Origin of the sequence: Intestinimonas sp. MSJ-38, from assembly GCF_018917925.1 — a bacterium.
Taxonomy (GTDB): domain Bacteria; phylum Bacillota; class Clostridia; order Oscillospirales; family Butyricicoccaceae; genus Pseudobutyricicoccus.
Genome location: NZ_JAHLPO010000005.1, coordinates 115,344 through 170,650, shown reverse-complemented (window position 1 = coordinate 170,650; position 55,307 = coordinate 115,344). Strand labels below are relative to the sequence as shown.

Genomic DNA, 55,307 nt, shown 5'->3' with positions numbered 1-55,307 from the left:
ATAGACTGCATGGGGGAGGTCGGCCGGCATGACGATGGACTGGCCTTCCTTTAAGATATATTCTTTCCCGTCAATGGTGATTTTACCCACTCCTTCCAGACAGGTGACAAAGGCGTCTCCCTGGGAACGGTGGGTGCTGATCTCCTCACCTTTGGCAAAAGAGAACAGGGTGACGCTGACGGCGTCGTTCTGGGCCAGGGTACGGCTGACCACCTGGCCCTCCTGACAGGGAACCAGCTCCCGCAGGGTCACGATTTCCTCATGGGGAATGTTTTTGATTTTTTTATCCATAAAAATACCTCTTTCTTTTTCAGTTAGTCTTGTCCAGGATTTTTCCATCCACCGACAAAGTGACTACCTGCCAGGGGATGAACTTGCCGCTTTGCTGAAGGGCTTTTTTCGCCGCCATTTCCAGACCGCCGCAGCAGGGCACCTCCATACGCAGGATGGTGACGCTCTGGATGTCATTCTGGGCGATGATCTGGGTGAGTTTTTCACTGTAATCCACACTGTCCAGTTTGGGACAGCCGATAAGGGTCACTTTGCCAGCCATGAAATCCTCATGGATGCCCGCATAGGCATAAGCGGTGCAATCGGCGGCGATGAGCAGCTTGGCTCCGTCAAAATAGGGGGCGTTCACCGGGGCCAGCTTGATTTGGCAGGGCCATTGGGCCAGCTGGGAAACCCTTTCTCCGGGCGAGGAAGGGGAGTGGGCCGCCGGAGCCGGGCGGGAAAACTGGCGCATTCTTTGTCCGGGGCAGCCGCCCTGGGCCTGCTGCTTTTTTCGCTGGTTTTCCTTCACCGCCTGCTCGTCATAGGCGGCGGCTTCCCGCTCCACAAAGGTGATGGCGCCGGTGGGGCAGGCGGGCAGACAGTCACCCAGGCCGTCGCAGTAATCGTCCCGGAGAAGCTGGGCTTTGCCATTCACCATGCCGATGGCTCCTTCGTGGCAGGCCTGGGCGCAGGCACCGCAGCCATTGCATTTTTCCTGGTCTATTTCAATGATCCGTCTTTTCATTTTTCCATCGCTCCTTCTTGATTGGATGAACTCAGTATAGTACAATTCAGAAAAAAGTATGTGGTTAAAACAACGAAATGGGGGATTTTTATGAAAATGCCCGACCATCCGATTTTTGCAGGCATTGCCCAGGAGGAATATGAGGAGATGGCCCGGCGGGGGTGCATCCGTCTGGCGGACTATTCCAAGGAGGAGGTTTTGCTGCGCACCGGGGATAAAACAGAGGAATTCGGTATTTTGCTTTCCGGGAAAATACACATTGAAAACATCGATCTGTGGGGCAGCCGGATGATCCTTCACAGCATTCTGCCCGGCGGGGCCTTTGGTGAGACCTACGCCTTTTGCCAGGCGCCTATGATGGTGGATGTGCTGGCCGTGGAGCAAAGCCAAGTGCTTTGGGTGCGTCTGACGGCGCTGCTTTCTCCCCAGAACGAAAGGGAAGGCTGGTATCATAAATTGCTGCGCAATGTGCTGATTTTGTCCACCCAGAAGAATCTGGCCTGGTCCAGCCGGGTGTTCTGCATTTCGGCCAAAACCATCCGGGGCCGGGTGATGACTTATCTATCCTCCGAAGCTCTGCGGACGGGAAAGCGGCAATTCACCATTCCCTTTGACCGGCAGCAAATGGCCGACTATCTCAATGTGGAGCGCAGCGCCCTTTCCAAGGAGCTGGGGAAGATGCAGCGGGAGGGGATCCTGACCTTCCGGAAAAACACCTTTTGTTTGCTGAAAACGGCAGGGGAATGTTAAAAAAACCTTGCAAGACCAAACAGCCTTGCAAGGGGCGTCTTGCTATTGCGATTCAATATCTGACAAGTTTATTGACTTTACAGAATATTTGTGCTTTTTGCCGAAAAAACGCAAAGAAACAGATGAAAAGCTGAAAAGCATTACACCGGTTGATTTTCCTGGGTTTTCTCCTGATGATCTTCTGGATTTCCCTCGCCATCCTCTTCTTTTTTAGACGGCGGAGAAAAATGGGCCAGAGGACTGTGAAGGGCGGCCTGCTTCATGTTTTCATCGGTGACATGGGTGTAGATCATGGTGGTGTTCAGGTTTTCATGGCCCAGCACTTCTTTCAATGTGCGCACATCCACGCCATTCTGATACATCAATGTGGCCGCGGTGTGGCGCAGCTTGTGGGCGGAATATTTTTTGTCCCCCAGGCCGGCCATCTCCAGCTGACGGCCCACCATCCATTTCACCGTTTGCTGGTTGATGCGCCGCCCTACCCGGCTGATGAAAAGTGCCTGGGCATCTTCGGGATGGGGCTTGAGGCGTTTGGGCAGATAGGCTTTGATGGCCTGCTGGCAGGCGTCGTTGAGATAGACCATTCGCTCTTTGTTGCCCTTGCCCAGCACCTGAAGGGTGTCTCCCCGCACATCGGAAAGGTTGATGCCCACCAGCTCGGAGACCCGCAGGCCGCAGTTGAGAAACAAGGTAATGATGCAATAATCCCGCTCGGGATAGGCGCTTTCCACATGGCTCAGCAGCTCCACGCTTTCTTCCATAGAAAGATGACGGGGCAGGGATTTTTTGTTTTTGGGGGATTCCAGATTCTGCACCGGGTTGTGATCCAGCTTATGGACCTTTTCGGTGAGATACCGATAAAAGGAACGGAGCGCCGCAACCTTCCGGGCCCGGGCGCTGGAACCGTTGCCATAGGTGGTGGATGGGCTTTTGTGATAAGTGGGCAGCTCTTTTTGAGCGTAGGCCAGGAAATCATAGAGATCGGTCAGGGTGACGCTGGCGATCAGCGGCAGATCCACCTGCTGGATGGAAATTTCTTCCCATGGAGTTTCCTCCGGGACCAGTTTTCGCTTTTTCAGTAAAAAGCGAAAAAATGTACGCAGATCCAGGTAATATTCTTTGCAGGTCCGTTCTGAACGGCCCCGGATCGTGCTCATATAATTGAGGTAATTGCGGATTTCTTCCGGCGCTTCATAACGATAGTCCATAGTTTGCTTCCTTTGCCAAAGGGATTGGATGTTTGATACATTATAATAATATAGCACAAAACCATAAAATCCACCAGTTTTTCATGGCGGAAGGCGCACAGTCCGGAAAACAGCTGGAAAGGCTATCAACGAAAGAAAATCAAATGCAGCCGTAAGATTTAAGACGCCAGAATCAAATGAGCTGCATGTGGAGAGTTGTTTTACAGCAAGAGAAAAAAGATCCCAGGCCAGGTCTAAGCGAAAGCCGCCAAAAATCTCAGCCCGGCCTGGAACGGAGACTTTGAGCCGGCCAGAAAAACGAAATGAAAACAAAATAAAAGATAATAAAAATACTGTGAAAAACAACAGTGATTGTATTGCAGCGAAAAAACAACACAATTTGCAGCCAAACAGGCCCAGCGGTCAGAAAAGCCGTCCAAGGGCCAAAAACGACTGTTTTCCCGGAAGAGGCCTTTTTTGCCTCCACTCAATTATACAAAACAATGATTTGGTATAATTGATAATTAAAATTTCCGGCCCCTTCTTCCCGGCTTTGCAGCCTGGATTCCAGGGCCTTTTGAAAACTTTTGATTGTGAGTTTTGATTGTGAGATGGTTTTGTTTTTCCGTCTCCGGTGGTCATTCCCGGCGGATGGCGTCAATGGGATGCATGGCAGCGGCTTTGCGGGCAGGCAAAATCCCAAACAGAATCCCGCAGGATCCGGCGGCGCCTTCGGCCAGCAATAAATACCCCCAGTGAAATTGCACCGGGATTCCCAAGAGTTTCTCACCGGCAAACAACAAGCCCCAGCCCAGCAGCCCTCCGGCCAGACCGCCCAGCAAGCAAACGATCACCGCCTCCATGAGATAACTTCCGATGATGTCCTTCTTTTGGGCGCCGATGGCCAGATAAATGCCGATTTCCTTTCTTCGGCTTTCCACCGCCGCCGTCATGGAGTTCATCACGCCAATGCCTCCCACCAGCAGCCCAATGCCGCCGATGGCCGTGATGAGCAAAGATACCGTTTGCAAAATAGATGAAAAAGTATCAATGTATCCGCTTACATTTTCCGCTTTGAAGGAAGCGCCATTGGTCTGGCGGCTGAGTTGATTCAGAGCAAAGGCGGTGACGGCCTCGGCGTCGGCTTCATCCTGGGCCGCCAGGGCCAGCTGATTGGTGGAGGAAACGCCAGAGAAAAGATTGGCTGTGGTATAGGGCACATAAACAAAGGCCGGCAGGGTGTTTTCGCCGATGAGTGCGCTGACACCGCTTTTTTGGGAAGCGATCACGCCGATGATCTGATAACTTTCGGTCAGCTGGTCAGTAGAGATCCAGATCTCTTTCCCCGCCACATTCTCCCGGCCGTAGGCCGCCAGGGCCATGGTGTCTTCGATCACCGCCACCTTCTGGCAAAGACGCACATCTTCCTGGGATGGCAAGCGGCCGTATTTTACCTGGACATGAAAAATAGAAGAAAACTGCTCATCCACGCCCCACAGCAGCATATTGCGCTTTTCCTCCCGCAGTTTGCAGGAGCCATACTGGGAAAAAAGAGGCATGGCTGCCTTGAGGCCCGGCACGCTTTGGGGCAAAGCCCGGATCTCTTCTGCCGCCATCATCCCCTGCTCCTCCTTGCCGAATACCATGATCCCGGAAAGGCCGCTTTGCTCCACCTGCTGAGTGATCTGATCCCGGGCGTTGCGGGAGATCTCGCAGATCATATACACCGATGCGATGCCCACGCACACGGCCAGAGCGCAAAAAAAAGTTTTCTGCCGGGACCGCAGAGCGTTTTTCAGCGCCAGAAGCCCCATATCACCCCAATTCATAGGCTTCTTCCTCTTCTGCCACGGCCTGGCCGCCTTTCAGAGACCCAGGAGCACGGATCACTCGTTCTTCCCCTGTGAGCCCGGCGGTGATCTCCACCTGCTCCCCCACTTCCAAACCGGTTTCCACCAGCATTTTTTTAGCTCTTCCCTCCTGCACCACCATCACATATTCCCTATTTTGTTCGTCCTGGGCCACGCAGGTATAGGGCAAAAGCAGGGTGTCCTCCCGGCTTTCGGTCCGCACTTTTACCGAAACGGTGTAGCCCGGCTTCACATCTGCCACATCGTTGGAGATGGAAAAGATCACATCGGTGCTCACGCCGCCGCTCTGATCCAGCAAAGAGGCCGCTTTGGCATAGGGGGCCACCGATTGGACTTTGCCGGTGAGGCGGGTGTCCGGAAAGGCGGTGAGGGTCATTTCTGCAAACATGCCAGGCTGTATCTGGGGCAGGTTTTCCTCCCCTACCTGGGCCTTCACCACCATCTGGCTTAAATCGGCCAGGGTGAAACAAGGAAGCAGCGGGGAAACCGTTTCCCCTTCTGAAAAAAATACATCCATCACCGTGCCGCCACAGGGGGCATACAGGATGTATTCCTCCTGCGCAGGCTCTGGGGACTCTTCCATCCCGGCCCCGGCGGCCCGGGACAAAAGGGCCTGACTGTCCTCTTCCAGACTGCCGTCCTGGGCATCCTGAAGGAGGGATTCCAGCATCTTTTCCCCGGCTTCTCTCGTGGCCTGGCGCAGCTTTTCCGGGTCCTCTGTCACTTGCAAAAGAGCCAGGGCCTCCCCTTTTTTGACTTCCGTCCCCTGGGAGACATAGAGCTTTTCCACCCAGGCGGCCGAGGGAGCATACACCTTGGTTTCCGATGCGCTTTCGGTCTTTCCCGACATGGTCACCGCATTGAAAATATCCGCCCGTTCACATCCCACCGTCTCCACTGCTTCTGCCTGGTTCATGGCCCGGTAAGGGCTGGCCCAGAACATTCCCAACACCAGCAATATGGTAAACGCCAGGCACAAAAATCCTCGCATGGCAGCACCGCCTTTCGTTTTCTCCCTTATATTCTGCAAAAAATCGGTGAGAATATTACCGGCAATTTGCAAAGAGGGAGGGGAATATTTTGAGCATTTGCTGCAATGAGGTATCCTGCATCTATCACAAAATGGGAGAGTGTGTCCTGGACCGGGCCTTGTCCGCCGGAACCTGTGAGGAAGGCGGCTGCGTCTATTTTGTGAAAAAGCAAGAAAATAAGTGAGCGATAAGACGCTCACTTATTTTCTTATTCATGGTTCTCTGTATTCGGTTTGCTTTGCCGGAAGGCCCCACGGATGGCCTCCCGGATGTCCCGCACCGGCAGGATTTCCAGTCCTTCCGGCACCTCGATGTCCTCACACCCGGCGGCGGGGAGAATACACCGGGAAAATCCCAACCGGCTGATTTCCCGCAGACGCTGGCTGGGGCCGGACACCGCCCGGATCTCCCCGGAAAGGCCCATTTCTCCGAATACCGCCGTGTGGGGGTCCACTGTCTGTTCCAGATAGCTGGAAGCCACTGCGATGGCCGCGGCCAGATCCACCGCAGGCTCTGATGCCCGCAGGCCGCCCACTACATTGATATAGGAGTCGTAATTGCTCAGAAGCAGCCCGGCCCGTTTTTCCAGAATGGCCAGAAGCAGCACAGCCCGGTTATAGTCGATACCGGCGGCCATGCGCCGGGCGGCGCCATAGGCTGTTTTGGCAACCAATGCCTGGACTTCGGCCAGAAGAGGCCGGGTGCCCTCCAGGGTGCACACGATGCAGCTGCCGGAGGCTCCCTCCGGCCTTCCTGCGATGAGGGCCGCCGAGGGATTGGTCACTTCCTGCAGGCCGGATTGCACCATTTCAAACATACCGATCTCATTGGTGGAGCCGAACCGGTTTTTGGCGGCCCGCAGCATCCGGTGGGCGGCATACCGCTCTCCTTCAAAATAAAGGACGGTGTCCACCATATGCTCCAGCACCTTGGGCCCGGCGATGCCGCCGTCTTTGTTCACATGGCCCACCAGAAAGGTGGATACCCCCCGCTGCTTGGCATACTGCATCAGCCGCAGGGTGCTTTCCCGCACTTGGGATACGCTGCCGGGCATGGATTGGCTGGTGTCGCTCTGGATGGTCTGGATGGAGTCCACAATGAGGGTCTGGGGGGACAAGCGGTCGGCGGCCTGGAAAATGGCCTCCAGATCGGTTTCCGGCAAAATGAGAAGCCCGGGGCACATGGCCCCGATGCGGGAAGCCCGCATACGGATCTGGGCCAGGGACTCCTCCCCTGTTACATAAAGCACAGTTTGCTTTTCGGCCAGGTTCCGGCACACCTGCAATAGCAGGGTGCTTTTGCCGATGCCTGGCTCACCGGCCACCAGCACCAGCGAGCCCACCACCAGCCCGCCGCCCAGCACCCGATCCAGTTCGCTGATGCCGGTAAGCACCCTTTTATCAGAGTGCAGATCGATGTCGCACACCGGGATGGGCTGGGCCGCCAGCTTGTTTTTGGTCGCAAGGCTTCCCGGCTTTTCCTCCCGGATGGTCATTTCTTCCAAGGTGTTCCACTGGCCGCACTGGGGGCACTTCCCCATCCATTTGGCGGCTTCATAGCCGCAGTCGGAACAGACATAAACGGTCTTTTTTTTCACTTTGTTTCCTCTTTCTCCCCGGCAAAGCGCAGATAGGAGCTGACGATGGCCAGGGATGCTTTGGTCTGATAGGGGTCCTGCCCCAGTTTTTCCGCCTCTTCTGGGTTTGACAGAAAGCCACATTCGGCGATGACCGCCGGAGCGGTGACCTTCTTCATCAGATAAACCCCATCGGGGGAAGGCTTGATCTTCCGGTCGTTTTCCGGGTCCAGGGCCTGGCGGAAGGCATCCTGCATATACTGGGCCAGCGTTTGCCCCTCCGGGGCTTTGCCGTAAAAAACCTGGGCTCCATGGTACTTTGTCTGGCTGAACTGGTTCATATGAATGCTGATGAGACAGCTTTCGGGAAACCGCTCCGCCACTTTCACCCGGGCCCGCAGGTCATTCTGCTTGTTCTGCCGCACCGAGGCCCCTTCTTCATAATCCAGGGAGATGTCGCTGTCCCGGGTCATGACGCAGTCCACGCCCATGAGTTTCAGCAGCATCCGGCTTTTCTGGGCGATGAGCAGATTCAGTTCTTTTTCGGTCTGGCCGCTTTGGGCCACCGCTCCCCCGTCCATGCCGCCGTGTCCAGCATCCAGGATCACATCCGGCTCATAGCCGATGGAGCCGGAGACCTGCTGGTGCTGATTTTTTTGCCCTATCCTGATTCGTATAAAGGCACTGGCAGCAAAAGTCAAAAGGGCCAGAAGAACAAAAAGGGCTTTGGGATCGAGTTTTAAGTGGTGTTTCATAGCGCCACCCCTTTCCACTCATCTTTACGCCCTATTTGCCTGTCCTATGCAGAAAAAGGCTTACAGCACCATGGCCTTTTCGATGTATTTGCGTCCATCCGGGGTGTAGCGCACCGGCAGAGCAAAGGGGAAACGGTCAAACTGGGTGCACAGATCGAAATCCTCCCGAGGGGCAAAGGACTGATCCTCCGGGATGAAGAACCGCTGGCCGTCGCCCTTCCGCATGATCTCCACCGCCTTTTCCTTGTCAAATTCCTCACCCAGCAGCAGAGCGCGGAGATACTGGGCGCACAGAGTGTCCTCATCGGTGGGACGGCGGCAGGCCAGGCCCATGCACACCAGGCTCACATGCTGGGGATTCAGCCGGCGGATGTATTCCGCCGTGGCTTTGGCATTGACCAGCGCCCCGGCCAGCAGCACATCGGCCCCGGTGGCGTTTTCCAGCCCCTGGGTTCCGGCGCTGGTGGTGTGGATCATGGTGCGGCCCTGAATATCGCTTTTCATGATCTCCAGAGGGGAATTGCCAAAATCACATCCCTCCTGCTTCCGGCCTTCCCGCTCGCCGCAGAGCAGAAAATCCGGATGCTCCCGTTTCAGTTCATAGGCCTCTTCCAGATTGCCCACGGGATAGATCCGCTCCATCCCTCCGGCAAAGGCGTAGCTTTCCACGCTGTAGGCCCGAAACACATCGATGACCACGGTGACGCCCCGGGCCTCCCGGGCGCCTTCCAGCAGCTGATGAATGGTAACTTCCATAACGATCCCTCCATGCCGTTTTATTTTTACTCCTATACTTTAGTCCATTCTTCTCCAATGTCAAGACAAAATTTTTGAATTGTCGGGAAAAAATCACCGCAGGGTGCAAGCTCCATTGCAGGGAATGGAGTTTTGTGATATAGTTTTCTTGGAATAAGCTTGGGAAAATGAAAAGAGGATTCAGAAAGGAGATTTATTATGAAACGATTTACCGCATTGCTTCTGGCTTGCTGCATGATGTTCGGCCTGTATGTCCCGGCTCAGGCGGCCGGAAGCGGCATGGACAACTTCCAGAAGGCCGAAACCTATAACGGCCAGTTTGCCGACATTGATGCCGGTTACTGGGCAGCCTCTTCGGTGAAGCTGTGCTATGAATACGGCCTGATGAAGGGCGCTTCGGCCACAGCCTTCAATCCCAAGGGAGACCTGACGGTGGCCGAGGCCATTGTCATGGCCGACCGCATCCACGAGATCTACCACACCGGCAAAAGCACTCTGAACAATGGTGATCCCTGGTATCAGCCCTATGTGGACTATGCCATGAAGAACGGTCTGATCGCCCAGGGCGATTTTTCCAGCTACACCGCCAAAGCCACCCGTGCCCAGATGGCCTATCTGTTCTGCCATGCTCTGCCCCAGGGCACACTGGTTGAGATCAACAGCATCTCTTCCATCCCCGATGTGAGCGCCAGCCATCCCTATGCCAAAGAGATCCAGACCCTTTATAAGGCAGGCGTTCTCACCGGCAGCGACATGTACGGCACATTCAACCCGGACAGCAACATCATCCGGGCCGAAGCCGCCGCCATCCTTTCCCGGGTGGCTCTGCCCGATCAGCGGAAAGATGTGGTGCTGATGAAGACATTCACCCAGGGCAATGTGACCCTGGCCATGCCCCAGAGCGCCGAGGTCAATGCCGCTGGCGATATGTATGATGTGTATTCCGTGGTCTCCGCTGAGGAAAAGGTCATAGGGATGATCAGCGGTTACAGCGATCCTTCTTTCCAGGGAGTTGACATTTCCGCCCTGTCCCAGAGCACAATCAGCTCCCTGATCGTAAACGCCTTTGCCAACACCCAGACGCCGGTGTCCGGCATTCAATCGTCTGCGGTGAAATTCGGCGCCCTCAATGCCTACCGCAGCACCGGCACCATGACGGTGAGCGGCGTGGGTATGGACTGCATCATCTATACCTATATTTCCGGGAATACTTTGAACATGATCTGCCTGCTGGCCAATAATAACGACGCCGTTCTGACCAATATGGCAAACGGCATCCGTATTGGCGGCAGTGCTCCTTCTCCCCTGTTGTAACAAAATTTCATGAATTTCCCCAAGCTTTGCTAGACAGGCCGGCAGAACCTTATGTTCTGCCGGCCTGTTTCCTTTTTCGGTGGGCCACTCAGAAGCATCTGGATGAATTTCCCATTCACCCGACGCCGCCGGGGGAATATGATGGAATGAAGGAAACTTCAAATCTGCCTGAGGAGGTAATTCATTTGATGCCTGATAGAGTTTCTCCGGGCCCGCTCTGCGGGAACCATCCGCCCAAAGAGGCCGTCTGCATCCATACCAGAAAGGTTTATGATTCCTGCCGTGAAGAGCAAGAACCGTTTTATAGGAAGAAAACAAGAAACAGCCCTCCGGCAGAAATGCCGGAGGGCTGTTTCCTATTTTGAGCCTGTGTGGATCACCTTTTGCCCCAGAAGCCCTTCCAGGCGGCGAATCACATCGGGCCGTTCTGCCGGGTCTCCATGGAGCACCGTCATGCGGCAGAGCCAACCGTCAGGCAGGGGGATGTCCTGGGTGAGGGGCATTTCCTCTTTTTCATGGACAGATGAATCCATACGATCACCTCTCCTTATGGGTATGCGCCCTGGCCTTCTCAAAGTCCTGCATGTCTCTTTTGCCCTTTTGGTTCATATAGGTGCAGTAAAAACAGCACACAAAGGAGAATGGATATGACAGCTGCCGTTTATCTGCGCAAATCCCGGGCAGATGAAGGAGCCCCGGACGCACTGCACCGGCACCGGGAAACATTGCTGGCCTTTGCCCAGGAACATCAGATGGCTGTGGCAGAGATCTTTGAGGAGATCGTCTCCGGCGAATCCCTTTATCTCCGGCCCCAGATGCTGCGGCTGCTGGAAGGAGTGCAGGAAGGCCGGTTCGAGGCGGTGCTCTGCATGGATATCGACCGCCTGGGCCGTGGTGACATGGCCTCCCAGGGCATCATTCTGGACAGTTTCCGCAGTGCGGCCTGCAAAATCGTCACCCCTCGCCGCGTCTATGATCTGAGCAATGAGATGGACGAGACCTATTCGGAGTTCGAGGCTTTCATGGCCCGGCAGGAATACAAAATGATCGTACGGCGGATGCGCCGGGGAGTGATGGCGGCGGCCCGGGAAGGAGCCCATGTGACCGAGGTTCCCTTCGGCTATGTGAGAGCCTGGGAGGGAAAACGGCCCACCCTGGCCCTGCACCCGGAGGAAGCCTCCTGGGTGCAGACCGCCTTTTCCCTTTATACCGGCCAGGGGCAAGGATGCCAGAAGATCGCCGATCTGTTCAATGCCGCCCAGGTTCCGGCCAAGAAATCCGCCCAATGGAGCCGCACTTCCATCCGGAAGATGCTTCATAACCCGGTGTACACCGGCACCTGGCTGTATAACCGCAGCAAATGGCAGAAGCGGAAAAAACCGGAGGACAAAAACAAAAGCATCCCCCGTCCGCCGGAGGAATGGATCTGCATGGAAAACGCCTTTCCCGCCATCGTGTCCAAAGAGCAATTTCGGCTGACCCAGGAGCTTTTCCAAAGCCGGAGCCACAGCCCTTCCCACGCAGGCCGGCGGAAAAACCCCTTGGCCGGGCTGGTCTATTGCGGACTTTGCGGCGCAAAAATGCAGCGCCAGCACCAGGAGAGCAAAGGCATCGCCCCATGTCTCCGATGCCCCACCCGGGGCTGCTCCCCTTCGGTGCCTCTGGAGCAGGTGGAGCAGGCCGTCCTCCTGGCCCTCACCCACCACCTGGCCGGGCTGCAAACCGCCGGGGCCCTTGCTGAGCCAAAGGAGGGCGTTCTCATTGGCGCCGCAGAGAGCCTGGAAAAGGAGCTGGTGCGTCTGGAAAGCCAGAAAGCGCGGCTCCATGATTTTCTGGAGCGTGAGATCTACACCCCGGAGGTATTCGACCAGCGCCGCAGCATATTGGAGGCACGGGAGAAAGAGATCAAAGAGCAGCTGGGGCAGCTTTGTCAGCGGGAGGAAAAAAAGGAGGCCCCGTCTGGGGCCTCCGTGCTGGAGGGATATGCTGCTTTGGATGCAGAGCAAAAAAACCAGCTGCTGAAAACCCTGATCCGGCGCATCGACCTGATCCGTCCTTCCCCGGTATCCAGCCGCAGCTTTTCCATTTCCATCACCCTTCGGGGCTTTTAGGGCCAGAGGCTGGCTTCCGCCAACTGACGGGTGTAGGGGGATGCAGGGGCGTGTATCACCTGATCCGGTGTCCCCTCCTCCACCACCCGGCCCTCGTGCATCACCAGCACCCGGTGACAGAAGGACTGCACCAAGGCCAGGTCGTGGCAGATGAACAGCAGGGAAAGCCCTTTTTCCTCCCGCAGCCTAGATAGAAGCTCCAGAAGGCGCTTTTGCACCGTCATATCCAAAGCGCTGGCGGCTTCATCGCAGATCAGCACCTGGGGTTCCACTATCAGGGACCGGGCGATGGCGGCCCGCTGGCACTGTCCCCCACTGAGCTCGTGGGGATAGCGGTTTTCCCACGCCGGAGGCAGGCCGCATTGCTCCAGCAGGGAGCGCACCTGCTCCTGCCGCCTGTCCGGGGCGATCTTTTGGTTCCACAGGCTTTCGCCGATGCTGTAACCGATGGTTTTCCGCGGGTCAAAGGAATCCCGGGGGACTGAAAGACCATCTGCATCTGCTGGTAGGGGCAAAGGACAAAAAGGTGATGGCCAGCAAAATGGGGATCCGCTGCAAGATTCGCTTGAGGGCGTAAGTTCCCATGATTCCCTCTCAGGCCCTGGCCGTGATGGCGAAAATGGGGGTGGGATTGTAGAAGGCGTCCTCTTTGGGATAGAGGCGCTGCCAGACCCCTTGATCCACGGCGATCTGGTGGAATCCGGCCCGCTGCAAAAGCTCCACATCCCACTGGGGCCGGGGGCGCTGTTGGGGACGCAGTTTGCGTTTCATTTCTTCATACTGCCCCCAGAGCTGGGAACTGATGTTTTCGTGGGCATGGTGGGACGGCAGCTCTTTCTGCTCTTCCCGGCAGTAATCGGCGTCAAAATTGATGAGCACCCCTTGGGGCTTGAGCAGGCTGTACCACTGGGCGTAGGCCTGCTCCAGATGGGGCAGCGTCCAGGTCAGGTTCCGGCTGACGATGGCATCAAAGGAGCCGGGAGCAAAAGCGGGTTTTTCCCCGTCCATCACCTGAAAATCTGCGGCCAGGCCCAGACTGCTTGCCGTTTGCCGGGCCTCGTCGATCATCTCTGGGGTCAGATCGATGCCGGTGACCTGGTGGCCGCGGGCGGCCAGCAGAATGGCAAAAAAGCCGGTTCCTGTGCCGATGTCCAGAATGCGCAGCTTTTCCTTCTTTGGCAAGTATCGCTCCAATTCCGCAAGCCAAAGATGGCTTTTTTCGCCGGATAGCTCCTTTTGCCGCAGAGCAGAAAAGTCCGGGGCCCGCTGGGTCCAATAGTCAATCATCATCTCTTTGATCTGTTCCATCTTATGTTCCTTCCTTTTTTGCGTTTGTACATAAAAAACGCCGTGTGTGCCAGAAAACCGGCGCACACAGCGGACTTCGGTCCGTATTTTGAGGGCCTGGGGAGTGTTTTCAAAAACGGGAGATTTTCTCCCAGCGGAAGATGCTTCTGCATCTCTGTTTCCGTCCTAGTATACCAGAGAAAAGCCGGTTTCGGAAGCCCCCGGGGGATGCCTTGACAAATTTTCTCGGTTTTCATACAATGGTTTTAACAGCTTCGCGGAGGAACGACCATGTGCAAAGAAACCCAGACCCACGATTCACAAGAGGCCCTGGAAGAGGGACAGCAGCCCCCCTTTTCACCGGCATGAACACACCCACACCAAAGAGGTGCTCAATCGCTTGACCAAGGCCATCGGACATTTGCAGGCGGTGAAAAACATGGTGGAGCGGGGTGAGGACTGTTCCCAGGTGCCCATCCAGCTGGCCGCCGTCCGTTCGGCCCTGGGCAGCACCGGCAAGATCATTCTGAAAGACCATATTGAACACTGCCTGGTGGATGCCATCGAGACCGGTGACAAGGAAACGGTGCAGCAACTGAACCGGGCCATCGACCAATTCATAAAATAAGCAAAACCGCTGATTTTCAGTTGGTATATAGTTGATTGCATTGCCATGTAAAATACATGGTTATAGCGAACTGGAAGGAGGGTATCGCCTATGTTATCTGTCCCATGTCCCCATTGCGGCAGCCCGGTGAGGGTGCGGGGAAAGCGTTGGGAGTGTCCCTGGTGCGGTGATTTCGGGGATGTGTCTTCCCTCTCCCCGGCTGGTAAAGCGGCGTTACAGAACGCGCTGCACATCTCCCTGAAGCTGACGGTGCAGCCCCCGGAGGAGCCCCGCTCCTTTTCCCGGCGGGAGCTTGTGCAGATGGTGGCCCGGTGGGATTTTTCCGAAAACCCCCTGGCCTGCCGAGATCTGCTCCTGTTGGATTTCCCAGAGGTTTGCGATCACTGGAGCCCGGAAGAGCTGGAAGAGATGGACACCATGGATCTGCTGGTGGAGACCGGCGAATTTGCTCCCGAGACCGCCCTGAAGATGGTCAAGCTGCTGCTAGACATAGCGGAAGATCACTTGCAGGAAGAAGAAGCCGCCCGGCAGTTTTTGGGCTGGGATATGGAGGATGTGCTGCAAAATGACCGGGTGCTTCCTCTGGTGGTAGAGCAGCTGGAATGGGACGACCGGTTTGGCCGGCAGCTGTTTCAAAGCGCCTATGTGGGCCGGGTGCAGGAAGTCATCCTCCAGACCTGCGGAGAAATGGGCAAAGGAGAACTGCAGCAAAAGCTGTTGGATCTGTTGGAACAAAACCCCTTCCCCCATGATCCCATTTCCTTGGAGTAACTGGATTTGATAGTGAATTCGAAAAACAAGCAGGAGGTCATTGATTATGCGCAAGAATTTTGAAGCCAAGCCCTGGACCTATCCCCAGCCGGTATTCATCCTGGCCAGCTACGATGAAAACGGCGCCCCCGATGCCATGAATGCAGCCTGGGGCGGCATCAGCGGCGGCACAGAGCTGACCATGTGCATCGGCGCACGACACAAGACCACCGCCAACATTCTGGCCCGGAAGGCCTTCACCGTCAGCATGGCCACGGCAGAGCAGATGGTGGCCTGCGACTATGTGGGCATCGTCTCCGGCAACGACACGGCGGACAAGATGGAAAAGGCCGGTTGGCACACCACCAAGGCAGAGCATGTGGACGCCCCTCTCATCGATGAGCTGCCCATGGCTTTGGAGTGCCGTTTGGTGAGCTATGACCCGGAAAACGGCCATATGGTGGGCCAGATCGTCAACATCAGCGTGGATGAGGATGTGCTGGACGGCGAAGGGAAAATCGACCCGGAGAAGCTCCAGCCCATCACCTTTGATCCGGTGCACAACACCTATCGCAAGCTGGGCGAAGTGGTAGGCCAGGCCTTCCAGGATGGGGCCAAGCTGAAATAACCCTTTTGAAAAGACAGAAACCGGGCCGGAGAGCTGCTGAAAAAGCAAAGCTCTCCGGCCCTTTTGGTTTGATCTCTGAAATTCCAGACTGTCGAAAAACCTATATAACGAAGAGAAATTGTTTGTCCTACACTGAATCAATTTGCAAAAAACGGCGACCTGTGCATCGGTTTTTGCACCTCTCAAGGGCGGGGCGCCCCCGCAGGCAAACATTCTTTGCCCGGGCGTATACAACCTACCGGAGCAAAGAAAAATGAGAGAGGCGGCTCGCCGCCAGACCCTTTGTTCCCCGCAGTCAAAAGGCCGCTCATTCATCCTGCCATCTTCCTTCCCGGCGGAGAAGCTGCCGGTCTTTCTTTCGCTGATAGGTCTTTTTGCCGGGCACGATGCGGGTCACCGGGCACAGGCCCTGCCAGTCTCCCCGCTGTCTTTCCCAGAATTCCCGCTGCTTTTTCTTGCTTTGCTTTTTCAGTGGAACCATTCCCTGCATGGCGGCCTCTCTCCTTTCTTGTGACAGTTTCGTGACATTTTCCCCCGATGGGTTGCATGAGGGCAAAAAATGAATTATAGTAGATACCTTCCCATGGACAAGAGCTATTTTGCAGAACGGAGGGGATACCTTATGGCTCAGATCCGGTTTCCGGTGATCGATCCGGTGGCCACCGGCGCAAACATCACCCGGCTGCGGCAGGAGCGGGGATTGACCGTCCACGATCTTCAGCGGTTTTTCGGCTTTGATGCGCCCCAGGCCATTTACAAATGGCAAAAGGGACAAAGCCTGCCCAGCATCGACAACCTCTATGCCCTCAGCGCATTGTTTCAAGTCTCCATGAATGAGATTCTGGTCTCTTCTTCTCATATGATTTCCTTTGAGCAGCAGGATTTCCCCTGCTGCTCAAATCATTTTCCGGCTGTTTGGAGGGCGCAGGAGATATGGCAAAGCTTCCCGGCCGCGTAGGCCCTTATCCGCCCTGGGGACTTTGTTTTCCTGGCCAAAGGGCCGCGGGAAACCAAGCCGCTGGGCGACTTTCTCTTGAAAATAACATTCGAGGAAGCGTAGAAGCAAAAATGGGATAAGCGGAATAGGGAAAAGCGTATTTGCAGCCATGGAATGGACGGAGAACAAAGGGAAGAACGATCCTAGATTCCTCTTTGTTTGCTTTATGATCTATTGATCAAAACAGCTGCTTTTTGCATGATGCGCAGCGTTATAGTTCATCTGCGCCTGAACCGGCCTTCCCGGTCGTGTTGGTTTTGCCATACCTCCTGTGCCCTCCATCCGGGCACAGGTTTTTATTATCAATCGGCGTTTTTTTCCATGTAGTCGGTGAAAATGGTGTCAAAGCTGTCATTGAGATCAAAGGGCGGCGCATAGTCCACCTCTGTGTTCACCAGGCATTTGTCCATTTCCATGGAAAGGGCGTCGGCCTGCTTGCCGAACCGGGCTCCCAGAGCACGGATCTTGTTCCGGTCGAAATCAATGGTGGTGACCTGTCTGGCATCGCAGAGATACATCACCTGATTGCCTTCGCCGTTGAACCGATAGCCGCACCCGCCGTCGGGGATGATCTTTTCGCTGCTGCGGAGGGAAGCCATATTCCGAAAAACACGGCTCAGGGTCTGCCGCTGCCGGTTCAGCCCCACTTCGCTGTCCAGATCCAAAGGCAGCTTGCCCTTAGCTTCACGGATGGCCTGGCTGAGTGTTTCCCGCTCTTTCATCAGAAACAGGAGGAACTGGGCCAGTTGGTTTGCGCATCCGGCGTATTCGCTGGGGGCCTCTTCTTCCACTACCCCATCCTGGGCTTCTTTCATCACCCGGCTGCGCAGATGGGTGGTTTTGATCTTGAGAATGTTCCGGGGCTCTTCCAGGATGTCGATGGCCTCGTTCATCACCAGCTGGAGTTTGTTTTGGGTGCGGAATGCATCTTTGAGATTCATATGTTCGCCATCCTTTCTCGTTCTTTTGTGATCCTGGCTTTATCATACCGCCCCGGGCCTTGTTTGTCATTGAACTGCTGGTTGATATGTACAATGGGGAACCCGGCCTTTTCAAATTCTTTGACCATCGTTGCACCGCAACGAGTACAGGTTCCTCACATGAAGCCCATAATGATGGCGTCCACTCCGGCTTCCTTCAGATAGGGGATCATCTCCTGGGCCATGCGCTGGGCTTCGGCTTCGGTGGTGCCGGTGCCGGCGGTGCTGTAAAAATAGGGATGCAGTTTGCCGATGACGCCCTGCTTTTCATATTCCCGCATGGCATCGATGGGCATGATCACATTGGGATCGGCATTGGCCGCCGCCGGGTCGAAACCTGCGTGGATGGTTTTGAACTGGCCGCTTTCCAGCCGCTCCATGCCGGAGATATCGTACCGGCCCCATGTGATGCTGAAAAAGGTGTGTTCCGACCGGAAAGAAGCAGAGCTGTATCTTTGATTCCTTTTCCCCCTCCCCTTTTCTATAAAACGGGTCTTGCCATGATAAGGAATGTCTGCAGGATCTGCGGGTTTATCCTACCCGTTGTTCCCAGGCCATTCTGGATCAGGCCACCAGCGTCAAGGTGAAGGGCGCCGAGCTGCTTTGGTCCTATGTGGATGTGGAGCCCATCGCCTTCAACAAGGGCTTCTACACCGTGGATGTGAAGTATTTTTACAAGATCACCGCCGAGGCCTACTGCGGACTCAGCCGTCCCAAGGAGATCTGCGGCCTGGCCACCTACGACAAGCGCACCGTGCTCTTTGGCAGCGAGGGCAGCGTACGTATTTTCAGCTCCCAGTATATGCCCAAGGAGAGCGATCTGCAGAACTTCGAAAAGACCAATCTGCCCACCGGCGTGGTGGAAGTGGTGGACCCTGTGGCTCTGGGGATCAAGGTCACCGAAAGCTGCGGCTGCGGCGACTGCGGTCTGAATGACATCCCCGATTGCATCTGCCGGTGCTTCGAGGACGACATCGTCATCTGCGACGAGGGCAAAAAGCTCTTTGTCACCCTGGGCCAGTTCAGCATCATCAAGCTGGAGCGGGATATCCAGCTGCTCATGCCCGCCTATGACATCTGTATGCCGGAAAAGGATTGCTCCGGCAGCGGCGGCAGCGACGATCCCTGCGATCTGTTCCAGAAATTCAAATTCCCCGTGGATGAGTTCTTCCCCCCGAAATATTCCGATTATATCAAGGAAAACGGCGGCAACTGCCAGAATGGCAGCTGTAAGACCGGCAAACGCTGCTAAGGCTTCCCGTTTGGGACGCAAAGGCCCCCGGCCATACGGCCGGGGGCCTTTTCTTTATCAATAGCCGATCTTCCGGTCGATCACATGATGCATGGGCTGGCCCACAGCAAAGAGGGGCAGATTCTCGAGGAATTGAGACAGAATGGTGTCGGTGGTGTAGTCCAAAGAGTCGTTGCCCGACACATGAGGCGTCAGGATCACATTGCCCATGTCCCACAGGGGATTTTCCGGGGGCAGAGGTTCGGGAGAGGCCACATCCAAAGCGGCGCCGCCCAGCAGGCCCTTTTGCAGCATCTGGATCAGAGCATCCTGATCCAGGGCGGTGCCCCGGCCAATGTTGAGAAGCAGGGCATCCTTTTTCATTTGGCCCAGGCGCTGAGCTGTCATGATCTGCTGGGTCTCATGGGTGCCGGGCAGGCACAGAGCCACCACATCGGCCCCCTGGATGGCCTGATCCAGATCCTTTGTCAGGTAAAGCTCGTCCACATAATCCGGCTTCTCGCTGGGGGTGCGCTTGACGCCCCGCACAGTGGCTCCCATGGCCTTGCAGCGCTTGGCAAAGCTGCCGCCGATGTTGCCGATGCCCACCACGGTGACGGTGCTGCCATAGAGCGAGCGGATCTTGCCCAGGTACTTCCACCGGTGCTGCCGCTGGCCCTCTTCGTATTCCCGCATCCGGCGCATGAGCATCAGGGTGCAGGTGATCAGGTGTTCGGCGATGGCCACGCCATAGGCCCCGCTGGAGTTGGTGAGGATCACATCGGGATCGGGATAGAGCTCATCGGCCACATAGTTATCCACCCCGGCGGAGGCGGTGGCCAGCCAGCGGAGCTTGGAGGCGCTTTTCAAAAGCTGGGGCGGGATGCTGCCGAAAAGGATCTGGCAATCGGCCACATCTTCCGGGCCGAACTTCCCTTTTTCAAAGATTTTCAGAGTATAGTCCTGCTTTTCCACGCCCTGGCGCAGCCGTTCTTCCCGCTGAGCGGTCAGATCGGCCACACAGGCCCCCACAATGATTTTTTCCATGTTATTCACCGTTCCTTTTTCGAATTTTCTTTTCCTGGCGAAGCACCAGCACGATATGATTCAAATGTCCCCCCAGGATCAGAATGATCCCGGTCATATAGAACCAAAGCATCAGGATCATCACGGCGCCCAACGAACCATAGAGCACCGAGTAATTGGCCAGATTGGATACATAGTACGAGAAGAAATAGGAGATGGCCGACCAGACGGCCACAAAGAACAGTCCGCCGGGGGCGGCCTGGAAAAACCGCAGCCATTTGGCCGGGGCGATTTTATAAAACAGGGTGATGATACAGAACAGATACGCCGGCATGGCGGTAAAACGCAGCCAGTTCCAGATGCGCACCAGGAAAAACGGGATGGGCAGCACCCGGGCCGCCAGGGCCAGCAGATTTTCGCTGATGAGCACCAGGCCCAGCAGCAGATACATGGACAGCAGCACCACCACGGTGACGATCACCGAAAAGAAAAAGTTCAGCTTCCCTTTCCGCGGCTGGCGATAGGCCACGCCGATGGACAGCATCAGGGAATTGACCGCCCGGGAAGTGAAATAAACGGTGAGCACCGAGCCGGCATACATCAGTGTGCCCGGCTGGAGATTGGTGATATAGCCGATGTATTCGGTGATGAGGGAAACGATCTGTTCCGGCAGCAGAAGGGACAGGTTCTCCATGATCTCCTCCACCGACAGGTGAAAGGAGCTGACCAGCACATTGCTGAAAATCACCAGGGGGAACAGTGTGAAGAGCATATAATAGGCCAGCTCCGCCGAAGAGCGGGCCACATGATCTTTGAAGTACCGTTCCACCAGCTGGCTGGCCACATACCGGAGATCCCGGGCCACCTCCAGCAGCTTACCACCGATTTTCGTGAACAAGGCCATGCAGGCTCCTCTCCGGCTGCGGGGGCTGCACCGAAGGCACGCCCAGGGCGATGCCGCAGAAGGGCTTGATGTGCTCCGGCAGACCAAACAAAGCGGCGATCTGTTCTTCCCGCTCCGACTGGGGCGGAATGCCCAGCCAGCAGCCGCCAAGCCCCATGGCCTGGGCGGCCAGCAGGATATTTTCGGTGCAGGCGGCGCAGTCCTGCTGGTAGAAATGAGGTCCGGGCTGTTTCTGGGTATCGCCGCAGACCAAAATCATCACAGGCGCCTGGAAAAGCATTTTGGAGTAAGGATGCACCGTTTGAAAGCGCTCCATCATTTCTCTGTCCCGGCAGACGATAAAGTGCCAGGGCTGTTTGTTCATGGCCGAAGGGGCCATGATGCCGGCTTCCAATAGTTTTTCCACCTGCTCCTGGGTCACAGGGTCCGAGGTGAACTGCCTCACGCTTCTTCGATTCCGAATGGTTTCCAACATGATAAAACCTCCCACAGGCCCATGGGCCTGGATTATTGCGAAAAGATCCCGGGGCTTCTCCCCTTTTGCAGCATCGTTTTGATGATGCACTTCAGGAACTGAATGTTATTATACCATAGCGGCAAGTCCATGCAGACTTGCACGCCGCCAATGCGGTGTAAAATCGGCTTTGCCGATTTTGGCTATGGTGTAACATCAACAGCAGTCGTTTTGTGAGCAAAACGACTGAATACACAGTATCCTGCCGCACATGTGCGGCAACTGTTGATATTATACCACAAGGAGAGCTTTCTGGCAAAGGCGGGACAAGTTTCCATAGATCCTATTATATCTCTTTCCCCGCAGCAAAAAAAGGCGAAAAAACACCCACAAAAAGTGGCTTTCGTCACTTTTTGTGGGTGTATGTGTTATCCGATTTGCGGATGTTCCTCAGGGGCAGCTGGTGCCTCTTTCACAGGCGGCTGAATTTTTTCCAGACTAACGGTGGCCTTGAACAGGTCGCCGTCCACTGTGATGGTAAAGACTCCACCCTGGAGTTCCACCAGGTTTTTGGCGATGGCCAGCCCCAAACCATTGCCTTCGCTGTGGCGGGAAGCATCTCCCCGCTTGAACCGCTCCATCAGCTCGGAGGGGTCCACATTCAGCTCATAGGCGGAAATGTTCTTGACGGTAAAGGCGGCCTTGCCCTCCTGCTCACCCACATCCAGATAGACGCGGGAGGAAGGCATGGCGTATTTGAACACATTGGACAACAGGTTTTCCACCACACGCCATAGCAGTTTGCCGTCGGCCTTGACCCATACGCCCTGGGCCGGAAGATGAATGCGGAAATCCAGCCCCGACTGCTCCATCTTGTCACTCAGCTCGCCCATGCCCTGACGGATCAGGCTGCACAGTTCCACCGGCGCCAGATCCACCTGGATGTTGCCGCTGGCCGCTTTGGATACCTCGAAGAGATCATCGGTGAGCATTTTCAGCCGCTGGGCTTTCTGGCCGATGACCTGGCAATAGCGGGAGGCGTTGGGGCTCTCCAGCCCTTCCTTCTGCAAAAGATCGGCGTAGGTGATAATGCTGGTGAGAGGGGTGCGGATGTCATGGGACACATTGGTGATCAGTTCCGATTTCATCCGCTCGCTTTTCAGCTCGCTTTCCACGGCGTTGTGCAGGCCGTCGGCGATGGAGTTCACATCGTCGGCCAGACCGGCGAAGAATTGCTCATCCCCCAGGTCGATCTGATGGGTCAGGTCTCCCTGGCGCACCAGGCTCACCCCTTCCCGCACCTTCTGGAAGGCCGAGGCCATTTTGCCCACGAACAGCACGGCGGCGATGATCAAAGCGATGCTCAGCGGAAAGACGATGGCCAGAAGCAGGCAGAAAGAACCATACAGGCCGGTGAACAGCATCGCCTGCTTGACGGTGAGTTCCTGCCGGGACAGCTCACGGAAGGCCCGGGCCGCCTTGCGAAAAGGGGCCGCCAGCAGCTGGAAGAAGTGGCACAAAAGGCAGCTTTTCCAGAAAGTGCGGGCTTTGAAGCGGCGGCCAAAGGAGAGCAGAATGGCGGTAATCACCAAAAATACGGCCCAGGAACAAAGGGCCAGAAGGTCCGGCTCCTGATACTGCCAGGAAAGCAGGATGGAAAAAACATACCCTGTCACCGCCAGGCCCCCCAGGGCCAGCAGGACTTCGGTAAAGACACGATCGATAAAATACAGCCGGATCTCATCTCCTTTTCGTTTTCGTCCGCAGGTACGCAGCAGGTATCCCAGCAAAAACAGCGTGATGAGGAAGGCTCCGCCGATCTGGGAGAGATACTGGATGGTCATCTCCCGATTGGCCGTCACCTGCTCCTGCATCTGCAAGGGGTAATCATCGGTAAACCAGATGTAAGCGGTATCTTCTTCGTCATAGGACAGCAGGGACTCCCGAAGCTGAGTCGACAGCCAGCCATAGCTGTTCTGGGTGTTGAAAGCGCCGCCCGATTGATAGGAGAAATATTCATCATAAATATCTCCCTCCACGCGGCTTTCCCCCATCTGGATCTGCACTTCGCCCTTTTTCATCACCAGGAAGATCTCCGCCTGCTGAGCCTGCACGGCCTCTTCTTCCGATGCATTGGCGAAAGTCTTTTCCCCATGGCGGATATAATAGCGCAAAGCGGGCTGGGTTTGCAGGCTGCGCATCTGCCAGCGGTAATCGGACAGCTGAATGCGGATGAGCTCCTGAGGAATCTGCTGGATCTGCTGCTGGTTTTCCGATTCGAACCGGGCCAGAGGCTCCGGGGCCTCAGGGCCTTCCCGGCGCATGATGAACTTCCCGTCCTCGCTGCGGGAAAGGGCAAAAGTACTCTGGTCGATCAGTTCGTTCAGGGCATCCTGCCAATAGGTTCCGTCCGGCGTGGTCAGTTCATAGGCCGTTTCCGCGCCTTCCGTATCGTAATTGTAGGAATAGTTGTAAAATGCCTCGGACACCAGCTGATAATAGGCAATGCGCAGATCGGACTGGGTGAGGAATTTGCCCGCTTGGATGGACTCCTCCCCTTCATACTTGGTGGCCACATGCAAAGCGGCGTCCTCCAGCAAAAGGGTGTCCCGGAACACAGCAGAATCGTTTTCATAGCTTTCGGCCAGCGTGGGCATAAAGCTGCCTGCGCTGGCTTTCCCCGCCAGGTCGAAGATCTGACAGGCTCCCCTGGAAAAGCACGCCGCCGCCAACACAAGGGCCACGGCCTTCAGATACCAGGGATGACTAAATTCTCTCGATTTTGTATCCAATTCCCCATACCACCTTCAGATATTTCGGCTCTTTGGGATTGATCTCGATCTTTTCCCGAATGCGCCGTACATGTACCGCAATGGTGTTTTCCGGGCTGTAAGCCGGCTCGTTCCACACCTGCTCATAAATCTGCTCGATGGAAAAGACCCGGCCGGCGTTTTTGGTGAGGAGCAAAAGAATTTTGTACTCCACTGGCGTCATGCGCACCGGCTCGCCGTCCACCGTCACCTCCTTGCGCTCGTCGTCCACCACCAGCTCTCCGGTTTGAAACACATGCTCGCTGCTTTGGGCGCTGCCCAGTTTGGTATAGCGCCGCAGCTGGGATTTCACCCGGGCGATCAGCTCCAAAGGATTGAAGGGCTTTGTCACATAATCGTCGGCGCCGATGTTGAGACCCATGATCTTGTCGGTGTCCTCGCTTTTGGCCGACAGCATGATCACTGGAATGTTCCGGCTTTCCCGGATCTTCAAGGTGGCCCGGATACCGTCCATCTTGGGCATCATCACATCCATAATGATCAGATGGATGGTCTCCCTGTCCAGCACCTCCAGGGCCTCCTGGCCGTCATAGGCTTTGAAGATCTCATAACCTTCGTTTTTCAGATAGATCTCAATGGCTTCCACAATTTCCTGCTGATCGTCGCAGACTAAGATGTTCATCCCCACTTCCCTTTTCCTCCTTTGCGGTACACCTGTATGGTATCAGATGGTTCTTTCTATGGGTTTTATAAAACTCTTTCAAAATTCTTAATTCTTCCAAATGGCAAAACAAGCGGCCGTCGGGCCGCTTGAGAGTGTCAAAAAAGTGGCTTTTGCGCCATCACATATGTTTTTTTGCAGCTTATAAGAGCTGGTTGTTCCGGTTTAAAGCACCTTTATCTGAAGGCTCTTCATCACCAGGAAAGCTGCCTGCTGGGCTTCTTCCGTGATGGCCGCCACACAGGTGGAATCCACCGTAACCTGGGTTTCGGGCAGGGCCGCTTTGCACAAAACGGCGTTGGAGATGACACAGATATCGGTGACAACGCCGCACAGCTCGATCTCCTCATATTCCTTGCCTTCCAGCCACTTTGCCAGGGCCATGCTGCCGAAAGCAGGCTTTTCAAACCGGGGGCAGGAGGCGAGCAAACCGGCGGCTTTGCCGTAAAGCTGATGCCCTTCACTTCCTTTGATGCAGTGTGGAATGGGCAGGTTCTTCCCTTCCTGGGTCCCAAGGTAATCTTCCCCGTGGGTGTCCAGAGTGCAGATGATGTCCTGGCCCTCTGCCTGATAGGAGCTTATCTTCTCACACAGGGCTTCTTCGATCTCTTTGGCCGCGGGAAAGCCCAGGGCCCCGTCCACAAAATCCTTCTGATAGTCCACCACGATCAAGAGCTTTTTCATGCTGCCACCTCAGTCCAGTTTCTGAAATTCCAGAGTGTATCCATTGGGATCGGAAAGGAAAAAGGAATACACCGGGAAGCGGGCATGGTGCTGGGGAGCGCCCTTCACCTGGCAGGCCGGGTTGTCCTTGATGCGCTGGTACACTTCATCCACCTGCTCCCGGCTCTCACAGTTGAAGGAGATGCACACGCCGGTGGCCATGGGCCGACCGTCCCCATATTCCACAAAGCCCAGATAGCCATAGCCGGTGTCCAGGATCAGGTTTCCCTCTTTTTCCTGATGAATGGTCAGTCCCGGCACATTGGTATAATAGTCCCGGGTTTCCTGCTGATCGTGACAGGGGAAAAAGACAACGCTGGATTCCATCCACTTTTTCATGCTTTCACATCCTCCTTTTTTCTGGATCGACACCCCCATTATAGCAAGATTCCCCCGGCTCCACAAGGAGAGCCGGGGGAATTTACAGGCTTTAGATGGACTTTTCCACAAAGCGGGTGAGCATGGCGGCCACCTGGGCCGCGGCGCTCTCTCCGTTGGGATTGAGTTTTCCCTGCTTCATCTCCACGGTGCGGCTCCTATGCCAACAATGGGGGCACCGTGACCACCAACGATGGCTCGGAGGAAAATCCCGGGGCTATGGGCGGCGGCCAGGGTGGTATGGGCGGCAAAATGGGCGGCGGCTGTCAAAACAGCACCACGCCCCCCTCTTCCACCGCACCTTGACAAGAAAAGAAAAATTTGGCACACTAATGGAAACTCGGTCAAAGGGAGCGATGCTTTGTGGGAAAGATTTATGTGACAAGCGATATTCACGGCCATTATCAAAAATACAAGAAAATTTTTGATGCTCTGCCTCTCCGGGAGGAAGACACCCTGTTTGTACTGGGAGATGTGGTGGACCGGGGGCCTGAGCCTATGCATATCCTGCTGGATATGATGGAGCGGCCCAATGTGTTCTCCTTGCTGGGCAATCACGAGATGATGGCCCTGACCTGTCTGAAATTGCTGTGCCGGGAGATCACCGAAGATGCTTTGGAGCATCTGGCGCCGGAGGAGCTGCAAGGGCTGCTGGATTGGCTGGCCGACGGTGGCCGGGCCACTTTGGATGACTTCACCGCCCTCTCTCCAGAGCAGCGTCAGGCGGTGATGGAGTATTTCGAAGAATTCTCTCTGTATGAAGAACTTACCGTGGAGGGAAAGGAATATCTGCTGGTCCATGCGGGGCTGGGGAATTTTTCCCCGGAGAAAGAGCTGACGGAATACGCTCTGGAAGATCTGCTTCTGGACCGGCCGGACTATGACAAGGTCTATTTTCCCGGAAAATACCTGGTCACCGGCCACACCCCCACCCGGCTCATCCCCCAGAACCAGGGGAAAGACCGGATCTATCAAGGAAACCACCACATTGCCATAGACTGCGGCTGTGCCTATGATGGCCCGCTGGGGGTCTTTTGCCTCAATGACGGCCGGGAATGGTATTTATAACAAACAAAAAGCAGGGCGACTGCCCTGCTTTTTGAGGGAATGAGCAGATAGGCATAGGGCATGGCGTCCACCCGGCCCAGAACAACTTCCTGGGGAATGGAGGCAAAGGATTCATAAGTGGTCTTGTTCACCTTGTCGTCCGGGTCCAGGGCGGCCACATATAGGTTCTGAGCCATCTATCGGGCCGTTCGACATGGAAAAAATGTCTTGTGGCAGGTAACAAAAGAGCGGCCCGAAGGCCGCTCTCATTGGGTTTACTAAAACTTTTGCTCCATTTTCCAGAAGGCCGGGTGGTGCTGCTGCATCCACTCTTCCCCGTTTTGCTTGAGTATGCTTTCGTAATAGGCCTTCCAGGCATCAAAATAGTCCTGTCCGGTTTCGGCCGCCGTTTTGATGGCGCTTTCCGGGGCCAGCTCATCCAGAAGCTGACGCAGCAGCTGACCGCGCAGCCCGGTCTGGCCCCCTTTCAGAAAGGCGTCAAACACATAGTCCAGAGTGGAATCGCCCAGATAGAGCAGCTGATTCCATTCATCGGGATGGGCCGCGATATGATCCCCCGGTGCGGAAGATGCCGCCGGTGAGGACTCCACCTTTTCCAGCAATGCCGGGATCAGTCGGGCGGGGTTGACTCCGCCCCGGCTGATTGCCTGGGCATAGCAGTCCTGCATCTGCATGAGCACATAGTCCTGGGTATTCAGGGCGCTCTGTGCCAGATTTTCCGGAAAGTGCTCCTGGATGTCGGACAGATAAAAACTGCCGTCCCGGGGTGTCCAGTAATCGGTGAGCACATAGCCCTCCTCTCCCTCCTTAAAAGTGAGGATGGCCGGGATATGGCTTCCTTCCTGGGATTCCAGACTCTGTCCGCTGCGGGCGAAGGCCTGGTACATGGCAATGCCATAGAGAACCAGACCGCCATCCTGGGGTGGGTCGCTGTCCACAAGGAATGTATCCCGGCCCAGCTCCACAAAGCTGCCGCAGCGGACCAGGCTGTCCCCTTTTTCTCCCGGGCTGTTTTGCTCCACAATGGCCTGGGAAACGGCATCGGCCAAGGGTTCCCCTTCCTCCATCTCCTGACGGGTGAAGCGGGCCAGCTCCTGTTCCGGCGATTTGCTCCAAAAGGCGATGACCCCCAGATCGCCGATGCGGTCAAAGGCCTGCATAGCGCAGCTTCGGAATGCTTCCCGGCTCCCCTGGCCCTGTCCTTTGAGATAGACCGTCAGGCCGTAGGGCTTCTTTGTGGTTTGCAGCTGAACGGAAGCGTAGGAAATCCCTTCCGGATAGGACAGGCTCTGGGCCACGGCCACGGTTTTGGGGGCGTCGCCGATGTAAACGGTGGAGATCTCCCCTGCTTCCGTGGGTGTTTTCGGCTCCGGCCGGTCGGTGAGCAGGCACACCCCGGTGATCAGGCCTGCGGCCAAAGCCAGCAGAATCAGCCAGAACTGGGGCTTTTTGTAGTTCATCACCCGGCGCACCCGTTCTTTGACCCCCACTTCCCCGAAAGCCAACGGCCCGGTGAAGGAGTGCCGCCCCAGGCTGCACTGGAGCAAGGCCCAGGAATAAGCCTGCCGCTCTTCTTTTTCCATGTCCTTCACCGCTTTTTCGTCACAGGCGGTCTCCATATCCCGGCAGAACAGGATGTAGGCCAGCCACAAAAGAGGCTGGAACCAATAGACCGAAAGCAGCAGAAAAGCCTTGGGCTTGAGCCAGTGATCCCTCCGGCGGATATGGGCATTTTCATGGGCCAGCACATATTTCTGGCAGTCTTCGTCCAGATGATAGGGCAGATAAATGGTGGGACGGAACAGCCCCATTACAAAGGGAGACGACACCCACTGACTGCCTTTGATCCCCTTCCCCAGTAAGGTGGCGTCGGCCAGCCTTTGCCGCAGGGCCAGGAGCGAACCCAGCGCATACAGCAGCATGAGCCCAAAGCCCAGCACCCACACCCGGGAAAATACCATGCCCCAGTCCAGGCCTTGGGATGCCTGGATCCCAGGTGCTGCGGAATCGGGATCCGCGCCCTCTGTCAAAAGGGTGCCCGGCAGAGTCTCTTCCCCGGCGCTTGGGGAAAATGTTTCTTCCAAAGATGGCGTCTCCGGCGCAAGGCTCAGCGGGCTTTGGATGGAAACCGGGCACAAAAGACGCAGGGCTACCAGGCCCCACAACAGGCAAAAGACCCAACGCGGTCCTTTGCGGAACAGCAGGCGGAGAAATACCACGGCCAGCACCATAAAGCTGGCGGCGATGCTTCGGTTCAGCAAGGCGAAAAACAGTTTTTCCATAACGCCCTCCTTTATTTTTCGATGATCCGGCGGATCTCTTCCTCTTCTTCCTGGGAAAGGGCCTGCCGCCGGGCAAAGGCGGCCAGGAAGGCGGGCAGCGATCCCTCAAAGGTTTTTTCCATCATCTCTTCCATCTGACTGAGCTGCACCTCTTCTTTGCTCACCAGAGCGGTGACGGTGGCGTTTTCGTTCTTCACCACACCCCGATCGCTCAGCCGTTTGATGACGGTATAGGTGGTAGTGCGGCTCCAGCCCAGCTCCTCCTTGCAGAGTTTGGCCAGTTTGGTGCTGTTGATGGGCTCATTCCGCCACAGGATCAGGCAGAACCGGTATTCGCTTTCAAATACCTTGGGAGCGGACATAAAGGCTCCTCCTTTTTTGCATGGATTTGTCTAATGCATTAGACTTTAGAGAAAGTCTAACCCATTAGACGCATTTTGTCAAGAGATATAAAGAAAAAATGACGGGGCCCGGTGAGAGCCCCGTCATTTTTTCCGCTGAACACTATGCAGCCGGCATATTTTATATTTTAATGCTGTTTTGCACGGTTTCAGTCCCGAAAGTCGAATAACTGTTTTGGTTCGATAAGCAGAAGCGGCAATACTCTCTGTATCCCTCCTTTCTGAGAAGATAAATTCGTTTGTCAGCCCTTATCGGCAGCAAGAGCCTGGTCGACGAGCTTTTGCAGCGTCTCCGCCTGCTTCTTTTCCGTGATGGCGCCTACGATGGGGTCACCCACGATATTGCCGTTGCGGTCGACCACATAGGTGGTGGGGTAGGCAAAAATGTTTGTAGTAAACTTTCCCGCCTCGCCGTCGGAATCAAAATACACATTCTGGTAGGTGGCGCCCTTCTTGGCCAGTACATCTTTTGCTTCGGAAATTGCCGCTTTATCGCCATCCAATGTGAAGGTGTTGACACCGATGAGTGCGCCGCCCTTTTTCGCAAGCTCCTTGTTCAGTGCGTCCAGCTCGGAAAGCTCGCCCACGCAGGGCTTGCAGGTGGTGAACCAGAAATTCATCACGGTGACAGCGTTGGCGGAGAACAGCTCGTCGCTCTTCACCGTGTTGCCATCCAGGTCCTTGCCCTCAAAGGCGGGGAATTTCTGCATGCTGCCGTCGTCAGGCGGCGTGCTCGTGTCGCTGCCCGCGGGCATGTTCATATCGCCGTCCATGGATTTCTGCATGATCTCGGGGTACTTGTTTTCCAGCTCGGTCAGCTTGTTCTCGATATTGCTGATCTCCGTGGCCGACTCCTTCAGCCACTCATATTCCTTGTCGGTGAACTGGTCTTTGGCACCCTCGATGGTATTCAGCAGGAAGTCGCCGTAGTTTTTGCCGTCCTCCTGCATGGTCATGCCCTTATCGGCCGCCATGAACACCTTCTCCCAGAGTTCGGAATTTTCCGACAGGAGCGCATTTTCCCGCTCCAGCAGCTTTTTGTGCAAGGCAAGCGCCTCCTCGGCATTTTTCGCTTCGCCGGTCATGGCAGAGTCATTGCTGCTCATATCCGCTTTTTTTCCGTTGTCCTTTGTGCCGCACGCCGCCAAAGACAGCATCAGCAGGGCCGCCAGCAGCAGCGCAGTAAACTTTTGAAACTTCATTTTGATTCCTCCGTATTTATTTTTGTTGTAGTTTCTTTCCCATCGCCAAAGCCGCAGCGGAAGCGCACGGCGTTTGTGGGACAGGCGCGTATGCACATCCCGCAGCGGATGCATTCGGGGTGGTTTGGAGTCTTCGTCACATCCACATCCATCTTGCAGGCTTTGGCGCACTTCCCGCAGGAGACGCACTTGTTTTTATCCACCTTCATCTGAAACAGGGATACCCGGTTGAATAGCGCATAGAATGCGCCCAACGGGCACAGCCACTTGCAGAAGGGACGGTAGAACAGCACGCTCAGTACGATCACCGCCAGCAGAATGCCGAATTTCCATGTAAACAGGCTGCCCAACGCCGCCCGGATGCCGGAATTGGCAAGGGAGAGCGGGATAGCCCCCTCCAGCACGCCCTGGGGGCAGAGGTACTTGCAGAAGAAGGGATCTCCCATGCCCACATCGTTCACAAGGAACGCCGGCAGCAGGAATACCATCCCCAGCAAAACGGCATATTTCAGATACCGCAGGGGCTTGAGCTTCTTTGTGGAGAATTTCTTTGTCGGGATCTTATGCAGCAGCTCCTGAAACCAGCCGAAGGGACAGAGAAAGCCGCAGATAAAGCGGCCCAGCATCACGCCCAGCAGAATGAGAAAGCCTGTGATATAATAGGAAAAGCTGAACTTCGATGACCCCACCACTGCCTGAAACGCCCCGATGGGGCAGGCTCCGGAGGCCGCCGGGCAGGAGTAGCAGTTCAGCCCCGGCACGCAGACGGTCTTTCCCGCGCCCTGATACAGTCCGCCCTTGAGAAAATTCGGCAGATGCAGGTTGGTCAGCAGCGTCGCTCCCGCCTGGATGCAGCCCCGGAAGCGGGACATGGTCTGTGAAACACCTGAAAACTTTTTACCCAATGCCTACACACTCCAGACATAATTTGATTGCTTTGCTCAGCACCATCTCTGCCTCGCCCCGCCAGATGCCAAAGCACAGCATGGCGGCTCCGGCGAGCAGAAGCGCGATCTGCGCCGATGCCTTCTTTCCGTGACTCAAATTTCATCACCCCTTCTGTTTTGTGCTTCCATCATAGCGCGGGAGAGTTAAAGTCCCTGTTAAGAACAGAAATTTAACACAAACCTTATCTATTTCTGCTATACTGAAGGCAATCGAATGAAGCTTATAAATGAAGCTTAAATAAAGGAAGCTTATAAAGGAGGACTTTCATGCATCTTTTGGTTATTGAAGACGAACGCGCTCTGTGCGAAACGATCGTCCGCAGCCTGCGGCGTTTGGCATACAGTGTAGACTGCTGCTACGACGGTGAGAAGGCGCTGGAGCTTCTTGGCGTGGAGCGCTACGATCTGGTGCTTCTGGATCTGAACCTGCCGAAAAAGGACGGCATGACGGTGCTGCGCACCCTGCGGCAGACAGACCGGGAGACGAGAGTCCTGATCCTCTCCGCCCGCAGTGAGGTGGAGGACAAGGTGGAGGGACTGGATGCAGGCGCCAACGACTATCTGGCAAAGCCTTTTCATCTTGCCGAGCTGGAGGCCCGCATCCGCAGCCTGACCCTGCGGCAGTTCACCCAGCAGGATGTGATATTGACCTGCGGCAGCCTGAGCTTCGACACCCGTTCCCGCACCGCCGCCGTCAATGGGCAGACCTTGACGCTCACCCGCAAGGAGACGGGGATCCTGGAATATCTGATGGTACATCAGGGCCGACCGGTGAGTCAGGAGGAGCTGATGGAGCATGTCTGGGACAACAGCGTGGACAGCTTCAGCAACTCCATCCGGGTACATATCTCTGCCCTGCGCAAAAAGCTCCGCGCCGTGCTGGGTCATGACCCCATCCGCAACCGCATCGGCGAGGGCTATCTGATGGGTGGGGAGGAAGCATGAGAAAAATTTCCCTGCAATGGCGCATCACACTGATGACCGTTCTGCTCATCGGTGTCACCTGCGTCGCCATGAATCTGCTGCTCTGCTTGTCCGGCGTGTATTATATGGACACCATTGCGGACAGCTTACAGGGCGGCGGCTCTGTTATTATAAATGACGAAGACATGGCGAGCTTTGACCCGCAGCTCATAGCGCCCAACGAGGAGTTGACCATCGTCGTCGATGGGGCGCAAGGGCGCTTTCGCACGGCCAACTGGTATATCACGGCGGCGGTGACGCTGCTCAGCGGCATGCTTGCCTACTTCGTCAGCGGACGCACCCTCAAGCCTCTGCGCAGCTTTGCCTCGCAGGTGGAGCAGGTGCAGCTGAGCAACCTTGCAGACATGAAGATCAACGAGGACATATTGCCAGAGTTCCGCCAGTTCAGCCATTCCTTCAATCAGATGCTTGAACGGCTGAACAACGCCTTTGCCGCTCAGCGGCAGTTTACTGGCAACGCCGCCCACGAGCTGCGCACGCCGCTTGCGCTGATGCAGGCGCAGCTGGAGCTGTTCTCCGCAGAGCACTCCGATGTACTGCCGGAAACAGCAGCATTTCTTTCTTTGTTACGGGAGCAGACGGAGCGGCTGACTCAGATGACAAAAACACTGCTGGAAATGAGCAACCTGCAGCAGGTGGCGCGGAACGAACGGATTCAGCTTGCGCCCATGGTCGAGGAGATCTTCGCAGACCTCGCGCCGCTGACAGATAAGCGCGGCATCACGCTGACGGCGGATGGCGACGGCGTCATGACCGGCAGCGACGCGCTGATCTACCGTCTGCTCTTCAACCTGACGGAAAATGCCGTCAAATACAATCGCCCAGGCGGCTCGGTGCGGGTCTGCGTCACACAGGAGCCGGAAAAGCTCCGGATTCGTGTCTCCGACACCGGCTGCGGCATCCCGGAACAGTATCAGCAGAGCATCTTCCAGCCATTCTTCCGGGTAGACAAATCCCGCAGCCGGGAGTACGGCGGCGCGGGACTGGGGCTTTCTCTGGTGTGGGAGATCGCCGCTCTCCACGGCGGCTCCGTTTGGGTGGAAAAAAGCTCGGACAAGGGCACGACCATCGCGGTGGAGCTGCCAACGCAACAATCAACGAAGCCCTAAAACCCTTTTATTCGTTTTTCGCCGCTTCACCGCCAAAAAGGAAGCCCTTCAATGGGAACAGGACTTCATCAGCCAATCCACGGGCAGCCTCGGTATGACCTTCGGTGACTTCAGCGCTTTGTATGTCAAGGATATGGAGCACCGCCTCAAGCCCTCCACCGCTGCCAGCAGGAAATGGCTGATCGACCTGAAGGTAACGCCCTTCTTCAAGAAAATCCCGCTGAACGAGATCAAGCCCATTCATGTGCGCCAGCGGCAGAACTCCCTGACCAGCTACCGCGATGAAAGCGGCAAGCCCTACTCTCAAACCTATCTCAAGTGCATCAACAACCAGCTTACGGCAATTTTCAACTACGCAGTCAAGTACTATGGATACAGCCACCTGTACCCCAACAAGCAGGTGGAGGCAGCCAGACAGCTTGACGGCATTATGCCGTGAGCCTCTGGCTGCAAAAAACGCCGCAAATGCAGCCAATTTGTAGCCAGAAAAAAAGAAAAATCCCGAAAAACGCTGTATTACCAACGCTTTTCAGGATTCAGAAAACACGAAATATTTATTCCCACTCGCAAAATGAAACTTAATTCTAAACGCTTTTGTTTGGGGAATTTGATACCATTTGATTTTTCCTGATACCTATTATCCTTATCCTATGGGCTTGCCGAACTTTTGCTATCATTTGGCTATCAAGGAAATGGCTATCAACGGTAAAATTAGATTGGTTTCTCTGGTGGTTTACAACTACATTTTACCACGAAAGACAGGGAAATGCAATAACCTTCCTCGCTGTGGTGTATCAAGTGATCTTACTGAACATATGGCGCACCTTGTCCAGGCGGCTGTTTGGACGGCGGGGCTGGATGACCGGCTGACCGACAGCGGCCTGATATCCTTTCAGCTCTGTAAGGCATACGCTCCGCCCGTTGGTGTAAAAGGCCAGATCAGTACGGTATGCCTGTATACAGCGGGCGGGAATCTCGCCAGTAAAGACAACTTCATCCTTTTTTACCTGGGCCGTTTCGATGGTGGCACAGTATTTCGGTGCATCATGATAAGCCCTGGAAAGGTATTCCTGGGGCGCATAGAGGATGAAGGAGAGATACGGTTCCAGCAGCTGCGTCCCCGATTCCTTCAATGCCTGTTCCAATACAATCGGGGCCAATGAGCGGAAGTCCGCCGGCGTGCTGACCGGACTGTAATAAAGCCCGTATTCAAAGCAAATCTTACAGTCCGTTACGTTCCAGCCGAACAAGCCCTGCTCCAGCCCGTAACGGATACCATCCCTGACAGCGTTTTGAAAACTCTGGTTCAAGTATCCCAGCGAAACCCGGCTCTCGTATTGTACACCGGAGCCAAGCGAGAGTGGTGTAACAGACAGTCCTATGGATGCCCAAAACGGGTTGGGCGGCACCTCGATATGGATGGTGTGGCTGGCTGCTTTGAGCGGCCGCTCCATATAAATGACGGAGGGTTCCTTTACCACTGTTTCAAGCTTGTATTTTTCCGACAGCAAAGCGGAAACAACCTCCAACTGCACCCGGCCCAAAAAAGAAAGAATGATCTCATGGGTGATGGAATCCACTTCGCAACGCAAAAGCGGGTCAGTATCCGCAAGTTGCGTAAGAGCGTCCAGCAGCCGTTCTCTTTGCGCTGCCGTTTTCGGCGCAATCGTCGTCCGCAGCATGGGGAGGGGGTCCTCGCGCCACCTTTTACGAGGGAGCCGGGTTTGGTCCCCTAATACATCGTTTAACCTCACGCTGTCGCTGGGAAGGATAACAATTTCGCCCTTATGGGCGGTGTCTGTCCGAACAATCTCCCCTTTGAATGGAATACGCATCTCTGTGATTTTCAGTTTTTCTCTCCCGGCCAGGGCCACCGTATCCCGCAGGCGCAGCGTTCCGCTGTATAGCCGCAGATAGATGAGCCGCTGGTCACAATCTGTATACTCCACCTTGAAAACGCTGCCGCATAGGGCGGCGCTCCCCTGTTCCCCAATCGGTTGGAACAGCCCTGTCACCGCATCCATCAACGGTTGAATGCCAAGGCCCTTTTTGGCGCTGCCATGATAGACCGGGAACAGGGAGGCGTCTTGAACCCGCCGCTGTTCCTCCCGCACAAGTTCTTCCCGGCTGATTGGTTCTCCTGCGATATACTTTTCCAATAATTCATCGTTATTTTCGATGACCGCATCCCATACTTCTATGTCGGTATTTTCCTCCAGGACTATTTCCGGGGACAGCGACACCGTCTGCTTGATGATAATATCGGCGGAGAGCTTATCCCGAACAGACTGATACACGCCCTGCAAATCAACGCCAGCCTGGTCGATCTTGTTGATAAAGATAACGGTGGGAATGTTCATTTTCCGCAGGGCATGGAACAGAATACGGGTCTGGGCCTGCACACCATCTTTAGCGGAGATCACCAAGATGGCCCCATCTAAAACAGCCAAAGAGCGGTACACCTCCGCCAAAAAATCCATGTGGCCGGGCGTATCCACAATGTTGACTTTACATCTGTGCCACTGGAAGGAAGTGACTGCCGCTTGAATGGTAATCCCACGCTGCCGCTCCAAAAGCATGGTGTCCGTCCTCGTTGTCCCTTTTTCGACGCTCCCCGGTTCTGAAATGGCTCCGCTGGCATATAGCAGGCTCTCCGTCAAGGTTGTCTTTCCAGCGTCTACATGGGCAAGAATCCCGATATTGATAATGTTCATGTCTATCCTCCATACAAGGCCCAAATGGGCGCAAAAATCCCCAGCGGCTAATACTTTTACCGCTGGGGATCATGACTTCGGACAAACAGAAGTATGACGGCTTACATGAGCCGCTGTCCGTCACGATATTTACTAAAAAGGCAAAAGTATTCTTAAATTGGGTACAAAAACTAAGCCCCTGCAAGGGGCAATCATTTTTGCGCCCATTATCAAATTTTATTTAAGAATACCTTGCCGCATATTTGGTAGACTCCTCAAATCAGGATAATAGTAGTATATCATAGTACGCTCTAAAAAACAAGAAATTATTTTACCCGATTCCCCAAATAAATCAGGAGGGCATTCACTGGAACACCCTCCGGTTTTGGTGATTATCGTGCGCCTACCCTTGTTTTTTGCCTTGCGGCCCGTTTCCGTTCCTTTTCGGCCTGTTCCTGCTGGTAAGCGGCCTCTAATATTCTGTCCGCCTGTTCCGTGCCAATGGCCCGCCTGACCCGCTCATAGTCTCTGACCTTTCCCTTTAGGCTGTCTCGCTCGGCGCAGACCTCGTAAATCCTTTCTGACAAGGAACTGTTTTTGCTGACCTCCCGGCCATAGTCCGCTTGCAGCCGCTCAAATTTGGATTTGAGGTCACAGTAGGCCCGATAGACAGACCGTAGCACCTTGACGATCTTCGCCCATAAGGGCTTGGCCTTTTTCTCCCGGTAGGCCCTGGCTGATTCCAGCGGCCCCGCTTCTGGCAAGACCTGTTCCGGGTCGCTGGAAAATTCCTCCGCCAGCTTCTCCATGCCTTTCAGCATGGGGGCCACATCGTTTAGTTTGGCCTTGGCCTGGGCCGCTTTCTTTTCGGCAGCTGTCGCCTCCCTGTTCCTTCGGTCAACCTCGGCCTGGGCCAGCACAGCCGCCTCTTGAAGCTGTGCCAACCGCTCCTGTTCACACTTCACCTTGAACTGCGTGACCGTCAGATGTTCCTCGGAACTGCCACGCTCTCCACGCTCCAAATCCGTGTAGCCAGCGGAGCGCATCTGCTGAAAGAAATCATCCTGCAAGACGCTGTACGACTTTCTCAGAACAGGCTTGCCCTTTGCTGTTCGTAATGGCTCCCCGGTGGCCTCGTCTACTGCGGGCTGGGACGCCCACTTTTTGCTCATGCTGACCTGCATAACGGTTTCCTTGACCTTGCCCACCAGGGATTTGTCCTTGCACCGCTTTGTCCATCGTATCTCCTTCTTCACCACCGGGATATAGACCACATGAAGGTGGTAGTGGTACACATCCTCCCCCAGCGCCTCGGACATGGCCCGGTTGCGCTCGTCAGCGTGCATGACCGCCGACAAAATATACTGCTCTCCACCTACGATTTTGATTGCGGATTTGTAAGCGTCGGTGTAAAATTGTTTTGCGAAGTCATAGCCGCCGTGATTGTAGAAGTAGGCGGAGTTCACATCAAAGACCAACTCACCGTATCGAAATGCGTCCGCCTTAATGCCACGGGTGGAGATCACACCATCGGCCTCCATTTGGGAGAACATCTCCTGATACCCTGCAGATGGGGCCTTGAAATGGACATTGAGCGGCGTCCGCTCTGGTACAATGTCCTGGTTGACATAGGAATCCTTCTCACGCTCGTTGTGCTGCTGGGTGTTGCCGATCTTGGTTTCGGTCAGCCTCATATTTCTTGCGTTGGTACGGTCAATACCGTCGCCTCTCGCCATAGGCAAAAATCCTCCTGTTTCAGATGTTTGGTTGTTGAAAATGGACGGGGGTTCGGGGGAGTCACTTCCTGCGGGAAGTGTAATAACCCACTATGACACTTTCGCCCCGTTGGTGCGAAAGTGCCGTGGGCTCTCCCGAGGGGGTGCGGGGGCTTTGCCCCCCGCAACTGCGGTTGCCTCCCCCAGCAGGGCCGCCCTTTGAAAAGGGCACCCTGCACCCCGCCTAAACTTTTCCACTCGCCGTTGGGCAGGTGGAAAGGCTGTGCCTTTCCACCACCCGGCAAGTGTCCTCCGTGGGCCAAATGTCAAGGGGTTCGGGTTGTATTGCCTTGCGGCAATCTCCACCCGTAGGTATGCCCCCTTGACATTTGACCCCGCTCCCCCGTGACAGCCGTGACGACCGTGACGATGTTTTAGACACCGCCCCCGCTCTCAAAAAAGCCGTCACGGTCGTCACGCTTGGGGAGGCTCCAGCGTCAAGCTGATACTTCTCCCGGCGTGGGTACGGGTGTTCTCATAATGGATGTGATACTCTGCCGCCAGTTTCCCGGCCCGGACGTTCAGCCGCATAGCCAAGGCGTTAGGCTTCATATCCACTTGCAGGACCGCTGCCAACTCCGTGGCTGTACCGCTCCAGGACGGCCTCTCCGCCGTAATAAAAGCGGCTACGGCCTCCAGCACCGGGTCGGGGGGGTTCTACCCACAACTCCGTTTCCATCCGCTCCAGTGTCCATGTTAGGTGTTCCTTGTCCTTGGTGAGATAGAGCCGCTGGTCTTGCTGGTCACGTCCTACCACATCCAGGGTGGCGGTGTCGTCTGTCCGCTTCTCCTTCTGAAGAAGAAAGGCCCCATCCGCCGCCCCCGACAGGCCGTTGGTGCCAGAGATCATATCAAACTTGTCGTCGGCCTGCTGTTTGCGAGTGTGATGTACCAGCAGGAGACAGACGCCGCAAGCGTCAGCGAGGCGTTTCAGCTTTCCCACCACCTCATAATCGTTGGCGTAGCTGTATTTATCCCCGCCAGCCTCCCGGATTTTCTGGAGGGTGTCAATGATAATCAGCTTGGTGTCGGGGTGTTCCTGCACGAACCGCTTTAGCTGTTCCTCCAGCCCAGCGCCAACCTGTTTGGCACAGATGGAAAAGAGGAGGTCGTTGGTGCCGTCCATGCCGAACATCCGGTAAAGCCGCTCCTGCAAGCGGCGGTGATCGTCCTCCAGCGCCAGATAGAGGACAGTCCCCTTGTGAACGGGATAGTCCCACAGGGGGAGGCCCATGCTGACGTGGTAGGCAAGCTGGGCCATCAGGAACGACTTGCCCACCTTGGGTGCTCCCGCAAAGAGGTACGTCCCCGGATAGAGCAGACCGTCAATGACGGGCGGTCTGCTCTGATAGACGTTCTCGTACAACTCGTTCATGGAAATCGTGGGGAGATACGCCGGGTCATTCATGCGCTGCATTTTCCGCAGCAGTTCCGCATAATTTTTTTCAGGGGGATTGTTTTCTGTCGTTTCCTCTGTTATACTTGCGGTGGGTGTTTGTGAAATGGGCTGTTCCCCGTCTGCGCCAACAGACGGAACCGGGACAGTCCCTTTCGTTTCCTTGGAATCCATCAATCTATCAAACCTCCTTCATGCCGCCCATGATAGCGGCGATCATCTGAATGGTGTCCAGCAGTTCATCGTCCACGCCAGCCCCGTCCTCGGCCCGCCGCAGTTCGTCCAGAACGGCGGCAAGCTGGTCACGCAGGGCCTTGTAGACCTTGGGATTACCCTGTACCACTACTTCCCGGCACAGGAGGCGTCTTGTGATGTAGTCCTGCTTTGTCAGGCCGGAGAGCCGCACAGCGGCCTCGATCTGTTCATCTTCCTCCGGGGACACCCGGAAGGCCACGGTCTTGTTCCTCCAGCGATTTTTGTTGTCTCGGTTTTTCAGTGACATGGTTACGTTCCCATCCTTTCAAAGTCCAGCTTGTCCGCCATCTCCGTCTGCCTTGTAGGAAACAGATGGGCGTAGCGGTAGGTGATGTCGATACTCTCATGCCCCACCCGGTCAGCGATTGCCAGGGCGGTGAAGCCCATATCAATCAGCAGGGAAATGTGTGAATGTCGGAGGTCGTGAATCCTGATCCGCTTCACTCCCGCCGCTTTCGCACCTCTGTCCATTTCATGGTGGAGATAGTGCTTGCTGACAGAGAAAATCCGTTCATTTGCCCCGGTGCTGTAAAACATCTTTAAGTAGTCCTCCATCTCTCCACAGAGGAATTTGGGCATCTTAATGACACGGTTGCTCTTTTTCGTCTTGGGGGTGGTAATCACGTCCTTGCCCTTGAGCCGCTGATAGGATTTGCTGATGGACACTGTACCCGCCTCAAAGTCGAAGTCTGTTGGGGTGAGGGCCAGCAGTTCCCCCTCCCGGATACCGCACCAGTAGAGCATTTCAAAGGCGTAGTAGGAGAGGGGCTTGTCCATCATGGCGTCGGCAAACTTCAAATACTCGTCCTTCGTCCAGAACAGCATTTCACGCCGTTCCTCCACACCCATGTTCCCGGCCTTGGCCGCAGGATTGACCTGGAGGCCGTAGTAGCGGACAGCATGGTTAAAGAGGGCGCTCAACTGATTGTGGACGGTTTTGAGATAGGTGGGGGAATAGGGCTTTCCTTTGGCGTCTGTCAACTCCCGGATCGCGTTCTGCCAATCCATCACATCCTTGGCGGTGATTTCCGACAGTTTCCGCTTTCCAAAATACGGCAGGATTTTCTTCTGGATAATGCTCTCTTTTGTCAGCCAGGTGTTCAGCTTCAGCTTGGGCTTCATGTCCTTTTCATAGAGCTGGGCGAAGCTCTCAAAGGTCATGTTCACATCGGCCTGCTTCTGCATCAGGAACTCCCGCTCCCACGTCTGGGCCTCCTTTTTGGTGGCAAAGCCACGCTTCAACTTCTGTTGGCGCTCTCCCTTCCAGTCCGTATAGCGGAACTGGACGTACCAAGTGCCGTTGGCCTTGTTCTTAAACGCCGCCATAGGTTAATCACTCCTTTCACTCTGACCCCTTGTGCCATAAAATTTTTCGTGGAAGAATTTGCGGTCGATCCGGCCTGAAATGGTAATACAGCCCGTCTTTTTCAACTCCGCATTCATGGAACGAATCAGCTTATAGGCATAGGGGACAGAAACCCCTAATTCCTCCGCTACCTCGTCCACCCGCATGAACATGGTGCTTGCCATTGTGAGCTCACCTCCTTTCATGGCTCGAAAACTAAGCCTTTATGCTTAATATATTATAACTAAGCAAATTTGCTTTGTCAAGTGGCTTGCGGAATAATTTTTAACTTTTTTGTTTAAGATACTCTTGACTGTTACTAAGCGAATATGTTATACTACTTTCGACAGAAACCACCAGATAGGAGTTGGCATTTATGGCAATAGGAGAGCGCATCCATTTTTTCCGCACCCTCCGGGGTATGACACAGAAGTATCTTGGTATGGCGGTGGGCTTTCCAGAGCGTTCCGCCGATGTTCGTCTGGCACAGTACGAAACAGGCACCCGGACGCCGAAGGCCGACTTGACCGCTGCCCTGGCGCATACATTAGATGTATCGCCCCAGGCGTTGAGCGTCCCGGACATAGACAACTACATAGGTTTGGCCCATACGCTGTTCGCCTTGGAGGATGTTTACAGTCTGAAAGTGGTAGAGGCGGATGGACGTGCCTGCCTGCAAGCAGATATTTTTCAGGGAGGCCGTCAAGCCAGTGAGCTGAACAAAATCTTGATTGCGTGGCGGGAACAGGCGGCGAAGCTGGAGGCCGGGGAGATCACCAAGGAGGACTATGACCGCTGGCGCTACAACTACCCGAAGTACGACACCACCCAGCGGTGGGCCAAAGTCCCCTCGAAGGAATTAAGCGATGCTCTGATAAAAGGATTGAAGAAACAGAGAAAAGACAAATAACAAAAAAGGTCTTGCCGACTGGTGAAAGTCAGCAAGACCTTTTTCTTAGGATATGGAGGATTTACCCGCAAACCACCCGTTATACGGGAGTGAACAAAGTAAATCCGGTTTTGGTATCTGCTATCAATTTGCTATCAAATGCCCCGTTTCCGCTTTAAGACCCCAGTGTTTTCAAGGCTTTCCGGGTTTTGTGCTGTTACTCCCATTCCACCGTTGCGGGGGGTTTGCTGGTGATGTCGTAGACAATACGGTTGATATGGGGCACTTCGTTGACGATGCGGTTGGAGACCTTCTCCAGCACATCATAGGGGATGCGGGCCCAGTCGGCGGTCATAAAGTCCGAGGTGACCACTCCTCTCAGGGCCAGGGTATAATCATAGGTGCGCTCGTCGCCCATGACGCCCACCGACCGCATATTGGTCAGAACGGCAAAATACTGGTTGATGTCCCGGTCCAGCTTGGCATTTGCGATCTCCTCCCGGAAGATGGCATCGGCCTCCCGCAAAATGGCCAGCTTGTCCGCTGTGATCTCGCCGATGACCCGCACAGCCAGACCCGGTCCCGGGAAGGGCTGACGCCATACCAGCTCTTCCGGCAGACCCAACTCCAGACCCAAAGCACGCACTTCGTCTTTGAACAAAAGCCGCAGCGGCTCGATGATCTCCTTGAAATCCACATGGTCGGGCAGACCGCCTACATTGTGATGGCTCTTGATGACGGCGCTTTTGCCCAGGCCGCTTTCCACCACATCGGGATAAATGGTGCCCTGGGCCAAGAAGTCCACGGCGCCGATCTTGCGGCTCTCTTCCTCAAAGACCCGGATGAACTCCTCGCCGATGATCTTCCGCTTCTGCTCCGGATCGGTGACGCCCTGGAGCTTTGTGAGGAAACGATCCTGCACATTGGCCCGGATGATGTTCATATCGAACTTTTCACCCATGATCTTTTCCACCATGTCCCCTTCGTCCTTGCGGAGAAGGCCATGGTCCACAAACACGCAGGTGAGCTGATTGCCCACGGCCTGGCTGATCAGCGCGGCGGCCACCGAAGAGTCTACGCCGCCGGAAAGGGCCAGAAGCACCCGGCCATTGCCGACCTTCTGGCGGATCTCTTCAATGGCCTGCTTGGAATAGGCTGCCATGGTCCATTCGCTGGAAAGGCCGCAGATCTTATACAGGAAGTTCTCCAGGATCAAAGTCCCTTCCTCGGTGTGCATCACTTCGGGATGGAACTGGACGCCATAGAGCTTTCTCTCCGGGTTTTCGATGGCGGCGGTGGGGCAATCCTTGGTTTTGGCGCTGGTGACAAAGCCCTCCGGCAGCTGATCCACCGAAATGGTATGGCTCATCCAGCACACCGACTGCTGGCGCACGCCCTCAAAAAGCAGGCTGCTGGAATTGTGCCAAAGCTCGGCTTTGCCATATTCCCGCACCTGACCGGCCTTGCAGGTGCCTCCCAGCATCAGGGTCATCAGCTGCTGGCCGTAGCAAATGCCCAGAACAGGCACGCCCATCTCAAAAACGGCGGGATCGCATTTGGGCGCTCCCTCTTCATAGACGGTGGAAGGGCCGCCGGTGAAGATGATGCCCGAAGGGGCAAACTGACGGATCTCCTCCATCGTGGTGTTATAGGGTTTGATCTCGCAATAGACTCCCCTTTCCCGCACACGGCGGGCGATGAGCAGATTATACTGCCCGCCGAAATCCAGGATCAAAACGCGGCTGCGTTCACTCATTGTGCATCCTCCTGTTGGCTTAAATCGATTACTTTTATCATCTCACAAATGGTCGATAATTTCAACCTTTTTCTGGCTTCCTGGCAATATTTATCACCCTTTGCAAGGGAATATTCCCCCTTTCCAGGGGGACATTATCTCCAAAGGGACCGAGGGACGCTTTTGCCCCTCCCTTCTATTTTTGCATGACTGGAGGAAACACCTTATGGATAAACGCACATGGAAAATACGGTGCGCGGCCTTTTGCAGCAGTCTAGCGGCCTGCGCTCTTCTGCCCGCCGCTTTTGCTCTTTTGGAAAAGGAAGACCCCGCTCCGGCGGTGACCACCTTCTCCAAAGTGGAGGACGCCGGAAAAACCGTCACCTTCTCCCAGGAGGACTTCACCACCCGCCTGACAGGGGAAGACACCCTGGAGGGCATCGTGGTTTCGGCTTTGCCCGACACCGCCGCAGGCACCCTGCTTCTGGGCGGCCAGCCCCTTTCCCAGGGGGAAAGCGTCTCTCTGGATGGCCTTTCCACCCTCTCTTTTGAGCCGGCGGGAGAAAGTGACACCCAGGCCAGCTTCTCTTTTCTGCCGGTGTTTGCCGGTTATGGCGCCGGGGAAGAAGGCGTGCAGGTCAATATCAACCTGAGCGACACCCCCAACAGCGCCCCCATCGCCACTTCCCTTTCCTTTGAGACCTATGTGGACCTGCCCCTCACCGGACAGCTGGAGGCCAGCGATGCCGAAGGGGATGCTCTGTCCTTTGCCATCATGGAAAAACCCAAAAAAGGCACCGCGGAAGTGACCGAAAGCGGCGCGTTCCGTTACACCCCCAAAGAGGGCAAAAGTTACGAAGAATCCTTCACTTATTATGTCACCGATGCCCAGGGAAACTCCTCCAACCCGGCCCAGGTGAAGGTGACCGTGAAAAAACAGGAGGAAAAAGAGACGATCCGCTACGCCGACCTGGAAGATGACCCGGCCCATTACGCCGCCATCAAGCTCACCGAAGCCGGGGTGTTTTCCGGGGAGCAGATCGGGACGGATCACTTCCTGGATCCGGAGGAAACGGTGACAAGGGCTCAGTTCATCGCCATGGCTATGGCGGCCAGTGACATTCCCCTGCCCTCCATGGCAGTGCCCAGCGGCCTGGCCGACGATGCCCAGACCCCGGATTGGGCCAAAGCGGCCTCGGCGGCAGCCTTGGTATCCGGCGTGGTGGAAGGCAGTCCCGACGGCAGCGGCAGTAAGGTGCTGCGTCCCAACGAACCCATCACCCGGGCCGAAGCGGCGGCCATTGTGGACCGGGCCCTGGATGTGCCCGCCGGGGTGAATCTGCCCATGGATCTGAAAGATGCCGCCCAGGTGCCCCAGTGGGCTGCTCAGGCGGTGCAGAATGCCTTGCAGGCCGGTATTTTGCAGACCACCGACGGCGCTGTGCGCCCCAATGACAGCCTGACCCGCTCGGAAGCAGTGCAGATGGTCTACAAGGCCATGGAGCTTGGTGATGAGGAAGAAAAGGGCTTCTGGGACTTCCTGAAATAGCACGGTCCCGTGTCGGGACGGCCAAGCAGCGTGACGCTGCACCCAAACTGCGCTGCCGCGCTAGGCAATAGAACCAAACCGAACACAAAAGGCCTTCCTTTGGGAAGGCCTTTTGTCATGCACCCTGCCAGGATTGCACTCTGGCCCCTTCCGGGGCTCACCGCCAGCCCCGGAATACCCAGGCACAGCAGCCCATACAGCCTGGGAGAGTATGGCCGCCCAGGCACTGGGCCTGGGGCGCGAAAAAGGTCGGGGAAGTCCCGTGTCGGGACGGCCAGACTTTCTTTGCCCAGGTGGACACAACCGGCAAAAGCAAAGACAGGAACGGGTCCAGCGTCACGCTGGTCCGGTGGCCGGACGGCCATATTATCTTTGCTTTTCTTGATACAACCTGCCCAGCGCGGGAGCGCAGTATGGGAGCGGAGGCACTCCGCCGCAATATGGCAGCGGCGCCACGCCGCCGCAGTATGGGTCCAGCGTCACGCTGGCCGCTAGTCTTCCAGCGGACGGACAAACAGGGTCTTATAATCGGTGTAAATCACCATACCCGGCTTGGCCCCGGCGGGCTTTTTCACATGACGGGCCAGGGCGTAATCGATAGGGGCCAGGCTTTGCTTGGCCAGCCTGGAATGTCCCGCGGCGATCCGGGCGGCGTACTCCAGATCCTCCCCCGTGGGGGTCTGGCCCTGGGTGAAGAGGATCACATGGGAGCCGGGGGCCTTCTGGGAATGGAACCACAGGTCATTTTTCCCGGCGGTGCGCAGGGTGAGCTGATCGTTTTCCCGGTTGTTCCGGCCGCAGAGAATGCGCAGGCCCGAAGGCGAGGTGTATTCTCTTGGCTGGAAGACGGCGGGCTTTTTCTTTTTGGGGTGCTTCTCCTTGGAGCGGAGATAGCCGCTTTCCAGCAGCTCTTCCCGGATGGCGTTGACTTCCTTGATGTCCCGGGCCTGCTGCAAGGCCAGCTGGACGCTTTGCACATACTCCAGCTCCTGCTCCCCCTGGACGATCTGCTCCTCTAGGGCCTGCTGGGCGTTTTTCATCCGGGTGTATTCCTTAAATAAGGCCTGGGCGTTCTGCTGCGGGGTCTTGTCCCCATCCAGCTCCAGCTCCACCTGGGGCAGATCGGGGGAAAAATAGTCGGTGACGGTGACTTTCTCCGCCCCCTGAGGGATCATATGGATGTTGGCCATGATCAGATCGGCCCGGCGTTTCAGATCCTCCCGCTTTTCGGCCCGGAGCAAGTCGTTGCGCTGGTTGGCCAGCTTGCGCACAAGGCGGCTTTCCTGGTTGGCCATCCGCTTTTCCAGGGCCGAGGACACCGATTTCCGCCGCTCTTCCGACGCCCGCTCCCCATAAAATCTTTCGATCATCTGGGAAAAGCCCTCCTGGGGCAGGTTCTGGGTGTCCTCGCCCAGATGGCTCATGGGCATGAAGGAAAAGTCCACATATTCCTCCCCCCGGCGCAGCAAGGTGGGCTGGTAGTCCCCTTCCTGCACCCGGCGGGAAAGGTCCATGATCTCTGCGGCCAGGGCTTCTTCCCTGCCCCCGCCCCGGTGCCACAGCTCCCGGGCGATGAGGGGGGACACCAGATCCAGCTCCCCGGTGAGGGCTTTGGCCCCCTCTTCCTGGGAAAGGGCTTTTTTCGCCAGGGCCCGGGCTTCCTCCTCTGTCAGGGCCAGCAGGCTGCGGCGCACAGGCCGGGGAGGCATCCGGTAGTGCAGCCCAGGCAGGATGGGCCGCTGGGGGGACATTTCGCTGTCCACCTTTTTCAGGCAGCCCAGAATGGTGCCGTCTCCCGAAAGCAGAATCAGGTTGTTCCGCCGGCCTGTCAACTCCACCGCCAGGGATTTTTCCGACAGCTCTCCAAAATCGTCATAGGCGGAAAACCGGAAGAGCAGCATCCGCTCATGCTCCGGCTGGCTCACTTCCAGAAGCCGGGCGGCGGTGAGGTGCTTGCGCAGCAGCATGCAGAACATGGGGGGCGCATCGGGGTTTTCGGTCTTTTTCCCGGTGAGATACACCCGGCCCCCGGCACCGGAGCAGGAAATCACCAGTTTCCAGGCCCCCCGGCGGCTGCGCAGAGACAAAATGACCTCCTCCCGCCGAGGCATGAAGATCTTATCCACCCGGCTGTCCGAAAGCTCCTGCTGCAGCTGGCGGCACAGGCCGTCGATGGTGATGGCGTCCATGGACATATTCTTCTCATCCTTCCCGAAAAGATCAAATCAAAGGCTCAAAGGTTTTGGAGCAGCCGGAAAATGCGCTGCTCCGGCGTGTCCGAAAGCCCGGCCTGCTCCTGGCCACGGGCGCTGGCGCCGTACTTCGTCAGCAGCTTTTCCTTGTAAAGAGGCCACAGCGGGTCCTGCAAAAGGGCCGTTCCGAATAAATATGCATACTCCCGGGCACCGCTTTCATCAGCGCCTTTTTGAATATTCATGGCTGTATAAACCTTGCGCCCTTCCTTTATGACCCGCTCTTTCTTTACATGATAGCCGTTCTCCGCCAGCCACTGGCGCAGCTTGGGGATGTTGGTCATGGGCTGCAAAATTACCTGTCCCCCGTTGTCCCCGGCCCAGGGGGCCCGGGAGAGAATAAGGGTCATCTCCTCCCCGCCCATACCGGCGATGATCACCGCATCTCCGTCCCCGGGGCCGAAGGCGTCCAGGCCGTCGGAGAGCACCGGGGTGATCCTGCTTTCAAGCCCCAGCTCCGCTATGGTGCGCCGGGCATTTTCCAGAGGGCCCGGGCGGATGTCCGAGGCAAAAGCGTGCTCCACGCCGTACTCCGTCACCAGCAGAGCGCATAGCTGGGCATGGTCGCACCCCACATCGATCACCCGCCGGGCGCCCTGGCATAAATCGGCCAACGCCTCCATTCGCTTGGAAAACACCATGGCCCTTTCTCCCCTTTCTCAAACGCAAAGCAAAAGAAAACGGCAGGCCTTTGTCCCGACCTGCCGCCTTTGTCCGTTTTCTTATTTGGACTGGAAATACTCGTTCAGCTTGCTCACCAGCTCGTCCTCGTTGGTGCCGTGCACCACGCAGGCCTCGGCGATGGATTCGCCGCTGGAAGAGGGGCAGCCCACACAGTGCATGCCGATCTCGAAGAAGAAACGGGCGGCGCCCATGTCCTCGGCCAGCACCTCACCGATGGTGGTATCTCTTGTTACGACCATTGTTTACACCTCCCATCCCACTGACATGGAATCTTTTCTTATTATATTATACACGAATTTTCTCCCCATTTCAACCCCAGGCGGGCCAGAGCCTTCACTGCGGTGAAGGCTGCCGGAAATCCTTTTTAGGGATTTCCGGCATTGGCGGCGTGTTATTTCGGGCCCAGTGCCTGGGCAGTCGTATTGTGCTCCCGCACCTGGCAGATTGTATGAAGAAAGACAAAGAGAGTCTGGCCGTCCCGACACGGGACCAGCGTGACGCTGCACCTCAATCCCTCAGTCGGCGCTGGCCGACAGCTCCCTTTGCACAAGGGAGCCTTCTTTGCCGGATTGCACCCAACCAGCCTGAGAAAAGATAGGAACGCCAGCGGAAAAATTCCGCTGGCGTTGATTGTCTGATCGAAACAGAAGCAGCATTGGTTCTGCTGCCTGGCGCGGCAGCGGGCCCAGTGCCTGGGCTGTCGTTCCTCTCTTTGCCTGAGAAAAAACAACTGGCCTTGGTTCTGCTGCCTGGCGCAGCAGCGGTCCCGTGGCGGGACGGCCGTTTCTCTCTTTGCCGGAGAGAAAACAACCAACTTTCGTTCTGTTGCCTAGCGCGGCAGCGCAGGAACGGGTGCAGCGTCACGCTGCTTAGGCCTGCCGCTCCTCCTTCATCTTGGCGAAGCATTCGCTGCAATAAACGGGTTTGTCGCTCTTGGGCTCGAAGGGCACTCTGGCCTCTTTGCCGCAAGCGGCGCAAGTGGCAGTGAAATACTCTCTGGGGCCACGGGCGGCAGACTTTCTGGCGTCGCGGCAGGCCTTGCAGCGCTGGGGCTCGTTCTGGAAGCCACGCTCGGCGTAGAATTCCTGCTCACCGGCGGTGAAAACGAATTCATTGCCGCATTCTTTGCAAACGAGTGTTTTGTCCTGGAACATGATGCGTTACCTCTCTTTTTTCTCCCATTCGGATGGGATTGGATGATTTTATTGCGAACAGGAGTCAATCCTGCTGTCGCCCTTGTTGCAGATATTTGGCCAGCTTGCGCCGGATACGGCCGATGGCGTTTTCCACCGCCTTGGGCGTGCGATGGAGCGCTTCGGCAATTTCCGAAGAAGTGTAGCCTTCCAGATAGGATCGCAGCACAGCCGTTTCAAAGGCAGACAACAGCCCGGATAACGCTTTCTGGATCTCCCATGCCGACTCTTTTGCCAGAAACTGTGCTTCCGGGTCCTGGGAGGCCGAACCGCGAGGCAAACCCTCCCCATCCCCTTCCGCCCGCTCCACATACTCGATGTGAAGATGGCCGTCCTTCCGCTTGCTGCGGCGGAGGGCGTCATAAACCTGACGGCGGATGCACAAAGCGGCGAAGGCTTCAAAATTCTGAGAGCGGGCGGGATCATATTCCCGGATGGCCTTGAGCAGGCCGATCATTCCTTCCTGCACCAAATCGTCATAATCGCCGCCGGTGAGAAAATACGGCCGCACACAGGACTGCACCAGACGGGCATACCGCCGGGCCAGCTCCTCTTCTTCCCCCTGGGAGAGAGCTTTGTGAAAAAACTGGTTTTCCTGTGGCATAAAAGGGGCCCTCGCTGTGCAAAAGTGTCTAACACGATGCCAGTATACTCCACCTTTTCGGCCTTTGTCAAGAAGAATTATCCAAGTCTTCCCGGGAGGGTCTCCCCTATTTCAATATTTCCTCCGGGTCCACCGAATATTCGTTTTTCACCGTGGAAAGGATGACGATGGTTTTGGTCATCTTCACTCCATTGACGCTTTTGATCTGGTTGAGCACCCGCTCCAGGGTCTGGGTGGAGTTGGTGACCACTTTGAGCATAAAGTCAAAGTCCCCGGTGATGTAATGGCACTCCAGGATCTCCTTGTTGTCCTTGACGAAATTGGTGAAACATTCGATATACTTGGGGTGCTCCAGGCTGATGGAAATGAAGCTGGTCACATCTTTCCCGGCCTTGACCTGATCGATGATGGTGGTGTGCTGCCGGATCATCCCCGAGTTTTCCAGCTTGCGAATGCGCTCGATGACGGCGGACACCGACATGCTCACCTTCTCGCTGATCACCGAGGCGTTTTCTCTGGCGTTGTTCTTCAGGCAGCGCAGTATTTTGACATCGATCTCATCCATGAATTGATTCCTCCTCCCGGAAGGCTCCGGGCCGTCCGGTCAATAGTGTTGTCGATGGTGTTACAGAAATATTATACGGAATTTTGCCTGTGATGCAAGATTTATTTCCCATTTCCTTTATTATTTTCGGCGGCGGAGTGCCTCCGCAGGCAAGCTGCGGCAGCGTGACGCTGCACCCATACTGCGCTGCCGCGCTAAGCAACAGAACGAAGCCAAACAAAAAAGGCTCCCCGAGGGGGAGCCTTTTTGATTCACTTGTCTAGGACTGCACCCAGGCCTTTTCCGGGTGATGGTTTATCACACCCGGAGCAATAAGGCCCATAGCGCATTCCCACCGGAGACAGGAACGGGGGCCCAGGCACTGGGCTATTCGACGGTGACGGATTTGGCCAGGTTGCGGGGTTTATCAATATCGCAGCCCCGATACACGCCCATATAATAAGAGAACAGCTGCATGGGGATGATGGACAGGGACGCCGACAGGGCCGGGTCACAATCGGGGATCTTCACCACAAAGTCGCAGATCTCCGGATCGGGTTCCACTTCCTCATTGGTCACCATGATCACGCTGGCGCCGCGGGCCTTCACCGACTTCACATTGGACAGAGTCTTTTCATACAGCGCCTTGTCGTTGGCCATGGCCACCACCAGGGTACCGTCCTCGATGAGGGAAATGGTGCCGTGCTTCAGCTCACCGGCGGCATAGGCCTCGCTGTGGATGTAGGAAATCTCCTTCAGCTTCAGGGATGCCTCCTGAGCGGCGGCATAATCCACCCCGCGGCCGATGAAAAAGACGCTCTGACGGTTGCTGTACAGAGAAGCCAGATACTGGATCTGGGGCCGGGTGCGCAGAGCCTCGCCGATCAGATCAGGCAGCTCATTGATCTTCCGGCAATACTCCTTGCCCTCTTCCTCGGTGAGAGTGCCCCGGGCCAGGCCGGCCTTGACGGCCACCAGGTACAGCGCCGCCAGCTGGGCGGAATAGGCCTTGGTGGTGGCAACGGCGATCTCGGGACCAGCCCAGGTGTACAGCACGCTGTCGGCTTCCCGGGCCGCCGAAGAGGACACCACATTGACAATGGCAATGGTGCGGGCGCCCCGCTTCTTGGCCTCACGCATGGCGGCCAGGGTGTCTGCCGTCTCGCCGGACTGGCTGATGACGATGCACAGATCCTCTTTGCCGATGATGGGGTTGCGATACCGGAACTCCGAAGCCACCGATGCCGAAACCGGCACACGGGCAAACCGCTCGATGACCTCTCTGCCCACCAGACCGGCATGGAGAGCCGAGCCGCAGGCCACAATGTGGATGTTCCGCAGATTGTGGAAGATCTCGTCGGTGAGGCCGCACTCCTCCAGCCGGGGCAGGTCGCCCTCGATCCGGGGGGAGATGGTGTCCCGCAGGGCCTTGGGCTGCTCCATGATCTCCTTGATCATAAAGTGCTCATAGCCGCCCTTTTCCGCCGAGGAAATGTCCCAGTTCACCGTCTGCACTTCGGGTTCCAGCTTCTGGCCGAAGGCGTTGAACACCTCCACCGAATCCGGCGTGATGCGGGCGATCTGGTTGTCTTCCAGCACGATATAGTGCTTGGTTTTCTGGATGATGGCGGGGATGTCGGAGGCGATCAGGTTCTCCCCTTCGCCCACGCCGATGATCAGCGGGTTGTCCCGCTTGGTGCAATAGATCTCGCCGGGGTCGTCGGCAGACAGAATGCCCAGAGCATAGCTGCCCCGCAGATCCTTCACGGTGTCCATCAGGGCCTGCATCATATCCCCCTTGAAGTGATACTCAAACAGATGGGCCACCACTTCGGTGTCGGTCTGGGACTGCATCTCATAGCCCTCTTTGGTGAGCATTTCCCGCAGTTCCAGATAGTTTTCGATGATGCCGTTGTGGACGATGGCGATCCGTCCATTGCGGCTGATGTGGGGATGGGCATTCACATCGGAAGGCTCGCCATGGGTGGCCCACCGGGTGTGACCAATGCCGCAGGTGGATTCCATGCCGCCCACCTGCTGCACCTTGTCCTCCAGGTTCTTGATACGGCCCTTGGTCTTGACCACCTTCAGCCCCTCGGGGCGCAGCACCGCCACACCGGCGGAGTCATACCCACGGTACTCCAGCTTATACAGTCCTTGCAGCAAAACGGGCACGGCCTCTTCCCGGCCCACATATCCTACGATTCCGCACATAAGAATTTTTCCTCCAAATTAAAATTAACGCCTGCAGGGATGTTGTCACGGCGGTCACCCGCCCTTTTTCTCTCCTCCGCTTCATGGCCAGGCGTCAATGCGCAGGGGGCATCCGCCGAATGGTTCGATCCTCCCCCACCTCGTCAACTGCCCGCAGGCAGTCCCGGCGCTTTTTCTTTGCTTCTGCTCTTGCGCGGCCTCACCGCCTTTCCATTGCTTGGGCCTTTTCTTCCCCATATCCCCGGCAAAAACCGGGGATATGGGTGTAAAGGCTTACCCCTTTCCTGTCCTTCAAAAGACAGGGTTTTTATTTGGAATACAGCTCCTCGATGACCTTGGCGGCCTTCTGAGCCATTTCATTCACCAGCTTTTCGTCCTGGCCTTCCACCATCACCCGCACCAGGGCCTCGGTGCCCGAAGGACGGATGAGGATGCGGCCATTTTCACCAAAGACCTCCCCAATCTCCTGGCTGATGGCCTGCACTTCCGGCTGCTCGGCTACCGTCTTCTTTTTGTCGTTGGGCACCGGCACATTGATCATCTTCTGGGGGTAATGGGCGATCTCACCGGCCAGAACGGATGCCTTCTTGCCGCTTTCCTTCAGCACCTTGAGGAAGGTGACGGCGGTCAGCTCGCCGTCGCCGGTGGTGGCGTGGTCGGTGAGGATCACATGGCCCGACTGCTCGCCGCCCAGGTTCCAGCCGTCCTTCTGCATCTGCTCCAGCACGAACCGGTCCCCTACCTTGGTGGCGGCCATGGGGATGCCCTTGTCCTTGAGGAAGTTTTTCAGACCCAGGTTGGACATGACGGTGGCCACAACGCCGCCTTTCAGCTTGTTCTGCTTCTTGAGCGCCGCGGCCAACACGCCCATGATCTGGTCGCCGTCGATGACTTCGCCCTTTTCGTCCACCAGCAGGCACCGGTCGGCGTCACCGTCAAAGGCCACGCCCAGGTCATAAGACCCTTCCCGCACCTTTTTGCACAGGGCCTCCATATGGGTGGAGCCGCAGCCGGTGTTGATGTTGATGCCGTCGGGCTGGCAGAAGATCAGGTCGGTTTCGCACTCCAGCCGCTGGAACAGGCTGGGCGCCGTGCGGGAAGATGCGCCGTTGGCGCAGTCCACGACGATGTGCAGACCCTTGAGAGACCCGGCGGCCCCGGCCACATGGGCCACATATTCATCGCAGGCGGCATGGGCCATGGGCTGCACCCGGCCGATCTTGCCGCCGGTGACCGGAGAGGCCCCGGAAGGATCGTCGATCAGCGCTTCCACCGCCGCTTCCAGCTCGTCGGACAGCTTGCAGCCGTTGGAGCCGAAGATCTTGATGCCGTTGTGCTCAAAAGGATTGTGGGACGCCGAAATGACGATGCCCGCATCGGCCTTGTGCTCCACGGTGAGGTAGGCCACAGCCGGTGTGGGGATGACCCCCAGCAGCACGGCGTCGGCCCCGGCGGCGCAGATGCCTGCGGCCAGAGCACATTCCAGCATATCCCCGGAGATCCGGGTGTCCCGGCCGATATAGATCTTGGCTTTGTGGGAAAGCTCCTTTGTCAGCACACTGGCGGCGGCAAACCCGGCCTTAAAGGCCAGAGTGCAGGTCAGTTCCTGATTGGCCACCCCACGGATGCCGTCTGTTCCAAAATATTTACCCATTTTCTTTCTTACCCCTTCTTGCCCGTTTACAGCGTCAGCTCCTGCTGGCCGAGAAACGGGATATTCAAATGATCGTAGGCTTTTTTGGTGACGCAGCGCCCTCGGGGCGTGCGGGTGAGAAAGCCGATCTGCATGAGATACGGCTCCTGCACATCTTCCAATGTCACGGCCTCTTCCCCGATGGTGGCCGCCAGGGTCTCCAGCCCCACCGGGCCGCCCCGGAAATTATAGATGATGCTCTCCAGCATCCGCCGGTCGGTCATGTCCAGCCCCAGTTTGTCGATCTCCAGGGCGCTGAGGGCCAGGTCGGCCATCTCTCGTGTGATGGAGCCGCCCCCCTTCACCTGGGCAAAGTCCCGCACCCGTTTCAGGATCCGGTTTGCGATACGGGGGGTGCCCCGGCTGCGCATGGCCACTTCCAGGGCCCCTTCCGGCTCGATGTCGATGCCCAATATCCCGGCGCTGCGGGTGACGATCTTCTGCAGTTCCCCGGCGGAATACATTTCCAGCCGGAGCATCACCCCGAACCGGTCCCGCAAGGGCGAAGTCAGCTGTCCCGCCCGGGTGGTGGCCCCGATGAGGGTGAACTTGGGCAGATCCAGCCGGATGGACCGGGCAGCAGGGCCTTTGCCGATGATGATATCCAGGGCATAGTCCTCCATGGCGGGATAGAGCACCTCTTCCA

General features: G+C 56.2%; 57 protein-coding genes and 2 pseudogenes (2 of these 59 cut by a window edge). 16 read left to right on the top strand and 43 right to left on the bottom strand.

The genetic code is table 11. The features are described from left to right. Positions 1–291: the 5' portion of a cupin domain-containing protein gene (locus KQI26_RS05180; protein WP_216503510.1), read on the bottom strand. The gene continues 42 nt to the left of window position 1, outside the view; the window shows 291 of its 333 coding nt (coding positions 1–291); the start codon lies at positions 289–291; its stop codon lies beyond the left edge, outside the window. Positions 292–310: 19 nt separating this feature from the next. Further along, positions 311–1,018, bottom strand: coding sequence for a 4Fe-4S dicluster domain-containing protein (locus tag KQI26_RS05175; RefSeq protein ID WP_216503509.1), 708 nt, complete (start codon positions 1,016–1,018; stop codon positions 311–313). Positions 1,019–1,108: 90 nt separating this feature from the next. Here KQI26_RS05175 and KQI26_RS05170 point away from each other — a divergent pair, with 90 nt between their 5' ends. Continuing rightward, the gene (locus tag KQI26_RS05170) at positions 1,109–1,768 is read left to right on the top strand and encodes a Crp/Fnr family transcriptional regulator (protein ID WP_216503508.1); all 660 of its coding nucleotides are present in this window, start codon (positions 1,109–1,111) and stop codon (positions 1,766–1,768) included. Between the two features lie 140 nt (positions 1,769–1,908). Here KQI26_RS05170 and KQI26_RS05165 read toward each other — a convergent pair whose 3' ends face one another. From KQI26_RS05165 to KQI26_RS05155, 3 genes are all read right to left on the bottom strand, one after another. Next, complete coding sequence (locus KQI26_RS05165) at positions 1,909–2,976, bottom strand: tyrosine recombinase XerC (RefSeq protein WP_216503506.1); 1,068 nt, start codon at positions 2,974–2,976, stop codon at positions 1,909–1,911. 617 nt (positions 2,977–3,593) lie between these two features. Beyond that, complete coding sequence (locus KQI26_RS05160; RefSeq protein ID WP_216503504.1) at positions 3,594–4,784, bottom strand: ABC transporter permease; 1,191 nt, start codon at positions 4,782–4,784, stop codon at positions 3,594–3,596. Then, a complete protein-coding gene (locus KQI26_RS05155; RefSeq protein ID WP_216503502.1) occupies positions 4,771–5,817 on the bottom strand; it encodes an efflux RND transporter periplasmic adaptor subunit in 1,047 nt (348 codons plus the stop codon). The genes KQI26_RS05160 and KQI26_RS05155 overlap by 14 nt, the downstream gene beginning before the upstream one ends. A gap of 89 nt (positions 5,818–5,906) precedes the next feature. Between KQI26_RS05155 and KQI26_RS15500 the strand changes: the two genes are divergently transcribed. Further along, positions 5,907–6,041 (top strand): hypothetical protein, encoded by a 135-nt coding sequence (locus KQI26_RS15500; protein ID WP_256447852.1) that lies wholly within the window; start codon positions 5,907–5,909, stop codon positions 6,039–6,041. A 24-nt stretch (positions 6,042–6,065) separates the two neighbouring features. Here the strand turns inward: KQI26_RS15500 and radA are convergent, their stop codons facing one another. The 3 genes from radA to KQI26_RS05145 are packed head-to-tail and all read right to left on the bottom strand — an operon-like array spanning position 6,066 to position 8,944. Further along, entirely contained in the window at positions 6,066–7,454 is a 1,389-nt protein-coding gene (radA, locus tag KQI26_RS05150; protein ID WP_371744088.1) for a DNA repair protein RadA, read from the bottom strand. Further along, a complete protein-coding gene (locus tag KQI26_RS15275; RefSeq protein ID WP_253292684.1) occupies positions 7,451–8,188 on the bottom strand; it encodes an N-acetylmuramoyl-L-alanine amidase in 738 nt (245 codons plus the stop codon). The genes radA and KQI26_RS15275 overlap by 4 nt, the downstream gene beginning before the upstream one ends. A 60-nt stretch (positions 8,189–8,248) precedes the next feature. Then, positions 8,249–8,944: a 2-phosphosulfolactate phosphatase gene (locus KQI26_RS05145; protein ID WP_216503499.1), complete on the bottom strand. Its 696-nt coding sequence runs from the start codon at positions 8,942–8,944 to the stop codon at positions 8,249–8,251. A 198-nt stretch (positions 8,945–9,142) separates the two neighbouring features. Between KQI26_RS05145 and KQI26_RS05140 the strand changes: the two genes are divergently transcribed. Beyond that, positions 9,143–10,258 carry an S-layer homology domain-containing protein gene (locus tag KQI26_RS05140; protein ID WP_216503498.1) on the top strand — a complete coding sequence of 372 codons (1,116 nt, stop codon included), beginning with the start codon at positions 9,143–9,145 and terminating at the stop codon, positions 10,256–10,258. A gap of 356 nt (positions 10,259–10,614) precedes the next feature. On the opposite strand, the gene KQI26_RS05135 is transcribed toward KQI26_RS05140, so the two are convergent. Next, positions 10,615–10,791 carry a hypothetical protein gene (locus tag KQI26_RS05135; protein ID WP_216503497.1) on the bottom strand — a complete coding sequence of 59 codons (177 nt, stop codon included), beginning with the start codon at positions 10,789–10,791 and terminating at the stop codon, positions 10,615–10,617. A gap of 114 nt (positions 10,792–10,905) precedes the next feature. Between KQI26_RS05135 and KQI26_RS05130 the strand changes: the two genes are divergently transcribed. Continuing rightward, positions 10,906–12,369 (top strand): recombinase family protein, encoded by a 1,464-nt coding sequence (locus tag KQI26_RS05130; protein WP_216503495.1) that lies wholly within the window; start codon positions 10,906–10,908, stop codon positions 12,367–12,369. Here KQI26_RS05130 and KQI26_RS05125 read toward each other — a convergent pair. Further along, positions 12,366–12,884 carry an ATP-binding cassette domain-containing protein gene (locus KQI26_RS05125; protein ID WP_253292683.1) on the bottom strand — a complete coding sequence of 173 codons (519 nt, stop codon included), beginning with the start codon at positions 12,882–12,884 and terminating at the stop codon, positions 12,366–12,368. The two genes, KQI26_RS05130 and KQI26_RS05125, sit on opposite strands and share 4 nt — an antisense overlap. Before the next feature lie 79 nt (positions 12,885–12,963). Beyond that, a complete protein-coding gene (locus KQI26_RS05120; RefSeq protein WP_216503493.1) occupies positions 12,964–13,677 on the bottom strand; it encodes a class I SAM-dependent methyltransferase in 714 nt (237 codons plus the stop codon). Positions 13,678–13,972: 295 nt separating this feature from the next. Here KQI26_RS05120 and KQI26_RS05115 point away from each other — a divergent pair, with 295 nt between their 5' ends. From KQI26_RS05115 to KQI26_RS05105, 3 genes are all read left to right on the top strand, one after another. After that, positions 13,973–14,284: a metal-sensing transcriptional repressor gene (locus KQI26_RS05115; protein ID WP_216503544.1), complete on the top strand. Its 312-nt coding sequence runs from the start codon at positions 13,973–13,975 to the stop codon at positions 14,282–14,284. Between the two features lie 90 nt (positions 14,285–14,374). Then, positions 14,375–15,055 (top strand): hypothetical protein, encoded by a 681-nt coding sequence (locus KQI26_RS05110; RefSeq protein WP_216503491.1) that lies wholly within the window; start codon positions 14,375–14,377, stop codon positions 15,053–15,055. A 46-nt stretch (positions 15,056–15,101) separates the two neighbouring features. Beyond that, positions 15,102–15,662 carry a flavin reductase family protein gene (locus KQI26_RS05105; protein ID WP_216503490.1) on the top strand — a complete coding sequence of 187 codons (561 nt, stop codon included), beginning with the start codon at positions 15,102–15,104 and terminating at the stop codon, positions 15,660–15,662. Between the two features lie 307 nt (positions 15,663–15,969). On the opposite strand, the gene KQI26_RS05100 is transcribed toward KQI26_RS05105, so the two are convergent. Continuing rightward, entirely contained in the window at positions 15,970–16,152 is a 183-nt protein-coding gene (locus KQI26_RS05100) for a hypothetical protein (protein WP_118746751.1), read from the bottom strand. 69 nt (positions 16,153–16,221) lie between these two features. Here KQI26_RS05100 and KQI26_RS15695 point away from each other — a divergent pair, with 69 nt between their 5' ends. Beyond that, positions 16,222–16,620, top strand: a complete 399-nt coding sequence (locus tag KQI26_RS15695) for a helix-turn-helix domain-containing protein (RefSeq protein WP_371744087.1) — start codon at positions 16,222–16,224, stop codon at positions 16,618–16,620. 341 nt (positions 16,621–16,961) lie between these two features. Here KQI26_RS15695 and KQI26_RS05090 read toward each other — a convergent pair whose 3' ends face one another. Then, complete coding sequence (locus tag KQI26_RS05090) at positions 16,962–17,600, bottom strand: hypothetical protein (RefSeq protein ID WP_216503488.1); 639 nt, start codon at positions 17,598–17,600, stop codon at positions 16,962–16,964. Between the two features lie 83 nt (positions 17,601–17,683). Beyond that, positions 17,684–18,043, bottom strand: a pseudogene (locus KQI26_RS05085) (glycine/betaine/sarcosine/D-proline family reductase selenoprotein B); the annotation flags it as partial. A gap of 179 nt (positions 18,044–18,222) precedes the next feature. Here KQI26_RS05085 and KQI26_RS05080 point away from each other — a divergent pair. Continuing rightward, a complete protein-coding gene (locus KQI26_RS05080; protein WP_118746746.1) occupies positions 18,223–18,891 on the top strand; it encodes a hypothetical protein in 669 nt (222 codons plus the stop codon). A gap of 57 nt (positions 18,892–18,948) precedes the next feature. Here the strand turns inward: KQI26_RS05080 and KQI26_RS05075 are convergent, their stop codons facing one another. From KQI26_RS05075 to KQI26_RS05045, 7 genes are all read right to left on the bottom strand, one after another. Further along, positions 18,949–19,917: a D-2-hydroxyacid dehydrogenase gene (locus tag KQI26_RS05075; RefSeq protein WP_216503485.1), complete on the bottom strand. Its 969-nt coding sequence runs from the start codon at positions 19,915–19,917 to the stop codon at positions 18,949–18,951. Between the two features lies 1 nt (position 19,918). Further along, entirely contained in the window at positions 19,919–20,800 is an 882-nt protein-coding gene (locus KQI26_RS05070; RefSeq protein WP_216503484.1) for a YihY/virulence factor BrkB family protein, read from the bottom strand. Then, positions 20,772–21,275 carry a nitroreductase family protein gene (locus KQI26_RS05065; protein WP_216503483.1) on the bottom strand — a complete coding sequence of 168 codons (504 nt, stop codon included), beginning with the start codon at positions 21,273–21,275 and terminating at the stop codon, positions 20,772–20,774. The genes KQI26_RS05070 and KQI26_RS05065 overlap by 29 nt, the downstream gene beginning before the upstream one ends. Before the next feature lie 407 nt (positions 21,276–21,682). Beyond that, positions 21,683–24,046: a sensor histidine kinase gene (locus KQI26_RS05060; protein ID WP_216503481.1), complete on the bottom strand. Its 2,364-nt coding sequence runs from the start codon at positions 24,044–24,046 to the stop codon at positions 21,683–21,685. Further along, on the bottom strand, positions 24,021–24,707 hold the full coding sequence (locus KQI26_RS05055; protein WP_216503541.1) for a response regulator transcription factor: 687 nt from the start codon (positions 24,705–24,707) through the stop codon (positions 24,021–24,023). Before KQI26_RS05055 ends, KQI26_RS05060 begins: the two co-directional genes overlap by 26 nt. A 204-nt stretch (positions 24,708–24,911) precedes the next feature. Then, positions 24,912–25,430, bottom strand: coding sequence for a cysteine hydrolase family protein (locus KQI26_RS05050; RefSeq protein WP_216503479.1), 519 nt, complete (start codon positions 25,428–25,430; stop codon positions 24,912–24,914). Between the two features lie 9 nt (positions 25,431–25,439). Beyond that, positions 25,440–25,808: a VOC family protein gene (locus tag KQI26_RS05045; protein ID WP_216503478.1), complete on the bottom strand. Its 369-nt coding sequence runs from the start codon at positions 25,806–25,808 to the stop codon at positions 25,440–25,442. Between the two features lie 219 nt (positions 25,809–26,027). Here KQI26_RS05045 and KQI26_RS15495 point away from each other — a divergent pair, with 219 nt between their 5' ends. Together KQI26_RS15495 and KQI26_RS05040 are read left to right on the top strand one after the other, a co-directional pair. Next, entirely contained in the window at positions 26,028–26,153 is a 126-nt protein-coding gene (locus tag KQI26_RS15495) for a hypothetical protein (RefSeq protein WP_256447851.1), read from the top strand. A 57-nt stretch (positions 26,154–26,210) separates the two neighbouring features. Then, positions 26,211–26,915 (top strand): metallophosphoesterase, encoded by a 705-nt coding sequence (locus KQI26_RS05040; RefSeq protein WP_216503477.1) that lies wholly within the window; start codon positions 26,211–26,213, stop codon positions 26,913–26,915. On the opposite strand, the gene KQI26_RS05035 is transcribed toward KQI26_RS05040, so the two are convergent. From KQI26_RS05035 to KQI26_RS05010, 6 genes are all read right to left on the bottom strand, one after another. Further along, a complete protein-coding gene (locus KQI26_RS05035) occupies positions 26,858–27,091 on the bottom strand; it encodes a hypothetical protein (protein WP_216503475.1) in 234 nt (77 codons plus the stop codon). The two genes, KQI26_RS05040 and KQI26_RS05035, sit on opposite strands and share 58 nt — an antisense overlap. 81 nt (positions 27,092–27,172) lie before the next feature. Beyond that, entirely contained in the window at positions 27,173–29,197 is a 2,025-nt protein-coding gene (locus tag KQI26_RS05030) for a M56 family metallopeptidase (RefSeq protein WP_216503473.1), read from the bottom strand. A gap of 11 nt (positions 29,198–29,208) precedes the next feature. Next, positions 29,209–29,559, bottom strand: coding sequence for a BlaI/MecI/CopY family transcriptional regulator (locus KQI26_RS05025; RefSeq protein ID WP_118426090.1), 351 nt, complete (start codon positions 29,557–29,559; stop codon positions 29,209–29,211). A 281-nt stretch (positions 29,560–29,840) separates the two neighbouring features. Continuing rightward, entirely contained in the window at positions 29,841–30,800 is a 960-nt protein-coding gene (locus tag KQI26_RS05020; protein WP_216503471.1) for a TlpA disulfide reductase family protein, read from the bottom strand. Next, positions 30,797–31,672: a 4Fe-4S binding protein gene (locus KQI26_RS05015; RefSeq protein ID WP_216503539.1), complete on the bottom strand. Its 876-nt coding sequence runs from the start codon at positions 31,670–31,672 to the stop codon at positions 30,797–30,799. Before KQI26_RS05015 ends, KQI26_RS05020 begins: the two co-directional genes overlap by 4 nt. Before the next feature lie 25 nt (positions 31,673–31,697). Further along, positions 31,698–31,844, bottom strand: a complete 147-nt coding sequence (locus KQI26_RS05010; RefSeq protein ID WP_177613775.1) for a CD1871A family CXXC motif-containing protein — start codon at positions 31,842–31,844, stop codon at positions 31,698–31,700. Between the two features lie 170 nt (positions 31,845–32,014). Here KQI26_RS05010 and KQI26_RS05005 point away from each other — a divergent pair, with 170 nt between their 5' ends. From KQI26_RS05005 to KQI26_RS04995, 3 genes are all read left to right on the top strand, one after another. Next, entirely contained in the window at positions 32,015–32,692 is a 678-nt protein-coding gene (locus KQI26_RS05005) for a response regulator transcription factor (protein ID WP_216503469.1), read from the top strand. Beyond that, entirely contained in the window at positions 32,689–33,840 is a 1,152-nt protein-coding gene (locus tag KQI26_RS05000; RefSeq protein ID WP_216503467.1) for a cell wall metabolism sensor histidine kinase WalK, read from the top strand. The genes KQI26_RS05005 and KQI26_RS05000 overlap by 4 nt, the downstream gene beginning before the upstream one ends. A 94-nt stretch (positions 33,841–33,934) precedes the next feature. Further along, positions 33,935–34,279 carry an N-terminal phage integrase SAM-like domain-containing protein gene (locus KQI26_RS04995; protein WP_253292682.1) on the top strand — a complete coding sequence of 115 codons (345 nt, stop codon included), beginning with the start codon at positions 33,935–33,937 and terminating at the stop codon, positions 34,277–34,279. A gap of 355 nt (positions 34,280–34,634) precedes the next feature. On the opposite strand, the gene tet(W) is transcribed toward KQI26_RS04995, so the two are convergent. The 6 genes and pseudogenes from tet(W) to KQI26_RS04965 all read right to left on the bottom strand — a co-directional run bounded on the left by tet(W) (position 34,635) and on the right by KQI26_RS04965 (position 41,489). After that, positions 34,635–36,554, bottom strand: coding sequence for a tetracycline resistance ribosomal protection protein Tet(W) (gene tet(W) / locus KQI26_RS04990; protein WP_216503466.1), 1,920 nt, complete (start codon positions 36,552–36,554; stop codon positions 34,635–34,637). A gap of 371 nt (positions 36,555–36,925) precedes the next feature. Next, positions 36,926–38,269 (bottom strand): plasmid recombination protein, encoded by a 1,344-nt coding sequence (locus KQI26_RS04985; protein WP_004221652.1) that lies wholly within the window; start codon positions 38,267–38,269, stop codon positions 36,926–36,928. A 453-nt stretch (positions 38,270–38,722) separates the two neighbouring features. Continuing rightward, positions 38,723–39,878: pseudogene (locus KQI26_RS04980) on the bottom strand (helicase RepA family protein). A 7-nt stretch (positions 39,879–39,885) separates the two neighbouring features. Beyond that, positions 39,886–40,206 carry a hypothetical protein gene (locus KQI26_RS04975; RefSeq protein WP_004221657.1) on the bottom strand — a complete coding sequence of 107 codons (321 nt, stop codon included), beginning with the start codon at positions 40,204–40,206 and terminating at the stop codon, positions 39,886–39,888. A gap of 2 nt (positions 40,207–40,208) precedes the next feature. Further along, on the bottom strand, positions 40,209–41,285 hold the full coding sequence (locus KQI26_RS04970) for a site-specific integrase (RefSeq protein WP_004221659.1): 1,077 nt from the start codon (positions 41,283–41,285) through the stop codon (positions 40,209–40,211). Between the two features lie 3 nt (positions 41,286–41,288). Next, the gene (locus tag KQI26_RS04965; protein WP_033524007.1) at positions 41,289–41,489 is read right to left on the bottom strand and encodes a DNA-binding protein; all 201 of its coding nucleotides are present in this window, start codon (positions 41,487–41,489) and stop codon (positions 41,289–41,291) included. Positions 41,490–41,680: 191 nt separating this feature from the next. Here KQI26_RS04965 and KQI26_RS04960 point away from each other — a divergent pair, with 191 nt between their 5' ends. Further along, positions 41,681–42,214, top strand: coding sequence for a helix-turn-helix domain-containing protein (locus KQI26_RS04960; protein ID WP_004221664.1), 534 nt, complete (start codon positions 41,681–41,683; stop codon positions 42,212–42,214). 196 nt (positions 42,215–42,410) lie between these two features. Here KQI26_RS04960 and guaA read toward each other — a convergent pair whose 3' ends face one another. Beyond that, on the bottom strand, positions 42,411–43,949 hold the full coding sequence (gene guaA, locus KQI26_RS04955; RefSeq protein ID WP_118746728.1) for a glutamine-hydrolyzing GMP synthase: 1,539 nt from the start codon (positions 43,947–43,949) through the stop codon (positions 42,411–42,413). A gap of 205 nt (positions 43,950–44,154) precedes the next feature. Here guaA and KQI26_RS04950 point away from each other — a divergent pair, with 205 nt between their 5' ends. Further along, the gene (locus tag KQI26_RS04950; RefSeq protein WP_216503465.1) at positions 44,155–45,477 is read left to right on the top strand and encodes an S-layer homology domain-containing protein; all 1,323 of its coding nucleotides are present in this window, start codon (positions 44,155–44,157) and stop codon (positions 45,475–45,477) included. Between the two features lie 491 nt (positions 45,478–45,968). Here KQI26_RS04950 and KQI26_RS04945 read toward each other — a convergent pair whose 3' ends face one another. The 9 genes from KQI26_RS04945 to ruvB form a co-directional block, all read right to left on the bottom strand. Further along, complete coding sequence (locus tag KQI26_RS04945) at positions 45,969–47,672, bottom strand: NFACT family protein (protein WP_216503464.1); 1,704 nt, start codon at positions 47,670–47,672, stop codon at positions 45,969–45,971. 38 nt (positions 47,673–47,710) lie between these two features. Beyond that, complete coding sequence (locus tag KQI26_RS04940; protein WP_216503463.1) at positions 47,711–48,370, bottom strand: class I SAM-dependent methyltransferase; 660 nt, start codon at positions 48,368–48,370, stop codon at positions 47,711–47,713. 81 nt (positions 48,371–48,451) lie between these two features. Then, the gene (locus tag KQI26_RS04935; protein WP_118428808.1) at positions 48,452–48,652 is read right to left on the bottom strand and encodes a DUF1858 domain-containing protein; all 201 of its coding nucleotides are present in this window, start codon (positions 48,650–48,652) and stop codon (positions 48,452–48,454) included. A 630-nt stretch (positions 48,653–49,282) separates the two neighbouring features. Continuing rightward, positions 49,283–49,567: a zinc-ribbon domain containing protein gene (locus KQI26_RS04930; protein WP_216503462.1), complete on the bottom strand. Its 285-nt coding sequence runs from the start codon at positions 49,565–49,567 to the stop codon at positions 49,283–49,285. Between the two features lie 64 nt (positions 49,568–49,631). Next, positions 49,632–50,210, bottom strand: a complete 579-nt coding sequence (locus tag KQI26_RS04925; protein ID WP_216503461.1) for a sigma-70 family RNA polymerase sigma factor — start codon at positions 50,208–50,210, stop codon at positions 49,632–49,634. A gap of 106 nt (positions 50,211–50,316) precedes the next feature. After that, positions 50,317–50,775 carry an Lrp/AsnC family transcriptional regulator gene (locus tag KQI26_RS04920; RefSeq protein ID WP_216503460.1) on the bottom strand — a complete coding sequence of 153 codons (459 nt, stop codon included), beginning with the start codon at positions 50,773–50,775 and terminating at the stop codon, positions 50,317–50,319. 366 nt (positions 50,776–51,141) lie between these two features. Beyond that, the gene (gene glmS, locus KQI26_RS04915; RefSeq protein ID WP_216503459.1) at positions 51,142–52,968 is read right to left on the bottom strand and encodes a glutamine--fructose-6-phosphate transaminase (isomerizing); all 1,827 of its coding nucleotides are present in this window, start codon (positions 52,966–52,968) and stop codon (positions 51,142–51,144) included. A 307-nt stretch (positions 52,969–53,275) separates the two neighbouring features. Further along, entirely contained in the window at positions 53,276–54,622 is a 1,347-nt protein-coding gene (gene glmM / locus KQI26_RS04910; protein ID WP_216503458.1) for a phosphoglucosamine mutase, read from the bottom strand. Positions 54,623–54,648: 26 nt separating this feature from the next. Beyond that, positions 54,649–55,307 carry the 3' portion of a Holliday junction branch migration DNA helicase RuvB gene (gene ruvB / locus KQI26_RS04905; RefSeq protein WP_216503457.1) on the bottom strand. Its footprint extends 382 nt past the window's final position, so 659 of the gene's 1,041 nt are visible here — the last part of the coding sequence; its start codon lies off the right edge, out of view; its stop codon occupies positions 54,649–54,651.

Bases quoted from the DNA above. Each gene is read 5' to 3' on its own strand.
- KQI26_RS05175 (WP_216503509.1), bottom strand. From the start codon at position 1,018: ATGAAAAGACGGATCATTGAAATAGACCAGGAAAAATGCAATGGCTGC.
- KQI26_RS05170 (WP_216503508.1), top strand. From the start codon at position 1,109: ATGAAAATGCCCGACCATCCGATTTTTGCAGGCATTGCCCAGGAGGAA.
- KQI26_RS05165 (WP_216503506.1), bottom strand. From the start codon at position 2,976: ATGGACTATCGTTATGAAGCGCCGGAAGAAATCCGCAATTACCTCAAT.
- KQI26_RS05160 (WP_216503504.1), bottom strand. From the start codon at position 4,784: ATGAATTGGGGTGATATGGGGCTTCTGGCGCTGAAAAACGCTCTGCGG.
- KQI26_RS05155 (WP_216503502.1), bottom strand. From the start codon at position 5,817: ATGCGAGGATTTTTGTGCCTGGCGTTTACCATATTGCTGGTGTTGGGA.
- KQI26_RS15275 (WP_253292684.1), bottom strand. From the start codon at position 8,188: ATGAAACACCACTTAAAACTCGATCCCAAAGCCCTTTTTGTTCTTCTG.
- KQI26_RS05145 (WP_216503499.1), bottom strand. From the start codon at position 8,944: ATGGAAGTTACCATTCATCAGCTGCTGGAAGGCGCCCGGGAGGCCCGG.
- KQI26_RS05140 (WP_216503498.1), top strand. From the start codon at position 9,143: ATGAAACGATTTACCGCATTGCTTCTGGCTTGCTGCATGATGTTCGGC.
- KQI26_RS05135 (WP_216503497.1), bottom strand. From the start codon at position 10,791: ATGGATTCATCTGTCCATGAAAAAGAGGAAATGCCCCTCACCCAGGAC.
- KQI26_RS05130 (WP_216503495.1), top strand. From the start codon at position 10,906: ATGACAGCTGCCGTTTATCTGCGCAAATCCCGGGCAGATGAAGGAGCC.
- KQI26_RS05120 (WP_216503493.1), bottom strand. From the start codon at position 13,677: ATGGAACAGATCAAAGAGATGATGATTGACTATTGGACCCAGCGGGCC.
- KQI26_RS05110 (WP_216503491.1), top strand. From the start codon at position 14,375: ATGTTATCTGTCCCATGTCCCCATTGCGGCAGCCCGGTGAGGGTGCGG.
- KQI26_RS05105 (WP_216503490.1), top strand. From the start codon at position 15,102: ATGCGCAAGAATTTTGAAGCCAAGCCCTGGACCTATCCCCAGCCGGTA.
- KQI26_RS05100 (WP_118746751.1), bottom strand. From the start codon at position 16,152: ATGCAGGGAATGGTTCCACTGAAAAAGCAAAGCAAGAAAAAGCAGCGG.
- KQI26_RS15695 (WP_371744087.1), top strand. From the start codon at position 16,222: ATGAATTATAGTAGATACCTTCCCATGGACAAGAGCTATTTTGCAGAA.
- KQI26_RS05090 (WP_216503488.1), bottom strand. From the start codon at position 17,600: ATGAATCTCAAAGATGCATTCCGCACCCAAAACAAACTCCAGCTGGTG.
- KQI26_RS05075 (WP_216503485.1), bottom strand. From the start codon at position 19,917: ATGGAAAAAATCATTGTGGGGGCCTGTGTGGCCGATCTGACCGCTCAG.
- KQI26_RS05070 (WP_216503484.1), bottom strand. From the start codon at position 20,800: ATGGCCTTGTTCACGAAAATCGGTGGTAAGCTGCTGGAGGTGGCCCGG.
- KQI26_RS05065 (WP_216503483.1), bottom strand. From the start codon at position 21,275: ATGTTGGAAACCATTCGGAATCGAAGAAGCGTGAGGCAGTTCACCTCG.
- KQI26_RS05055 (WP_216503541.1), bottom strand. From the start codon at position 24,707: ATGAACATCTTAGTCTGCGACGATCAGCAGGAAATTGTGGAAGCCATT.
- KQI26_RS05050 (WP_216503479.1), bottom strand. From the start codon at position 25,430: ATGAAAAAGCTCTTGATCGTGGTGGACTATCAGAAGGATTTTGTGGAC.
- KQI26_RS05045 (WP_216503478.1), bottom strand. From the start codon at position 25,808: ATGAAAAAGTGGATGGAATCCAGCGTTGTCTTTTTCCCCTGTCACGAT.
- KQI26_RS05035 (WP_216503475.1), bottom strand. From the start codon at position 27,091: ATGGCTCAGAACCTATATGTGGCCGCCCTGGACCCGGACGACAAGGTG.
- KQI26_RS05030 (WP_216503473.1), bottom strand. From the start codon at position 29,197: ATGGAAAAACTGTTTTTCGCCTTGCTGAACCGAAGCATCGCCGCCAGC.
- KQI26_RS05025 (WP_118426090.1), bottom strand. From the start codon at position 29,559: ATGTCCGCTCCCAAGGTATTTGAAAGCGAATACCGGTTCTGCCTGATC.
- KQI26_RS05020 (WP_216503471.1), bottom strand. From the start codon at position 30,800: ATGAAGTTTCAAAAGTTTACTGCGCTGCTGCTGGCGGCCCTGCTGATG.
- KQI26_RS05015 (WP_216503539.1), bottom strand. From the start codon at position 31,672: ATGTCCCGCTTCCGGGGCTGCATCCAGGCGGGAGCGACGCTGCTGACC.
- KQI26_RS05005 (WP_216503469.1), top strand. From the start codon at position 32,015: ATGCATCTTTTGGTTATTGAAGACGAACGCGCTCTGTGCGAAACGATC.
- KQI26_RS05000 (WP_216503467.1), top strand. From the start codon at position 32,689: ATGAGAAAAATTTCCCTGCAATGGCGCATCACACTGATGACCGTTCTG.
- KQI26_RS04995 (WP_253292682.1), top strand. From the start codon at position 33,935: ATGACCTTCGGTGACTTCAGCGCTTTGTATGTCAAGGATATGGAGCAC.
- KQI26_RS04985 (WP_004221652.1), bottom strand. From the start codon at position 38,269: ATGGCGAGAGGCGACGGTATTGACCGTACCAACGCAAGAAATATGAGG.
- KQI26_RS04975 (WP_004221657.1), bottom strand. From the start codon at position 40,206: ATGTCACTGAAAAACCGAGACAACAAAAATCGCTGGAGGAACAAGACC.
- KQI26_RS04970 (WP_004221659.1), bottom strand. From the start codon at position 41,285: ATGGCGGCGTTTAAGAACAAGGCCAACGGCACTTGGTACGTCCAGTTC.
- KQI26_RS04965 (WP_033524007.1), bottom strand. From the start codon at position 41,489: ATGGCAAGCACCATGTTCATGCGGGTGGACGAGGTAGCGGAGGAATTA.
- KQI26_RS04960 (WP_004221664.1), top strand. From the start codon at position 41,681: ATGGCAATAGGAGAGCGCATCCATTTTTTCCGCACCCTCCGGGGTATG.
- guaA (WP_118746728.1), bottom strand. From the start codon at position 43,949: ATGAGTGAACGCAGCCGCGTTTTGATCCTGGATTTCGGCGGGCAGTAT.
- KQI26_RS04950 (WP_216503465.1), top strand. From the start codon at position 44,155: ATGGATAAACGCACATGGAAAATACGGTGCGCGGCCTTTTGCAGCAGT.
- KQI26_RS04945 (WP_216503464.1), bottom strand. From the start codon at position 47,672: ATGTCCATGGACGCCATCACCATCGACGGCCTGTGCCGCCAGCTGCAG.
- KQI26_RS04940 (WP_216503463.1), bottom strand. From the start codon at position 48,370: ATGGTGTTTTCCAAGCGAATGGAGGCGTTGGCCGATTTATGCCAGGGC.
- KQI26_RS04935 (WP_118428808.1), bottom strand. From the start codon at position 48,652: ATGGTCGTAACAAGAGATACCACCATCGGTGAGGTGCTGGCCGAGGAC.
- KQI26_RS04930 (WP_216503462.1), bottom strand. From the start codon at position 49,567: ATGTTCCAGGACAAAACACTCGTTTGCAAAGAATGCGGCAATGAATTC.
- KQI26_RS04925 (WP_216503461.1), bottom strand. From the start codon at position 50,210: ATGCCACAGGAAAACCAGTTTTTTCACAAAGCTCTCTCCCAGGGGGAA.
- KQI26_RS04920 (WP_216503460.1), bottom strand. From the start codon at position 50,775: ATGGATGAGATCGATGTCAAAATACTGCGCTGCCTGAAGAACAACGCC.
- glmS (WP_216503459.1), bottom strand. From the start codon at position 52,968: ATGTGCGGAATCGTAGGATATGTGGGCCGGGAAGAGGCCGTGCCCGTT.
- glmM (WP_216503458.1), bottom strand. From the start codon at position 54,622: ATGGGTAAATATTTTGGAACAGACGGCATCCGTGGGGTGGCCAATCAG.